This is a genomic window from Mucilaginibacter sp. (genome assembly GCF_965201005.1).
Lineage (GTDB): Bacteria > Bacteroidota > Bacteroidia > Sphingobacteriales > Sphingobacteriaceae > Mucilaginibacter_A.
The window spans coordinates 2,018,381-2,073,719 of the sequence record NZ_OZ241747.1; the positions used below are offsets into that span (position 1 = coordinate 2,018,381).

The 55,339-nt window shown below is 41.9% G+C and carries 59 protein-coding genes and 2 pseudogenes (2 of these 61 cut by a window edge); 37 read left to right on the forward strand and 24 right to left on the reverse strand.

Annotation, left to right across the window (positions count from 1 at the left end; all coding sequences use genetic code 11):
* Window positions 1-192 carry the 3' portion of an isoamylase early set domain-containing protein gene (locus tag ACOFKR_RS09315; protein WP_419800526.1) on the forward strand. 96 nt of this gene lie to the left of the window's left edge, so 192 of the gene's 288 nt are visible here — the last part of the coding sequence; the start codon falls outside the window, past its left edge; it ends in the stop codon at window positions 190-192.
* Between the two features lie 58 nt (window positions 193-250).
* On the opposite strand, the gene ACOFKR_RS09320 is transcribed toward ACOFKR_RS09315, so the two are convergent.
* Complete coding sequence (locus ACOFKR_RS09320) at window positions 251-985, reverse strand: hypothetical protein (protein ID WP_419800527.1); 735 nt, start codon at window positions 983-985, stop codon at window positions 251-253.
* Between the two features lie 234 nt (window positions 986-1,219).
* Here ACOFKR_RS09320 and ACOFKR_RS09325 point away from each other — a divergent pair, with 234 nt between their 5' ends.
* From ACOFKR_RS09325 to ACOFKR_RS09345, 5 genes are all read left to right on the forward strand, one after another.
* Window positions 1,220-1,996 (forward strand): zinc-dependent peptidase, encoded by a 777-nt coding sequence (locus tag ACOFKR_RS09325; protein WP_419800528.1) that lies wholly within the window; start codon window positions 1,220-1,222, stop codon window positions 1,994-1,996.
* Window positions 1,997-2,190: 194 nt separating this feature from the next.
* Window positions 2,191-3,018 (forward strand): MBL fold metallo-hydrolase, encoded by an 828-nt coding sequence (locus tag ACOFKR_RS09330; protein ID WP_419800529.1) that lies wholly within the window; start codon window positions 2,191-2,193, stop codon window positions 3,016-3,018.
* Between the two features lie 112 nt (window positions 3,019-3,130).
* Complete coding sequence (locus tag ACOFKR_RS09335) at window positions 3,131-4,747, forward strand: carboxylesterase/lipase family protein (RefSeq protein ID WP_419800530.1); 1,617 nt, start codon at window positions 3,131-3,133, stop codon at window positions 4,745-4,747.
* A gap of 414 nt (window positions 4,748-5,161) precedes the next feature.
* Window positions 5,162-5,974 carry an alpha/beta hydrolase fold domain-containing protein gene (locus ACOFKR_RS09340; protein WP_419800531.1) on the forward strand — a complete coding sequence of 271 codons (813 nt, stop codon included), beginning with the start codon at window positions 5,162-5,164 and terminating at the stop codon, window positions 5,972-5,974.
* A 132-nt stretch (window positions 5,975-6,106) separates the two neighbouring features.
* The gene (locus ACOFKR_RS09345; protein WP_419800532.1) at window positions 6,107-6,952 is read left to right on the forward strand and encodes a universal stress protein; all 846 of its coding nucleotides are present in this window, start codon (window positions 6,107-6,109) and stop codon (window positions 6,950-6,952) included.
* Window positions 6,953-7,194: 242 nt separating this feature from the next.
* On the opposite strand, the gene ACOFKR_RS09350 is transcribed toward ACOFKR_RS09345, so the two are convergent.
* On the reverse strand, window positions 7,195-7,383 hold the full coding sequence (locus ACOFKR_RS09350) for a hypothetical protein (protein ID WP_419800533.1): 189 nt from the start codon (window positions 7,381-7,383) through the stop codon (window positions 7,195-7,197).
* Window positions 7,384-7,862: 479 nt separating this feature from the next.
* On the opposite strand from ACOFKR_RS09350, the gene ACOFKR_RS09355 reads away from it, so the two are divergent.
* Complete coding sequence (locus ACOFKR_RS09355) at window positions 7,863-8,066, forward strand: hypothetical protein (RefSeq protein WP_419800534.1); 204 nt, start codon at window positions 7,863-7,865, stop codon at window positions 8,064-8,066.
* 78 nt (window positions 8,067-8,144) lie between these two features.
* Here ACOFKR_RS09355 and ACOFKR_RS09360 read toward each other — a convergent pair whose 3' ends face one another.
* Window positions 8,145-8,270 (reverse strand): hypothetical protein, encoded by a 126-nt coding sequence (locus ACOFKR_RS09360; protein WP_419800535.1) that lies wholly within the window; start codon window positions 8,268-8,270, stop codon window positions 8,145-8,147.
* Between the two features lie 154 nt (window positions 8,271-8,424).
* Between ACOFKR_RS09360 and ACOFKR_RS09365 the strand changes: the two genes are divergently transcribed.
* Window positions 8,425-8,931, forward strand: coding sequence for a hypothetical protein (locus ACOFKR_RS09365; RefSeq protein WP_419800536.1), 507 nt, complete (start codon window positions 8,425-8,427; stop codon window positions 8,929-8,931).
* Between the two features lies 1 nt (window position 8,932).
* Here ACOFKR_RS09365 and ACOFKR_RS09370 read toward each other — a convergent pair whose 3' ends face one another.
* The 3 genes from ACOFKR_RS09370 to modA are packed head-to-tail and all read right to left on the reverse strand — an operon-like array spanning window position 8,933 to window position 11,056.
* A complete protein-coding gene (locus tag ACOFKR_RS09370; RefSeq protein ID WP_419800537.1) occupies window positions 8,933-9,565 on the reverse strand; it encodes an ATP-binding cassette domain-containing protein in 633 nt (210 codons plus the stop codon).
* The gene (modB, locus tag ACOFKR_RS09375) at window positions 9,562-10,236 is read right to left on the reverse strand and encodes a molybdate ABC transporter permease subunit (protein WP_419800538.1); all 675 of its coding nucleotides are present in this window, start codon (window positions 10,234-10,236) and stop codon (window positions 9,562-9,564) included. Before modB ends, ACOFKR_RS09370 begins: the two co-directional genes overlap by 4 nt.
* Before the next feature lie 49 nt (window positions 10,237-10,285).
* Window positions 10,286-11,056 (reverse strand): molybdate ABC transporter substrate-binding protein, encoded by a 771-nt coding sequence (gene modA / locus ACOFKR_RS09380; RefSeq protein ID WP_419800539.1) that lies wholly within the window; start codon window positions 11,054-11,056, stop codon window positions 10,286-10,288.
* A 112-nt stretch (window positions 11,057-11,168) separates the two neighbouring features.
* Here modA and ACOFKR_RS09385 point away from each other — a divergent pair, with 112 nt between their 5' ends.
* Window positions 11,169-11,831, forward strand: a complete 663-nt coding sequence (locus ACOFKR_RS09385) for a protein-L-isoaspartate(D-aspartate) O-methyltransferase (protein ID WP_419800540.1) — start codon at window positions 11,169-11,171, stop codon at window positions 11,829-11,831.
* Window positions 11,832-11,931: 100 nt separating this feature from the next.
* Here the strand turns inward: ACOFKR_RS09385 and smpB are convergent, their stop codons facing one another.
* Window positions 11,932-12,393: an SsrA-binding protein SmpB gene (gene smpB / locus ACOFKR_RS09390; RefSeq protein WP_419800541.1), complete on the reverse strand. Its 462-nt coding sequence runs from the start codon at window positions 12,391-12,393 to the stop codon at window positions 11,932-11,934.
* 357 nt (window positions 12,394-12,750) lie between these two features.
* Between smpB and ACOFKR_RS09395 the strand changes: the two genes are divergently transcribed.
* A complete protein-coding gene (locus ACOFKR_RS09395) occupies window positions 12,751-13,221 on the forward strand; it encodes an Lrp/AsnC family transcriptional regulator (protein ID WP_419800542.1) in 471 nt (156 codons plus the stop codon).
* Window positions 13,222-13,561: 340 nt separating this feature from the next.
* On the opposite strand, the gene ACOFKR_RS09400 is transcribed toward ACOFKR_RS09395, so the two are convergent.
* On the reverse strand, window positions 13,562-14,257 hold the full coding sequence (locus ACOFKR_RS09400; protein WP_419800543.1) for a 3-keto-disaccharide hydrolase: 696 nt from the start codon (window positions 14,255-14,257) through the stop codon (window positions 13,562-13,564).
* A 458-nt stretch (window positions 14,258-14,715) separates the two neighbouring features.
* On the opposite strand from ACOFKR_RS09400, the gene ACOFKR_RS09405 reads away from it, so the two are divergent.
* Window positions 14,716-17,130, forward strand: coding sequence for a glycoside hydrolase family 3 N-terminal domain-containing protein (locus ACOFKR_RS09405; RefSeq protein WP_419800544.1), 2,415 nt, complete (start codon window positions 14,716-14,718; stop codon window positions 17,128-17,130).
* A 309-nt stretch (window positions 17,131-17,439) separates the two neighbouring features.
* Here ACOFKR_RS09405 and ACOFKR_RS09410 read toward each other — a convergent pair whose 3' ends face one another.
* The 6 genes from ACOFKR_RS09410 to ACOFKR_RS09435 form a co-directional block, all read right to left on the reverse strand.
* Window positions 17,440-18,189, reverse strand: coding sequence for a GLPGLI family protein (locus ACOFKR_RS09410; protein ID WP_419800545.1), 750 nt, complete (start codon window positions 18,187-18,189; stop codon window positions 17,440-17,442).
* 23 nt (window positions 18,190-18,212) lie between these two features.
* Window positions 18,213-21,005 (reverse strand): outer membrane beta-barrel family protein, encoded by a 2,793-nt coding sequence (locus ACOFKR_RS09415; RefSeq protein WP_419800546.1) that lies wholly within the window; start codon window positions 21,003-21,005, stop codon window positions 18,213-18,215.
* A gap of 149 nt (window positions 21,006-21,154) precedes the next feature.
* Window positions 21,155-22,105: a hypothetical protein gene (locus ACOFKR_RS09420; protein ID WP_419800547.1), complete on the reverse strand. Its 951-nt coding sequence runs from the start codon at window positions 22,103-22,105 to the stop codon at window positions 21,155-21,157.
* Window positions 22,106-22,266: 161 nt separating this feature from the next.
* Window positions 22,267-22,755: a rhodanese-like domain-containing protein gene (locus ACOFKR_RS09425; protein WP_419800548.1), complete on the reverse strand. Its 489-nt coding sequence runs from the start codon at window positions 22,753-22,755 to the stop codon at window positions 22,267-22,269.
* Window positions 22,756-22,863: 108 nt separating this feature from the next.
* Window positions 22,864-24,303: a TolC family protein gene (locus ACOFKR_RS09430; RefSeq protein ID WP_419800549.1), complete on the reverse strand. Its 1,440-nt coding sequence runs from the start codon at window positions 24,301-24,303 to the stop codon at window positions 22,864-22,866.
* Window positions 24,304-24,411: 108 nt separating this feature from the next.
* Complete coding sequence (locus ACOFKR_RS09435; RefSeq protein ID WP_419800550.1) at window positions 24,412-25,071, reverse strand: ABC transporter ATP-binding protein; 660 nt, start codon at window positions 25,069-25,071, stop codon at window positions 24,412-24,414.
* A 599-nt stretch (window positions 25,072-25,670) separates the two neighbouring features.
* On the opposite strand from ACOFKR_RS09435, the gene ACOFKR_RS09440 reads away from it, so the two are divergent.
* The 5 genes from ACOFKR_RS09440 (at window position 25,671) to ACOFKR_RS09460 (ending at window position 29,194) form a co-directional block, all read left to right on the forward strand.
* Window positions 25,671-26,117 carry a YsnF/AvaK domain-containing protein gene (locus tag ACOFKR_RS09440; protein ID WP_419800551.1) on the forward strand — a complete coding sequence of 149 codons (447 nt, stop codon included), beginning with the start codon at window positions 25,671-25,673 and terminating at the stop codon, window positions 26,115-26,117.
* 19 nt (window positions 26,118-26,136) lie between these two features.
* Complete coding sequence (locus tag ACOFKR_RS09445) at window positions 26,137-26,955, forward strand: DUF2382 domain-containing protein (protein WP_419800552.1); 819 nt, start codon at window positions 26,137-26,139, stop codon at window positions 26,953-26,955.
* A gap of 105 nt (window positions 26,956-27,060) precedes the next feature.
* Window positions 27,061-27,708 carry an OmpA family protein gene (locus ACOFKR_RS09450; RefSeq protein ID WP_419800553.1) on the forward strand — a complete coding sequence of 216 codons (648 nt, stop codon included), beginning with the start codon at window positions 27,061-27,063 and terminating at the stop codon, window positions 27,706-27,708.
* Between the two features lie 26 nt (window positions 27,709-27,734).
* Window positions 27,735-28,646, forward strand: a complete 912-nt coding sequence (locus tag ACOFKR_RS09455) for a DUF2382 domain-containing protein (protein WP_419800554.1) — start codon at window positions 27,735-27,737, stop codon at window positions 28,644-28,646.
* A gap of 113 nt (window positions 28,647-28,759) precedes the next feature.
* A complete protein-coding gene (locus tag ACOFKR_RS09460; protein ID WP_419800555.1) occupies window positions 28,760-29,194 on the forward strand; it encodes a hypothetical protein in 435 nt (144 codons plus the stop codon).
* Window positions 29,195-29,234: 40 nt separating this feature from the next.
* Here ACOFKR_RS09460 and ACOFKR_RS09465 read toward each other — a convergent pair.
* A pseudogene (locus ACOFKR_RS09465) lies at window positions 29,235-29,348 on the reverse strand (IS982 family transposase); the annotation flags it as partial.
* 374 nt (window positions 29,349-29,722) lie between these two features.
* On the opposite strand from ACOFKR_RS09465, the gene ACOFKR_RS09470 reads away from it, so the two are divergent.
* Window positions 29,723-30,691, forward strand: coding sequence for an NAD(P)H-quinone oxidoreductase (locus ACOFKR_RS09470; RefSeq protein WP_419800556.1), 969 nt, complete (start codon window positions 29,723-29,725; stop codon window positions 30,689-30,691).
* Between the two features lie 23 nt (window positions 30,692-30,714).
* Here ACOFKR_RS09470 and ACOFKR_RS09475 read toward each other — a convergent pair whose 3' ends face one another.
* Window positions 30,715-31,191 (reverse strand): hypothetical protein, encoded by a 477-nt coding sequence (locus ACOFKR_RS09475; protein ID WP_419800557.1) that lies wholly within the window; start codon window positions 31,189-31,191, stop codon window positions 30,715-30,717.
* Window positions 31,192-31,329: 138 nt separating this feature from the next.
* Between ACOFKR_RS09475 and ACOFKR_RS09480 the strand changes: the two genes are divergently transcribed.
* On the forward strand, window positions 31,330-31,737 hold the full coding sequence (locus tag ACOFKR_RS09480; protein WP_419800558.1) for an EVE domain-containing protein: 408 nt from the start codon (window positions 31,330-31,332) through the stop codon (window positions 31,735-31,737).
* Between the two features lie 286 nt (window positions 31,738-32,023).
* Complete coding sequence (gene galB, locus ACOFKR_RS09485; protein WP_419800559.1) at window positions 32,024-34,438, forward strand: beta-galactosidase GalB; 2,415 nt, start codon at window positions 32,024-32,026, stop codon at window positions 34,436-34,438.
* 32 nt (window positions 34,439-34,470) lie between these two features.
* Here the strand turns inward: galB and xerD are convergent, their stop codons facing one another.
* Window positions 34,471-35,370 (reverse strand): site-specific tyrosine recombinase XerD, encoded by a 900-nt coding sequence (xerD, locus tag ACOFKR_RS09490; protein ID WP_419800560.1) that lies wholly within the window; start codon window positions 35,368-35,370, stop codon window positions 34,471-34,473.
* A gap of 33 nt (window positions 35,371-35,403) precedes the next feature.
* Here xerD and aroQ point away from each other — a divergent pair, with 33 nt between their 5' ends.
* The 6 genes and pseudogenes from aroQ to ACOFKR_RS09520 all read left to right on the forward strand — a co-directional run bounded on the left by aroQ (window position 35,404) and on the right by ACOFKR_RS09520 (window position 37,149).
* Entirely contained in the window at window positions 35,404-35,820 is a 417-nt protein-coding gene (aroQ, locus tag ACOFKR_RS09495; RefSeq protein ID WP_419803636.1) for a type II 3-dehydroquinate dehydratase, read from the forward strand.
* A 68-nt stretch (window positions 35,821-35,888) separates the two neighbouring features.
* Window positions 35,889-36,125 carry a hypothetical protein gene (locus tag ACOFKR_RS09500; RefSeq protein WP_419800561.1) on the forward strand — a complete coding sequence of 79 codons (237 nt, stop codon included), beginning with the start codon at window positions 35,889-35,891 and terminating at the stop codon, window positions 36,123-36,125.
* Window positions 36,112-36,507: a type II toxin-antitoxin system VapC family toxin gene (locus ACOFKR_RS09505; RefSeq protein WP_419800562.1), complete on the forward strand. Its 396-nt coding sequence runs from the start codon at window positions 36,112-36,114 to the stop codon at window positions 36,505-36,507. The genes ACOFKR_RS09500 and ACOFKR_RS09505 overlap by 14 nt, the downstream gene beginning before the upstream one ends.
* A 19-nt stretch (window positions 36,508-36,526) precedes the next feature.
* Window positions 36,527-36,679: pseudogene (locus ACOFKR_RS09510) on the forward strand (type II 3-dehydroquinate dehydratase); the annotation flags it as partial.
* 76 nt (window positions 36,680-36,755) lie between these two features.
* Window positions 36,756-36,962, forward strand: a complete 207-nt coding sequence (locus ACOFKR_RS09515) for a hypothetical protein (RefSeq protein WP_419800563.1) — start codon at window positions 36,756-36,758, stop codon at window positions 36,960-36,962.
* Window positions 36,952-37,149 carry a hypothetical protein gene (locus ACOFKR_RS09520; RefSeq protein WP_419800564.1) on the forward strand — a complete coding sequence of 66 codons (198 nt, stop codon included), beginning with the start codon at window positions 36,952-36,954 and terminating at the stop codon, window positions 37,147-37,149. Before ACOFKR_RS09515 ends, ACOFKR_RS09520 begins: the two co-directional genes overlap by 11 nt.
* Before the next feature lie 225 nt (window positions 37,150-37,374).
* On the opposite strand, the gene ACOFKR_RS09525 is transcribed toward ACOFKR_RS09520, so the two are convergent.
* The 5 genes from ACOFKR_RS09525 to ACOFKR_RS09545 all read right to left on the reverse strand — a co-directional run bounded on the left by ACOFKR_RS09525 (window position 37,375) and on the right by ACOFKR_RS09545 (window position 43,313).
* Entirely contained in the window at window positions 37,375-37,857 is a 483-nt protein-coding gene (locus tag ACOFKR_RS09525) for a DUF4112 domain-containing protein (protein WP_419800565.1), read from the reverse strand.
* A gap of 378 nt (window positions 37,858-38,235) precedes the next feature.
* On the reverse strand, window positions 38,236-39,588 hold the full coding sequence (locus ACOFKR_RS09530) for a Gfo/Idh/MocA family protein (protein ID WP_419800566.1): 1,353 nt from the start codon (window positions 39,586-39,588) through the stop codon (window positions 38,236-38,238).
* Window positions 39,589-39,596: 8 nt separating this feature from the next.
* Window positions 39,597-40,298: a 3-keto-disaccharide hydrolase gene (locus ACOFKR_RS09535; RefSeq protein WP_419800567.1), complete on the reverse strand. Its 702-nt coding sequence runs from the start codon at window positions 40,296-40,298 to the stop codon at window positions 39,597-39,599.
* Window positions 40,299-40,762: 464 nt separating this feature from the next.
* The gene (locus ACOFKR_RS09540) at window positions 40,763-42,175 is read right to left on the reverse strand and encodes a voltage-gated chloride channel family protein (RefSeq protein WP_419800568.1); all 1,413 of its coding nucleotides are present in this window, start codon (window positions 42,173-42,175) and stop codon (window positions 40,763-40,765) included.
* A gap of 82 nt (window positions 42,176-42,257) precedes the next feature.
* On the reverse strand, window positions 42,258-43,313 hold the full coding sequence (locus ACOFKR_RS09545) for a sodium:calcium antiporter (RefSeq protein WP_419800569.1): 1,056 nt from the start codon (window positions 43,311-43,313) through the stop codon (window positions 42,258-42,260).
* A 169-nt stretch (window positions 43,314-43,482) separates the two neighbouring features.
* Between ACOFKR_RS09545 and ACOFKR_RS09550 the strand changes: the two genes are divergently transcribed.
* The 10 genes from ACOFKR_RS09550 (at window position 43,483) to ACOFKR_RS09595 (ending at window position 52,170) form a co-directional block, all read left to right on the forward strand.
* The gene (locus tag ACOFKR_RS09550; RefSeq protein WP_419800570.1) at window positions 43,483-43,695 is read left to right on the forward strand and encodes a heavy-metal-associated domain-containing protein; all 213 of its coding nucleotides are present in this window, start codon (window positions 43,483-43,485) and stop codon (window positions 43,693-43,695) included.
* A 52-nt stretch (window positions 43,696-43,747) separates the two neighbouring features.
* Window positions 43,748-44,878 carry a permease gene (locus ACOFKR_RS09555; protein WP_419800571.1) on the forward strand — a complete coding sequence of 377 codons (1,131 nt, stop codon included), beginning with the start codon at window positions 43,748-43,750 and terminating at the stop codon, window positions 44,876-44,878.
* A gap of 161 nt (window positions 44,879-45,039) precedes the next feature.
* Entirely contained in the window at window positions 45,040-46,134 is a 1,095-nt protein-coding gene (locus tag ACOFKR_RS09560; RefSeq protein WP_419800572.1) for a c-type cytochrome, read from the forward strand.
* Window positions 46,135-46,154: 20 nt separating this feature from the next.
* Entirely contained in the window at window positions 46,155-46,607 is a 453-nt protein-coding gene (locus tag ACOFKR_RS09565; RefSeq protein WP_419800573.1) for a DsrE family protein, read from the forward strand.
* A 207-nt stretch (window positions 46,608-46,814) separates the two neighbouring features.
* Window positions 46,815-47,735, forward strand: coding sequence for a molybdate ABC transporter substrate-binding protein (locus ACOFKR_RS09570; protein WP_419800574.1), 921 nt, complete (start codon window positions 46,815-46,817; stop codon window positions 47,733-47,735).
* Window positions 47,736-47,844: 109 nt separating this feature from the next.
* Window positions 47,845-48,348 carry a hypothetical protein gene (locus ACOFKR_RS09575; RefSeq protein ID WP_419800575.1) on the forward strand — a complete coding sequence of 168 codons (504 nt, stop codon included), beginning with the start codon at window positions 47,845-47,847 and terminating at the stop codon, window positions 48,346-48,348.
* A 137-nt stretch (window positions 48,349-48,485) separates the two neighbouring features.
* Window positions 48,486-49,046: a YeeE/YedE family protein gene (locus ACOFKR_RS09580; protein WP_419800576.1), complete on the forward strand. Its 561-nt coding sequence runs from the start codon at window positions 48,486-48,488 to the stop codon at window positions 49,044-49,046.
* A 6-nt stretch (window positions 49,047-49,052) separates the two neighbouring features.
* Window positions 49,053-49,463 carry a DUF6691 family protein gene (locus ACOFKR_RS09585; RefSeq protein WP_419800577.1) on the forward strand — a complete coding sequence of 137 codons (411 nt, stop codon included), beginning with the start codon at window positions 49,053-49,055 and terminating at the stop codon, window positions 49,461-49,463.
* Between the two features lie 57 nt (window positions 49,464-49,520).
* Complete coding sequence (locus tag ACOFKR_RS09590) at window positions 49,521-50,864, forward strand: MBL fold metallo-hydrolase (RefSeq protein WP_419800578.1); 1,344 nt, start codon at window positions 49,521-49,523, stop codon at window positions 50,862-50,864.
* Window positions 50,865-51,114: 250 nt separating this feature from the next.
* Window positions 51,115-52,170: a hypothetical protein gene (locus ACOFKR_RS09595; protein WP_419800579.1), complete on the forward strand. Its 1,056-nt coding sequence runs from the start codon at window positions 51,115-51,117 to the stop codon at window positions 52,168-52,170.
* 79 nt (window positions 52,171-52,249) lie between these two features.
* Here ACOFKR_RS09595 and ACOFKR_RS09600 read toward each other — a convergent pair whose 3' ends face one another.
* Both ACOFKR_RS09600 and ACOFKR_RS09605 read right to left on the reverse strand, forming a co-directional pair.
* Complete coding sequence (locus ACOFKR_RS09600; protein ID WP_419800580.1) at window positions 52,250-53,104, reverse strand: oxidoreductase; 855 nt, start codon at window positions 53,102-53,104, stop codon at window positions 52,250-52,252.
* 149 nt (window positions 53,105-53,253) lie between these two features.
* Window positions 53,254-53,625: a hypothetical protein gene (locus ACOFKR_RS09605; protein ID WP_419800581.1), complete on the reverse strand. Its 372-nt coding sequence runs from the start codon at window positions 53,623-53,625 to the stop codon at window positions 53,254-53,256.
* A gap of 293 nt (window positions 53,626-53,918) precedes the next feature.
* On the opposite strand from ACOFKR_RS09605, the gene ACOFKR_RS09610 reads away from it, so the two are divergent.
* Together ACOFKR_RS09610 and ACOFKR_RS09615 are read left to right on the forward strand one after the other, a co-directional pair.
* The gene (locus ACOFKR_RS09610; protein ID WP_419800582.1) at window positions 53,919-54,533 is read left to right on the forward strand and encodes a 2,3-bisphosphoglycerate-dependent phosphoglycerate mutase; all 615 of its coding nucleotides are present in this window, start codon (window positions 53,919-53,921) and stop codon (window positions 54,531-54,533) included.
* Window positions 54,534-54,613: 80 nt separating this feature from the next.
* Window positions 54,614-55,339 carry the 5' portion of a polysaccharide deacetylase family protein gene (locus tag ACOFKR_RS09615; protein WP_419800583.1) on the forward strand. It continues 165 nt past the right edge of the window, so the window shows 726 of its 891 coding nt (coding positions 1-726); the start codon lies at window positions 54,614-54,616; its stop codon lies beyond the right edge, outside the window.

Below are 55,339 nucleotides of genomic sequence, written 5' to 3' on the forward strand. Positions count from 1 at the left end.
AACAACGATTGGCAGACGCCTGTTGTAATGACCAGGAAAAAAGATGGTTCTTTTGCTGCAGAAGTTTCTTTGCCAAATAACTCAAAACAAGAGTTCAGATATTTGATAAATGGTACCGATTGGGTAAACGAGCCGGATACCGAGCAAAGCTGGAATGAATATGGCACAACCAACAGTGTGATCAATTTGTGATCAGCTGTTGGATTGGATTAAAGTTTGGCATACTGTTTTTATACCGATAAAAACAGTGTCAGTTAACCGCCTGAAAACGTTTTAATACCACAGTTTTCCAGTCGATCATTTTGTAATAATCGGCAACAGACTGATCTTTCATAAATTCTTTCATACCTTCATCTGCATCGGCCACGGTTTTCCAAAAAATCATCATCAGCCGTTGTCCGTTACTATTAGTGCCAATCCGGCGGGCAAGGTAGCCGTTTTGCCTGCTGATGTAATCCTGTTCAACCTCAAGGTCGCGTTTTTCAAAAGTATCGCGCTGCACTTGTGGTTTTTCTTTAAATGTGGCCAGCTCAATCACATAAGGTTTTTTGTCTTTTAAGGAGTTGCTGTGATCATCCTTTACAAAAAAACGTTGGCGTTCAATGGTTGCCGTATCAATAATCTGCTGAACTTTTTTCCATAAAGGGTTGGTATTAAATGTTTTCTGATCGGCATCTGCATGGGCTGTATTGTCCCAGGATAAAACCATCAGCCAGTTGCCGTGCTGGTCTGTCCCGCTTTCGTTGCTGATAAACCCCGGCTGTTTTTGTGTGTAGCGCTCTTGCACCATAGAATCCAGGCGCAGATAATCAGCCTGTTTTACACCTTTTTTTACTTTATAGGTAATTACCTCAATTACATAGTTGGCATAATTGATTGGCTGTCGTTTTGCGTTCTTTTTAGAAATCCGGTTTACCGGACTTTGGTTGCAAGCTGCGGCAAATAAAACAATGACGGGCAAAAAAAATAAGTACGCTTTTTTCATCTCAAAATGGATTGATGGTTTAAAGCTAACACTTTTATTAATCGATCGATTAATAAAACCTGTTCCGTAAGGTTAATTTAAAATGAGATGACAGTAAACCGGTTTTGCATCAACTTAAAACAACAGTTTATGTAAAATTTAAACTTATATTGATCGAACAAAACCAATTTAAAATGCCTTTAACAGTTGGCTGCATTTTAACCGTATGCTTCTTTTATCTACCAAAAAATCAATATGTTTTACCTGATTGCTGTAATACCTGTTCTGATCATCATCGGATATCTGCTGTTTTTCAAGCGAAAAAAAACTTTACCGGCAAATCCGGAACAAGAATCCGTTTACAAAAAACTGCTGACGGAACAGGTAACTTACTACCAAAACCTTGACCCGGCGCAACAGCAAAATTTTTTGTTGCGTGCCGAGGATTTTTTGCAGGAAACAAACATTGAAGGTGTTGGGCTGGAAGTGGAAGATTTAGACCGCGTATTGGTTGCCGCAAGTGCCATCATCCCGATTTTTGGTTTTAAAGATTGGCGTTATCCAAATCTTACCAGCGTGATTTTATATCCGGACACATTTAACAATGATTTTCAGTTTGAAGGCGGAAAGCGCGAAATTGCCGGTATGGTGGGCAGCGGTTTTATGAACGGACAAATGCTTTTGTCGCGGGCCGCTTTACGTGCCGGTTTTTCTGCTTCTGCAGGAGAAAATAATACGGCAATCCACGAATTTGTGCATCTGCTGGACAAAGCAGACGGCGCAACAGACGGTTTGCCGGAACAATTGATTCCACATGAATATGCCGCGCCCTGGATCAAACTGATCCATCAGGAAATTAAAAAAATTGAAACCGTGAAATCAGAAATTGATCCGTATGCAATCACCAATGAAGCCGAGTTTTTTGCCGTCGTAGCCGAATATTTTTTTGAAAAACCGGATAAGCTCCGCCAAAAACACCCGGAATTATACGAAATGCTTTGCAGGATATTTTTACAGCAGCCGGCCGGATAATAGGTTTTAAACTGAAACTACTGCATGATTAATCTGGAAAGAGACGTGCAACGGTTCTCTTCACACTTTAAAGCCGACATCGATATAACTTTCCGTGCCCAAAATTTACCCGATAAAAACAGCATGTCAGCCGCAAGTATAATCTGCTTTTTCCAAACACCTTTTGCTCAAAAAACCACTTATTTTGCAGTTCAATGTCGCTATTCATCGCCTCTTTAAATTCCGGGAGCAACGGTAATTGCTATTACGTTGGCAATGCGCAGGAAGCGGTTTTGGTCGATGCCGGGATTTCGTGCCTGGAAACCGAAAAACGGATGAAACGGCTTGGTTTGGCCTTGTCAAACGTAAAAGCCATTTTCATTTCTCACGAGCATTCTGATCATATCCGCGGCGTGGAAGTGCTTTCCCGCAAGTATCAGCTGCCGGTGTATATCAGCCCTAAAACGCATTTATACAGCAGGTTACAGTTGGAAACGCATCTGCAAAAACCTTTTCAAGGCGAAGAAACCGTGCAAATAGGCAATCTGCAGATCAAGGCATTTTTAAAACGCCACGATGCGGCCGATCCGCACAGTTTTGTGGTTTCGTGCAGCAACATCAGCGTTGGTGTTTTTACGGATATTGGTTCGGCCTGCCAAAACGTAATCCGGCATTTCAAACAATGTCATGCTGTTTTTATGGAGGCAAATTACGACGATGAAATGCTGCTGAAAGGCCGTTATCCGCATCACCTTAAAAACCGGATCCGCGGCGGCCGCGGGCATTTGTCCAACGCACAGGCTTTGCAGGTTTTTACAGATCATCGTGCTGTTTTTATGAGCCATTTGTTGTTGTCGCATCTGTCAAAAGACAATAATTGTCCGGATTTGGTGCAGCAATTGTTCAGTGCCGATGCTTGCGGAAGGGCAATTATCGTGGCCTCCCGCTATCATGAATCCCGGGTTTATCATATCGATGGTAAATTCAAGGCAACAACAACCAGTAAAAACATGGCAGAACCTGTGCAATTGTCGTTGTTCTGATGCTTCTTTTACAATACTTTTTTTGGGAAACAATCCTTTCAATTTAAGCTTTTATCAGAATAATTTGATTGATTTGTTTTATCAGTTTTAAGTTGAAAAAACCGTATTTCTTATGAAAAATATCTATATTTTGATTATGGCCGCACAGTTGCTGCCCGCTGCAATTTTCGCACAAAATAAAAACCCGCAGGTAAAAATTACAAACGGAACTTTAGAAGGCACCGAAACCGACGGCGTACGCAGTTTTAAAGGCATTCCGTTTGCCAAAGCACCGGTTGGGGATTTGCGCTGGAAAGAACCGCAGCCCGCCGAAAACTGGAGCGGTTTGCGCAAAGCCGATCATTTTGGGGCGAATGCAATGCAGAAGAAAATTTTTGGCGATATGCTTTTCCGTTCTTCCGGCATGAGCGAAGATTGCCTGTTTTTGAACGTTTGGACGCCGGCCAAATCCTCAGTAGAAAAACTGCCTGTTTTAGTTTACTTCTTTGGAGGCGGTTTTGTGGCCGGTGATGGTTCTGAAGGACGTTATGACGGAGAAAGTATGGCTAAAAAAGGCATTGTTACGTTAACGGTGAATTATCGTTTAGGCGTTTTTGGCTTTATGGCACACCCGGAACTGACTAAAGAATCTCCGCATCATGCTTCCGGGAATTATGGCTTGATGGACCAAACGGCGGCTTTAAAATGGGTGCAGCAAAATATAGAAGCTTTTGGCGGCGATCCGAAGCGGGTCACAATTGCCGGGGAATCGGCCGGTTCTATTTCTGTTTTTGCGCAGATGGCTTCTCCTTTATCCAAAAACCTGATTGCAGGTGCCATTGGCGAAAGCGGTGCAATGATCAGCCCGACTGCGGCACCAATTACGTTGGAACAGGCTGAAAACAAAGGTGTTGCTTTCGCCCAAAAAGCAAATGCAAAATCATTGGCTGATTTGCGTGCCTTGAACGCCAATGATTTGCTGGATGCCGCATCGCAACCGGGTGCATTTAGCGTGAGTGCGGTAGTGGACGGTTATTTTTTCCCGGAACTGCCGGTCAAAATTTTTGAAGCAGGCGAGCAGGCACACGTTCCGTTGCTGGCGGGCTGGAATTCTACCGAAGTATCCTATCAGGCTTTGTTGGGAAGCGATGCGCCAACGCCGGAAAATTATGCCAATAAATTAAAACAGCTTTATGGCGATAAAAGTGAGGAAGCGATGAAGTTATATCCGGGCAAAACGCAGGCGGAAGTAATCCAATCGGCAACTGCCTTGGCCAGTGCGCGTTTCATTGTTTACAGCACCTGGAAATGGCTTGACGTACATGCCAAAACCAGCGGCCAGCCCACTTACAGTTATGTTTTTTCTAAAGCGAAACCACCAATGACAGCAGATTTTGTTAATGCCACGCCAGGTTTGGCCGGCGGAATTACCAAAAATGCCGAGCCGCCACGTGTAAAACCTGCCGCAATAGCAGTTGGGGCACCGCACGCTTTTGAAATTGAATATGCAATGGGCAATTTGGACAAAAACAAGGTTTACGCCTGGACACCTGAGGACTACAAAATATCAGCTACGATGCTGCAGTATTTTGCAGATTTTGTGAAAACCGGCAGCCCTAACGGTACAAGTTTGCCGGTTTGGGGCCAGATCAGCAAAAACAATGACCAGCAGATGAACATTGGTTTGAAAACGCAGCAGCAAAAACAAAACCGGGCCCGTTATTTGTTCCTGGATCAGATTTATCAATGAAGAAATTTTTTTATAAACCATTAATGCTTCTTTTATCAGCCTAAATTTGGGTTGATAAAAGAAGCATTTTCAGTTTAAAACCAACGCTGTTTAATTTCTCAAAAAGCTGTTATTTATAAATGTGGTGCAGGTCTTTTTCAAACAACGTATAAGGATCATTATAAAACTGAATAAAATTTGGCACCGATTTTTGAGCCGGAAACTGTGCATTTTTGGCCTTGATTACGATCTTGTAAAAACAGGCGATGCTGTTTTTATCGGCACAAATTAAACCAATTACCTAATATGCTGTTCGGTTTTTTAGGTGATAAAAGAAGTATTTTTGAATGCGTTCTATGTTGAAAAACTGTCATAACTATAAACGTTTAATGCCTGTTGATAAACCAAAAATCCATTTATCAATCCAAGCAAAGTATGAAAAAACTAAAATTGATCCTTCCGTTTTTGATAGTTGGCTGGCAACTTACTTCAGCACAAACTGTTAAAAAAGATGTGGCTTACGGTGATGATGACAAGCAAAATTTTGATGTTTACCTTCCGCAGCAAACCAAAACCAAAACACCGGCCATTATTTTAATCCATGGCGGAAGCTGGACCGGCGGTGACAAAACCAACATGACGCACTGGCTGAAACCTTTGCAAACGGCTTTTCCCGGCGATGCTATTTTTACCATTAATTATCGCCTGGCCAGCCGGGAAAAAATGGCCAATGCTTGGCCAACACAAATAAATGATGTGGACGCGGCTGTAACTTTTATCAAAAACCACGCAGCGGAATACAATATCAACACAAAACAATTAATTTTACTTGGCGAAAGTGCAGGCGCACAACTGGCTTTGGTTGAGGGATTTAACCATGACCCAAACCATAATGTTAAGGTTGTGGTTGATTTATTCGGCCCAACGGATATGGCTGATTTATACAAGGCGCACCACGAACTGGCCATTTTGATGCAGGGCACACCGGAAAAAATCCCTGCTGTTTATGCGGATGCCGGCGTTTTACAACATGTAAGCAAAAATAGTCCGCCAACAATAATTTTTCATGGAACGGCAGATCCGGTTGTGCCGATCAGCGAAAGTGACAGTTTGAGCGTTAAACTAAATGAAGCAAGAGTGCCCTTCAGCTTCATCAGATACAAAGGAAAAGGACACGGCTGGCCCGAACCTGAAATGCAGGACACATACAGCAAAACCATTGCTTTTATAAAAGATTATTTAAGATAAATAAGGTTGCACCAAAAAACCAATGGTAAAAGAAGCACGAAAATTATTTTTTGCAAAACATGTTTAAACGTATCATTGTAAAATTTTAGTGCCGATAACAAACGATATTGCAGTTATATTAATGCCCACCGAATGAGAACTTACTTAATTCCTACAGATTTCTCCTCGTCATCGGTGGCGGCTGCACATTATGCCGCAAGGCTAAGCACACAAACCGGCGTTAACAAATTGATTTTGCTGCACGCTTATTATATTTCTACTTTTGAAAGCGTGCTGCCCAATACCGAGTTTGTGCAACTCTTGCCGCATGATATTGATGAGACTTTCAGGCTGAAAAGGGTTGAAATGGAAGGTATCCGTCAGGAATTGTTGCCTTTGATTGATGAAAACACAACAGTAGAAATCATGATCAGCCGCCTGCCTTTGCTGCGCGCCATTTTGGAAGTGCAGGAAAACACGCCTGTAGATTTGCTGGTTTTGTGCAGCAAGAACAACTTGAAGGAAGATACACAGGTTGGCCGAAATATTATCGAGATTTCAAAAATCAGTCCGGCACCGGTAATGGTTGTTCCGGAACGGACAACTGCACAGCCGTTGAAAAAAATTGTGCTGGCCTGCGATTTCAAAAATGTAACAGAAGCTGTTCCGCAGAAACAATTGAAAAAAATATGGGACATGCTGCAGGCCGAGTTGCTGGTGGTGCATGTGGACGCAAAAGGTTTGCATCAGCAAAAAGACCCGAAAACGCTGGCCGAAGAATCTGCACTGGCAGAAATGATGATAGATTATCGGCCGGAATATTTTTATATCAACCACCCGGACAGCATACAGGGAATTGTAGATTTTGCCACTGAAAACCAGGCGCAAATGATCATTTCACTTCCCCGGAAACACAGCTTTTTCAGATCCTTGTGGAACAACAGCTTTTCTAACGGGTTAACGATAAAATCCACATTGCCGGTATTGTTGCTAAAATAGGTTTTACTCCAATGCTTCTTTTATCAGCCTGAATTTGGGTTGATAAAAGAAGCATTGGCGCAATTCAATTTTGCGTGGCATAATCAGGGTTAAGCCAATGGCAAAGCAAATAATCCAATCTCCGGTTCGGCTTCGCAAATTGTGGTTTTTATTGAAATGCTTGGGTTTAAATCCAAGCCGAAAAAATAAGCCCGGCCAAAGTTTTGACACTTTGCAGCCGGACTTTACGTTACAATTACCGCTTATTTTTTGGGTGCTGGCGGGGTAGAGGTAATTTCGCCAAACTCGTTTACGTAAGCCATCATGCTTTCCAAATCGCCGCTGGAAGCATTTTGCTGGCGTTCTTGCTTGCGCTGTTCTTTTTCTTCCCGTTTTTTCAACCGGTTTTTTTCCAGTTGTTTTTTCATAAAGGTTGCCTGAGATTTTGCCATATTTTTGTTGTGTTAAACTAAGCGTCCGGTTTGCCTGTACAGGAAAATTAAGCAGCTGAAATGCGCTGTCCTGATACCTTTAAAATTTAATTTCCTGCGGAGAACGGTGAGCTTTTGCAGCGGAAAATTGAATCCTGACCCGGTTTGGAAGTGCAGGCCAGCAGGTGATGACCGGAGAATAGTGTTGTTTCTAATCCGTGCGCAAAAGTACAAATTTATGGCATAAAAACAGTATCACGGCTGTAGTAAAATCTGCAAAAACCGTTAGCCAATTGTCAAAATAAGCAAATAGCATCCATCCGGATATTTTTGTTTCAATACTTCTTTTATCTACCTAAATCCAAAAAAACTCAAAAACACGGCTGTTACAGTTATAATTCCAGTCAGCCCGGCCGCTTATAAATCTGTTTTGATTAAGCGGTTTGATGTTTTATCCAAACAAAACTTTTGTTCTAAACTTTATATCGGATAAAAACAATATGATGAACACACCCGACAACGAGCAGCAAACCAATAATGACGGACTGGACTTGACCACGCCAAACGATAACCAGGAACTGGATAAAATCAATGATGCCACGCAGGCAGCCGAACCTTCTTTTACGCTGAACCTGGATACAGAACGCCACATCCAGAAAGAAGCCGACGAGGATGAAAACGAAGACCGGAACATCAAACAATAATCAGTTTAAAAAATAAAAAGCCCTTTGTTATAGCAAAACGCTAAAGCAAAGGGCTTTTTTTATAAAATAAAATTTTGCTTAATGCGGCATTGAACTGTAAATAGAATACCAAACTACCGCAATAGTCAGTGCAATTAAAAAAATGATGCTCGGGATCAGGCCGATGATATGATGTTGTTCCTCGTGGTGGTGCGTCTCTTCCATAATGCAAGTTTAGGATAATTTTTTTTGTCTGGCAATTTTAATCCTCAACGCAAAATAAAAGCTTTGGTTTCTGCGGAGGCAAATATCGGTTTTTTGAACAAAGCAGCTGCCAAACTTGGTTTTGTTTTTCTGCAGAAAAAATCTTCATTTGTACATGTTTAAATTTTTACTTTTGATGTTCTTATCGGCACCTGTGTTTGCGCAGGAAGTGCTGAAACCAACCAGCAGTTTTTCCATCAGCGGAAAAGTGGACAAAGCAGTTACAATCACAATGGATTCTTTAAAACAATATCCGCTGAAAGAAATGGGCAGCTTTAAAATCACCAATCATCTGGGCGATTTTAAACATCAGGACGAACATTTAAAAGGTGTTTTGCTGAAAGATGTGTTACGTAACACCGTTTTTTCAGTCGGTTCGCCCAAATTGTTAAGTCAGTTATATTTTGTGTGTTCTGCTGCGGATGGTTACGCCGTGGTTTATTCCTGGAATGAATTGTACAATACGCCCGTTGGCGATCAGGTTTTTATTTTAATGGAAAAAAACGGTAAAACGGCGGCACAATTGCCCGAAAATATCCAGATGGCCTCGATGCTGGATTTTAAAACGGGAAGAAGATATTTGCATAATTTAAGTAAAATTACAGTTGCGCAGGCGCAATAGATCAATCAATTTCTTCCTCATCAATAAATAATTCTTGTCCGGGCAAAGCTTCCAGTTCGTGCAGATTGTGCGAAACGATAATCGTACTGATGCTGTTTTTATCGGGTAAAAATTGGAATTCGCGGATTAAGGCGATTTTAGTTTTAAGGTCTAATGCAGAAAACGGTTCGTCCATCAGCAATAATTTTGGTTTAATGGCAAGCGCACGCAAAATGGCCAGTCGTTGCTGTTGTCCGCCCGAAAGCTGCCCGGGTTTATGTTTGATAAAAGGTTCCAATCTCCCGAAAGCCAGCAAATTTTTAATCAAATCTGCGTCTTTGGTCGCATATTCCAATTGCTGCTGCACGTTCATATTCGGGAAAAGTGCGTAATCCTGAAATACAAATCCGGTTTTACGTTGCTGCGGAGAAAGATTGATTTTGGCAGAAGTATCCGTCCAAATCACATCATCAACCACAATTTTGCCCTGATCGGGCGCGATCAATCCGGCCAGGATTTTTAAAAACGTGGTTTTCCCTGCTCCGGATGGCCCGAAAATTTTAAGCAGGTTGCCGGTTTCCATCTCCGCAGAAACTTTTAAAATATGCTTTCCCCGGTAGTGCGCCAGTTTTTTTTCTATGTCGATCGAAATCATTCGGGAAGTGGTTTGGCGGCCAGTTTATTGATGATAAAAACAGCAAGCACCAGCACAAAAGTAATCGTCAGCAAAACCAGCGAATATTTATTTGCCGTGCTGTAATCCATGTTTTCTACCGAGTTGTAAATGGCGATGGAAGCCAAACGCGTAACGCCCGGAATGTTGCCGCCGATCATTAAAACAACGCCAAATTCGCCCAGCGTGTGTGCAAAAGTCATTACAGCGGCAGTTGATAAAGAAGCGCGGATATTCGGCAGCAAAATTTTAAAAAAGGTTTCTGCGGATGATTTTCCCATGGTAAAAGAAGCATGGGCGAAAGACGGCGGCAGTTGCTGCAAGGCAGATTTTACCGGACTGACCATAAACGGCAAACTGTAGATCACCGAAGCCAGCACCAATCCTTCAAAAGAGAAAACCAATTGTAAATCAAAGTGTTGCAGCAGCCATCGCCCCAAACCCTGCTGCGGACTAAAGGCCAGCAACAAATAAAAACCCAGCACAGATGGCGGCAAAACCAGCGGCATAGTAAAAATGGCTTCCAAAATCACTTTTATAAACGAATGGCCTTTGGACAACCAGTACGCCAGCGGCAAACCCAGCACCAGCAAAATTACCGTGCTGACGAAGGCGAGTTTCAGGGTGAGCAATATAGGCGACCAGTCTGTCAATTTTGGTTTTTGTTTTGATTGATGCTTCTTTTATTGGGTAAATTTTTGTTTATCGGTAACCATATTTTTTCAGGATAGATTTGGCTGGCGCACTTTGCATATATTTAAAAAATTGCGCTGCCTGAGGATTTTTTTCAGCATGTTTTAGGATAACCATTCCTTGTTTAATTGGCTGATAATCAGCAGGATTTATTCTTTCCCAGTAAAGTTTTTGTTTGCCGGAAATATCTGCAATCAAAGCTTCGGTAGTAAAACCAAACTGGGCAACGCCGGTGGTAAGGTAGATGTTTACCTGCGAAATGCTCTCGCCGTAAACCAGTTTTGGCTGCAATTTTCGGAGGAGTTTTTTTTGGCTTAACACCTCTTTGGCCGCTTTGCCATAAGGTGCGGTTTCGGGGTTGGCCAACGCAATTTTTTCAACGGAGCTGCTTTGCAAAAGTTGTCCCCAGTTTTTTAAGTCGAGGTTTTGTTTGCTGCAGATAATTAAACTTCCTAAAGCATAAACAACTGGCTTTGAGGTAGTAAAGCCGGTTTTTTCGAGTTCCTCCGGAAAAGACATGTCCGCAGAAAGAAAAATATCAAATGGCGCACCGTTTTTGATTTGGTTGGTGAGGTTACCGGACGAGCCAATAATCGGTTCGATCCTGATCCTCGTTTTTCGTTCAAAATCCTGCTGTAAAACCTTGATCACACCTTGTAAATTGGCGGCTGCGGCCACTTTTAAACTTTGGGCAAACGTAAAAACCGGCAGCAGGAGCAAGGCCAGAACGGATGCTGTTTTTGGCAGGTATTTTTCGGTGTTGATTAAATTTTTATTCATTTTTCATACAAATCAAACGACAAACGTCAATTGAGTTTCAACGCTGACCAAAGTGATTTTAAATTTCGATAAAAATCAGTATTTTCTGGCTTAAAAAATATCTTTGTGGCACATGGCGTACAAGTTTGTGGATAATTACCGGGAAAAAGGGGCGAGGAAGCAGTTGGTGCGGTTTCTGGAAGATGTGAAAAAGATTGGCGACAAACGCGTGCTGGACGCGATGGCGAAAGTGCCGCGGCATTATTTTTTCGACGAAACGTTTTGGGCGCAGGCTTACAAAGATATTGCTTTCCCGATTGGCGACGGGCAAACCATTTCGCAACCTTATACCGTAGCTTATCAAACCGAACTGCTGCACATCCGGCAGCGTGATAAAGTGCTGGAAATTGGCACTGGTTCGGGCTATCAAACCTGTATTTTGCTGGAGCTTGGCGCCGAGGTTTTTACCATCGAACGGCAGGAAAAACTGTATGAACGCACCTGCAAAGTGCTCCCGTTTTTGGGTTATCATGCCCATTTTTTCTGCGGGGATGGCTCTAATGGCATCCCTGAACATGCGCCTTACGATAAAATCCTGGTGACGGCCGGTGCTCCTTTTATCCCCGAAATTTTGTTGAAACAGCTTAAAATCGGCGGTTTGCTGGTGATCCCGGTTGGTGATGAAAAATCACAGTTGATGACAACCATCCTTCGCGTAAGCGAAAACGACTTTGAAAAAGTGAGTTTGGATACGTTCCGGTTTGTGCCGCTGGTTGGCGATCAGGCCTGGAGCTGAAACAGCTTTCGGCTGTCAGCAATCAGCTTTCAGTTTCCTTTTAAGTGTATACAAATTTGCTATTCGCTGAAAGCTGATTGTCGAAAGCTGATCGCTCAGTCTATCTCTTCATCACCCGGTCCATTTCGATTTTAGAATCACGTTCTTTCATCGTTTCGCGCTTGTCAAAAGTTTTTTTGCCTTGGGCGAGGCCGATTTCTACTTTCGCAAATCCGCGGCCGCTGATAAAAATAGTGAGCGGCACAATGGTAAATCCTTTCTCTTCCGTACGCGATTTCAGCTTTTTCAGTTCCTTTTTCTGCAACAGCAAAACCCGGTCGCGCTTGGCTTCGTGGTTGTAAAACGAGCCGTGCGTATATTCCGAAATGTGCAGGTTGCGGATGTACAGGTTGCCATCGATAAACGTGCAGAAGGAATCTGTAAGGTTGGCTTTTCCCTGCCGGATCGATTTGATTTCCGTGCCCAGCAATTTGATGCCGGCCACAAATTTATCATCGATCAAAAAATCAAAATATGCGCGTTTATTTTTGATATGTATGGGTTGTTCTTTTTCTTCTTTCATGGTTGTACCTTTTCTGTTCTGCCGATACTGTTTTTATCGCCTAAAATTTACCGCACAATCAAAACCCGGACTTTAATTTTGTACCGAACGGAACTGAGCGTGGTGCCAAAGATAATATCTTTAAAAGCTTTATAACGAAGCGCGCTGCTTACCAAAAGTCCGGGTTTTTTTGTTGGCCACAACAGCAATCGCTTTTGCTACTGATTCGAAAACCACTTTTGACTAAATTTACCCTGTAAAAAAAGCATCCGTTTTGCAAAGCCTGATTGCACGTTTGGGTTAATCCGGATTGGATAAATATGTTTTATTTTGCTTCTTTATTTTAGATATTTTTGCGACAGACCCAAACCCTTGACCATGGCCGCAGAATTAGATAAAATTGATTTGCAGATTTTAAAAACCCTGCAGCAAAACGGCCGGATCACCAATCTGCAATTGTCCAATGAGATCGGCTTATCGCCCGCCCCAACGCTGGAACGTGTGCGCAAACTGGAAAACCTGGGCTATATTTTAAGTTACCACGCTTTGGTAGATGAAGAAAAACTGGGTTTGGGCATCAAAACATTTATTCAGGTTTCGCTGGATTTTCATAAAAACAATACCATCCAAACGTTTTTGGACGAGATACAGGAAATCAAAGAGATTACGGAATGCCACCACGTAACCGGCCAATGTGATTTTTTGCTGAAGGTTTACGTAAAAGACATCAAATCGTACGAGCAGCTGATTATGCAGAAAATCAGCCGGATTTCGGTAGTAAAAACTTTCCAGACGATGATCATCATGTCCACCAATAAAAAAGAACCGACCGTGCCGCTGGAGTATTAAATGCTTGTTTTATCGGTATAAATTTGGTTTAAAAATGTCCTTCCGCTACGCTCAGGATGACAAAATATATAAGCCTCATTATTTAAAAGCCAAAACGGTAATAAACCCGGACGGTAGCCACCCAGGAGCGTGGGGCTGAATGCCGCCCGGAGGCGATCCGGCATTCTTGAATTTTGGTTCTTTTGTTCAAGCAAAAGAACGCACAAGAAAAAAATTATTTTAAAAGAAGATTTCTCCCCACGGTCGAAATGACAAGAAAATAGTTGATAAAAGAAGCATCAGCCATAGTTTAAAGAAAAGGTTTTTGCAGAAACCTGCCGATCCGAACTATTGATAAAAGCTATAACAGTTTTACCCTAATGTTTTTAAACCAAACTTTTTGCCCGTGATGCTGAAACATCAGGTGGCCGCTGGTGGCTTTGGCAAATTTCGGGTTGTCTTTGTATTTACTGTTTTGGATCAAGTCATTCAGCTTTTGCGAGCCAATTTCATATTGCACTACTTTTACGCCGTTCAGCCACTGTTCTACATGGCCGTTTTTCACCAACAGCCTTCCGGTATTATATTCGCCAACAGGCTTTAAATGTTTATTTTCAGGGGCGATCAAATCGTACAAAGAACCGGCAGACCGTTTCGGTTCCTTGTCATTAAAATCTATATCGTCCAAAAGCTGCATTTCAAAATTATCCAGCCAGTTAGGGCTGTTTCCGTTTCCTGATTGATGGCTTGCCGTTTCCTGCACGTTATAAAAAACGCCGCTATTGCCTGCTTTTGACATTTTCCAATCAAAAGTCAGATCAAAATTGGTGTAAGTTTCTTTTGTAACAAGGTCAACATTAGGCACATCTGGCTGGGCTACCAAAGCTCCGTTTTCTACTTTCCAGGCCTGAAAAGGAAAAGTGTCCATCTTATAACCCCGCAAGTTTGCCACTGATTTTCCGTTAAACAAGTATTTCCAATGTCCGGCGGTTTGGGCATCAACGATTGTGCTTAAACAAATCAGCAACGTAAAAAAGGTACAAATTACTTTTTTCATAAGTTTTAATAAAATGATGAATGCGGTGTAAAATTAAATTTTCTAAACAAAACTAAGCCTTCTTTCCACTCAGCTATAATTATTAAGCGGAAGGTTTACTTACCGCTGATAAAGGGTTTGTATAATTAAAGATCACTGGGTTTTAACTTACTGTTAGATTTACAATTGTCTTATTTTTGCGCCAATGTTCAAAAAGTAAACGGCTATATTACTGTTGCTTGCGCTGATGAATCATGCTTCTTTTATCAGCATAAAAACCGAAAAATCCGGATGCTTCTTTTATCAGCATAAAATCCGGAAACATGATTTATAGGCATAAAAGAAGCATAATGGTTTTCTCTGATAAGTTTGAACACGCTTTCTGACAAAAAGTAAATAGATTTTGTAACGGTTTGTAAAAATTACAATTAACATCCCTATTATTGATCATCAACTCAGTTTTAAAAAAGGTTCGTTCCATGATCATACAAAAAAGGATATTGCTGCTGGTTATTTTAGGTTTTTCGATCAGGTCTGCATCCGCCCAAAACAAAAATATTTATAAAAACGGCTGGATCGATTTTAACAAAAACGGTGTAAAAGATGTATTTGAAGATCCTGCGGAACCGATAGAAAAGCGGGTAGAAAACTTGCTTTCGCAGATGACATTGGACGAAAAAACCTGCCAAACGGCAACGCTTTACGGCTACGGCCGGGTTTTGAAAGATGAAATGCCGGTAGCAAACTGGAAAAACGAAGTCTGGAAAGACGGGATTGCCAATATTGATGAGGAGCTGAACAACCTAAAATCCAACACGGACAAAGCTTACACCAAATATGCTTATCCGTTTAGCCGCCATGCCGAAGCCATCAACACCATTCAAAAATGGTTTGTGGAGCAAACGCGCCTCGGCATTCCGGTGGATTTTACAAACGAAGGCATCCACGGTTTGTGCCATGAAAAAGCCACGCCGCTGCCCGCGCCGATTGGAATTGGCAGCACCTGGGACAAAAACCTGGTTTATCAGGCCGGAAAAACTGTTGGAAAAGAAGCAAAAGCGTTAGGTTATACCAACGTTTACGCGCCGATTTTAGATCCTGCGCGCGACCAGCGTTGGGGCCGTGTGGTAGAATGTTATGGCGAAGATCCGTTTTTGATCGCTGCACTGGGCGTGCAAATGGCATCGGGCATACAAGGCCAGGGCGTGGCATCGACCCTGAAACATTTTGCGGTTTATAGTGTGCCAAAGGGCGGCCGAGACGGCAACGCGCGTACCGATCCGCATGTGGCACCGCGGGAAATGTACGAGCTTTACCTTTATCCATTTAAAAAGGTGATCAAAGAAGTGCACCCGCTCGGCGTGATGAGCAGTTATAACGACTGGAACGGCGAACCGATCACCGGAAGTTACTTCTTTTTGACGGAGCTGCTCCGCCAGAAATTTGGTTTTACGGGTTATGTGGTTTCTGATAGTGAAGCAGTGGAATTTCTCTATTCCAAACATCACGTGGCGGCAACTTATCCGGACGCGGTAAAACAGGCGATTGAAGCCGGTTTAAACGTGCGCACGAATTTTACCATGCCGCAAACCTTTATTTTGCCCTTACGGGAATTGGTGAAAGAAGGAAAACTGAGTATGGAAACGCTTAATTCGCGCGTTGCGGATGTTTTAAGGGTGAAGTTTAAGCTTGGTTTGTTTGACCGGCCTTACGTAACCGACCCAAAAGCGGCCGACAAAATTGTGCACACGCCAGCTGATGAGCAAATGGCCTTACAATTGAACCGCGAATCTATGGTGCTGCTCAAAAATGAAAAAAACCTGCTGCCTTTGGACAAACATCAGCTTAAAAATATTTTGGTGACCGGCCCGCTTGCTGCCGAAAAAAGTTATGCGACCAGCCGTTACGGCCCGTCCTACAATCCGGTAACTTCTGTTTTGGAAGGGATCCGAAATTATGTTGGTAAAAACAGCATCGTTGAATACGCCAAAGGTTGCGATATAATTGATGCAACCTGGCCGGAAAGTGAGATCATTCCGACGCCACTTACCGCCGAAGAGCAGGCCGATATTGCCGATGCCGTAGCGAAAGCAAAAAACGCAGACGTGATTATTGCCGTTGTCGGTGAAGATGAGAAGCGTGTTGGCGAAAGTCTTTCAAGATCAGGATTGAACCTGCCAGGCAGGCAATTGCAATTGGTCCAGGCTTTGCAGGCAACCGGAAAACCTGTCGTGATGGTGATGATCAACGGGCAGCCGCTCACGATTAATTGGGAAAACAAATACGTTCCGGCAATTTTGGAAGCCTGGTTCCCCGGTCCGGAATCTGGTAAAGTTGTGGCAGAAACTTTGTTCGGCGACAACAATCCCGGAGGAAAACTAACCATCACGTTTCCGAAAACTACCGGGCAAATAGAGTTGAACTTCCCTTTTAAGCCAGCCTCGCAATCCGGACAACCTGGTTCCGGGCCAAACGGTTACGGCAGCACACGTGTGTTGGGCGCATTGTACCCGTTTGGTTATGGCCTCAGTTATACCACATTTGCCTACAGTAATTTAAAAATCGACCGGCCAACTATGCATACTCAAAATGATATTACCGTTAGCGTTGATGTTGCCAATACCGGCAAAATCAAAGGCGACGAAGTGGTGCAGTTGTATTTAAAAGACGAGGTAAGCAGCGTAACGACTTATGAATATGATTTAAGGGGATTTGAACGCGTGCCGCTCTTGCCGGGCGAAAAGAAAACGGTAAAATTTGTCCTTCATCCCGACGATTTGGCCTTACTGGATAAAAACATGAACTGGACCGTTGAACCGGGCAAATTTCAGGTAATGATCGGCAGTTCTTCCGAAGACATTAAATTGAAAGCGGAGTTTGAAGTAGAAAAATAAAGGACTGTTTAAATTTGATTTCAAAATTGTTTTTGGAGGATTGTCCCTTTGGCTTCAACCCAAAACCATCATACTTCTTTTATGCACATAAAATTTGTTTTCCTAATTTATGCTGATAAAAGAAGTATAGGATTTTCAATTTTTTAGGTGCTAAAAGAAGCATCAAAAATAAATTGTATCTGAAAAATCCAAATGCTTCTTTTAGCACTATAATTTTTGTATTTGAATTTTATACCGATAAAAGAAGCATTACGATTTTCATTTTTAGGGTGATAAAAAAAATATACTACTTCTTTTATCACCCTAAAATCATAACAACAAAGCTTTAAAAGATTCTTTGGCATAATCGCCCCAATCTTTTAACGCCGCCTGCAAAGTTGTACGCAACTGTTTGTTGTTCACCGGTTTGCCTTTTGTAGGAGGATTAAGGTTTTTCGGATCAATGGTTACTTCGTTCACTTTGGTGGCAAACCAGGTAATGTTTTCATGCGGCAAAGCAACGCCGAGAATCATGCCGGGCAAACCGGTAAAAGATTCCGGTCCGCCCGAAACAGCAATTTCATCCGTATAAAAAGCAACTACGTAAATAGAATCCAGCACAATGGCATTTGCGCGGCGGCAGGTATAACCGGCAATATCGCGGGTTTCGTCCGTTATTTTCCAGTTGATGTTGCGTACGCTGTCTTTTACCAGAAACGTTTCTTCAAACACTTTTTTCTGATCAACAAAAGTACCTGTCGCTAAATCGGTTAAAACAGTATTGTTTTGCGTGGTTTGTGCACTGCCGAAAAAACCATTTTGTGAATTTTCTTCTGCATCCGGCTTAAACATGGTTTTGTTTCCGGAAAAATACAGCGTGCTTTTTAGCTTTTTAAACTGCGGCTGCGTTTTTTTAAACTGATCGTAAGCCTGCTGCATGTAGCTTTCATTGTCTTTGTTGATCTGCTTTTTGATTGTTGCATACATGTTGATGGTTTTTTCAAACTCAATCGAACCAACTGTGGTAAAATGCGTGTTTTGCGCTTTGATTTCGACGTAAACCAACAGCGAAACTGCCATAAGGATAATTTTTTTCATCTTATTTATTTTTGAGCGGCACCGCCCATTTTGTTAAAATCATACACAATGGAGAACATAAAATAACGGCGGATGGTGGTGTATGTGCTTTGCGTGAGAAAGGTACTTGTTGCACTGCGGTTAAAACCAACGTTCTGGTTCAGTAAATCGTTTGCAGAAACCATCAGCTTCAAACTTTCCTCTTTAAAAAAAGCTTTGCTTACGCTGGCATTGATGATAAAACGCTGAAAATCCTGGTTAAAAGAAGCTGTTTTACCTTGATATTCATAGTTCCCATCTGTGCTGATCTGAAATTTTTTGGGCAGGTAAAAATTAAATCCTCCCCGGGAGGTAAAACCTGTTCCGTTATTATTTACTGATGTGAGTAGTGATGACTGGCTCCTGGTAAAAGTTGGGCCTCCAATTAAGTACACATCGTATTTTTTTTCTTTATATTTTGAAAGTCTTGCGCTCAAACTGTAAGTGCTGGACTGGGTTTTATTTAATACATTATTGGTAAAACTGTAATAAGTGTTTCCGTTGGCATTAACATTTAAACCGCCGTCAATATTCAGGAATTTTATTTTCTGGTTATAACCTCCGTATAAATAAAAATTAGCCGTTTGTTTTCCGCTGAGGTTGGTAGATTGATAAATACTTTTTCCCGCAGAATCTGTAAGCGTATTGCTGATAATCGGATTTGAAGTTAACGCGTAAGATCCGCCTATGTAAATGGATTGCCCGCTTAAAACCTTGTACGAATTATAATAAGCATTAAACCGATTGGTAAAAGACGGCCGTAAATCCGGGTTGCCAATTGTGATATTCAGCGGATCTGTGTTCACGCGCACCGGCTGGATCTGATCCAGATTTGGCTGTGTATTGTTGCCGTTGTAATCAACACGGACAGAACGTTGCGCGGAAAACCGATACTGGTAACTGGCCTGCGGATTGTAGTTAACAAAGCTTCTTTTAAGCACATCGCCAGTGTAAAGGTCTGTTTGATTGTAGGTTACATCTGCTATTTTCGTTCCGAAGTTAAATGTGGTTTTGTTTTTTTTGTAGTTAAAAACAGCACCGGCCTGATTGCTGTTTTGGTTTAGTTTATAATTGTTGCTGAGAGTTTGATCTACCTGGTCATATTCGCCCTGCGAAGATTGGTTAAACGATAAACGGCTGATACTGCTGTTGTTCAATACAAACCGGTAATTGCCGGTCAGCGTAATTGTTTTGGTCAACGGCTCCGAAAAAGTAAAATTAGAATTGAACACACTGCTTTCCAATTTGTAGGTTTTATATTGATCAACCCGCTGCGTACTGTCCAATCGCCCCAAATTGTTGTAATAATCAATTTCGGTGTTTAAATAACCTTTCGTACTGTTTTGATCCAGTGCTTCTGTAATATTTGCCGTAAACGTCCGGCCTTTTTTCTTAAATTTTTTGGTGTAAAAAAGGCTTGCGTTCAAAATCTGCTCATCGCCGTCATTGGTCAAAATCCGGTTGCTGCGGTTCAGCAGCGTATCATTTCCGCGCAAACTGGTTGCCAAAAAATTGTTTCGGGTTTTGCTGCTTTTGATCGTGCCGTCAATCGTTAGTTTTAAGTTTGAAGTACTGTCCAGCTTAACGGTATATGCCGCATCCAGCTTCTGCCTGAAAATTGAATTATCAAAATCCTGATTGTTGCTGCTTTTGATTAGTCCGGTTGGCAACGTATTTTGTGTCAGGGTTTCCCGGTTGCCTTTTACGTTCAAAAATCCGGTTTTATAATTTGTGTTGATGCTTTCTTTATCGCCATTAAATTTGCTGTCAAAATGCAAACCGCCGGTCCGGGCCGTTGGTATTCCCTGACCGTTGTACCTGCCATCAAAAGAATCCAGATCATCACCGCCGCTAAAATATATGCTGATGCTGCCATCATCACCAACTTCTGTATTGGCGTTAGAAGAACCGTATTTATTGCTGTCTTCCCAGCCCAAACCTGTTTTGCCTGTATTGGCCAGCGTACCGTAAGCCGAAAACTTCTTTTTGCCCCAAAATTTGTTAAACAGCAACTGTTCCTGATAATATTTGCCGGTTGCCGCACCGGCATCAATCTTACCGAAATAACCGTTCTTTTTATCCTCTTTTAGTTTGATGTTAATGGTTTTGGTTTTCTTGCCGTCATCAACGCCGGTAAATGCGGCCTGATCGCTGCTTTTATCATAAAGCTGCACTTTGTCCACCATATCACTGCGGATGTTTTTGGTCACCAGCGTTGGGTCATCGCCAAAAAACTCTTCCCCATCCACCAAAACCTTGCTAACGGTTTGGCCTTGCGCGGTTATTTTTCCGTCTTTATCTACTTGTATCCCAGGCAATTGCTTTAACAAATCTTCTACTTTGGCATTTGGCTGCACGGTAAAACTGGAAGCATTATATTCTGTTGTATCGCCTTTTATTTTGATGGCCGCCCGGCTGCCTTTAATAATCACGCCAGCCAGCAAACGCGCTTTCAGCAGCATCGAAATCCGCTTAAAATCGTGCTCTTTATGTAAAGAATCCAACGTGAAATTTTCTACATAATCCGCATAATTTGGGTAAGAGACCAGCAAAATAAACTTGCCTTTGTTCAGTCCGCCGATGCTGAAAGTACCATCATCTGCTGCACGCGTAAACTTTTTTAAGGTCGAATCTTTCGCGTTTAAAACTACAATACTGGTGTTGTGCAATTTGCTGTTGGCCACCGTATCGGCTACGCTGCCTTTAATGCGGTAAACATTTTGGGCTGTAAGCAATTGGGCTGTAAAACAAAAAATTAAAGTAGAAATGATGCCTTTCATAAGCAGTGGTTTATGGGTGTCAAGATATAACTAAAATTTTAATTCTTTTTTGTTTGGAAGAAGAAATTTTTCGTTTTAACTTTTTTTAACTTATTGCATTATTGCAATGCTGTTTTTACCATACTTTTTTTAGGCTGATAAAAACAGCATCAGTTTTTGTTGCCGCGCACCACCAGCAAAATCAGGCTGTCGTGCGGGATGCCCAGCGTTTTGCCGGGCGTAATCTGCAGATAATGGGCGAGGTAGCCGTCCATGATCCCTTTTATCACTTTGATGGTATTTTCCGGGTCGTCAACCATCGTTTCCATCGGTTCTACAAAATGCAGTCGGCCTTTGGCATCTACCCGAACGGCAAAACTGTGGTAAAAATCTGCATAAGCTTTGTTGATGGTTACGTTGTATTCGGGGTAAAAAAGTGTTTCGGGAATGTAATAGCTGTTTAAATCTTTAGCTTTCGTTTTGGCATTGGTTACCTGCACGTTGGCACTGTTGCTTTTTAGACTGACGGGCTGTTGTGCGGCAAATATTTTTGTTGAATCCAGTGCGGAGGCATCGGCCAGCTTTTGGATGTATGCCGTATCGCTTTTGGTAGTTGAACGAAGTTTTTCTACGTTAACGTGTTGTTTTTTGAGATAATCCTCCGCATAAAAAGTAACATATACGTTTGAGTTTTTCCAGTTGATGATTTTGTTCCTTACGGACAAAACCTGGAAACGCAAACTGTCTTTGCTGATTTTTCTGGCTTTAAACCAGGCTCCGGCCATGCTGAACATGGAATCATGGTCCAGCACAAGCGGCAAATTGTAGTAACGCAGTTTTATCGGACTAAAAACACTGACCGAAGTATCCGACAAAAAAGTTATTTTCCAAGAGGGTTTAAGCTGAAAACCCTGCGCGTTGAACGAAATGCCGCTGGCAAACCTGCGGTAAACTTCGGTATAGGGGATGTTAATTACGTTTTTGAAAGTTGTGCGGGTGCGCTCAATCAGTTGCTCGTTGGTTTCTGTACCGGGAACAGATTGGGTTTTCTGCGGATTTTGCCTGCAGGAAAACAAAATCAACACAAACAAAATTAACCTTGAAAAACGAAAATTCAGCATGTAAAAACAGCATGGTTTAGGGCTGTTAAGATACTTGATTTGAGCGGAAATTTCAGTTCAAAATAAACCTTATCTGGATCATCCCCTTGAAGCCCTTCAAACTGGCAAGTTGGAGACGATCTGCCCACCCAAAAATACCCGGTAAAAACAGCATGTAAAAACTACTTTTCGGCCAGCGGATAGCCTTTACTTGTCCAGTTGGTGTTTAAATTAACCGGCAGGTCAAGCAGTTTTACGTTGCTGAAACCAGCGTTTTGCAAAGCTGTAAAAGCCGGGCGGATGTTGGGGCATTTACCAAACGGACAACAGCCGCAGTAAATCACTATCGCTGTGTTTTTGGGCAAAGATTTAACGGTTTTAGTCAGTTTTTCGAGGTTTTCGGGTTTGTTGGCCGGGCCAATGTGTGTTGCACCTTTAATATCTTCCACCGCACCAATGTTCAAAACCAAAGGTTTTTTGGCCTGTGGATTTTGGATAATTGCCACAAGTTCTGCCGGTTCCATCAGTTGGTTGGCTTTCCAGGGATCGCGTAGTTCCAGCTTTGGCATTGGCGCAGGCGAAGTTTGCGCTTTGGTTTCAACATAAATAAAAGTCAAAAAAGCAATCAGCAGTAATTTTTGCATGGTAAAAGAAGCATTGGTACTTCTCAAAGTTAAAAATATTTTGGGGATGAGGTGGGAGGTTTGGGGTATGAGGTTTGTCTTTATAGGTTCTGCCTTATCCCCAAACCTCCGAACCTCTTACCTCAAACCTCATCCTCACCAAGTCAGTTTTCCCTGATAATAATCCAGGATTTTCATCCGCAGGATATAATCATAACGTGCGCTGATGAGGTTGATATTGGCCGCGTCGAGCTTATTTTTCGCCACCGTATAATCCACCGAATTGCCTACACCGGCGTTAAATTTTACTTCCGTTGCTTTAAAAGATTCGGAATAGGCAACCACCTGGTTTTGCAAAGTGCGGTAACGGCCGGAAGCAGCAGTTGTGTTGAAAAACGCTTGTTCTACCGCTTGTTTCAATTGGATGCGCGTGGTTTGCTCTATCAGTTCAGCATTTTTAAGTTCGATTTTTGCCAAAGCAATGCGGTTGCGCGAAAACCAATTGCTAAAAATCGGCACCTGCAGACCCAATGTTACAGCCGAACTGTAATTGTTTTTAAACTGATTGCCGTAACTGATTTTTTCCGACCGGTAATCACTCTGGTTCGTCATCACGTAAGATTTGCCGCCGTTTTGCAGCGTTACATAATCACCGGTGGCCACGCGGGCACTGTCCACAAAAACACTTTTGCTGGCCGCGCTGGAGTAGTTGGTGTACAAATTTGCATTCAGCGAAAGCGTTGGGTACAAATAACCGCGGGCGGAGCTTACGCCTTTTGCCGCACTTTTTGTACGATAAGCACTGGCTTTAACCAAAGAAAGTTGCTCTAAAGCAGCTTCATAAATTGCTTCGGGATTGTTGCTGAAGGAAGTAGAAAGCTGCCCGGCATTGAGCGGCGCAAAATTTTGCTGTTTTTGGTAAGGCACGTTCATCAATTGCGCAAGGGCAATTTTTGCCGCTTCGAGATTGTTCTGGTTGTTGATAATGGACAAACTGTCGTTGCTCAATTGTCCGCGTAAATCTGATAATTGGTAAGGCGCAATAGCACCATCTCTGTTTAAAATCTCCGAACGGCGGACCTGTTCCTGCGAAACTGCCGCCTGATTGCGCGATTGATTGACCAATTCCTGGTTGTTTAAAATTTGCAGGTAAGCCAAAATCACGTTCAGCGTTAAATTATCTTTTTGCTGCTGCAGCTCCAGTTTACTGGCCTGGAAAGCAAGCAGGTTTTGCCTGATCGTGTTCCACAGTGAAAAACCGTTAAAAAGTACCACGCTGCTTCCAACAGAATAATTGGTGTAATTGATTTGCTGGTTTAAATACGTGTTGGTAAACGGATCAATGCTGCGGCCCTGGTTTAAGCCCTGCGAAATATTGCCGCTTAAATTGGGCAGCAAATTCAGCTTTGCCTGGTTGTAATTGATACCTGACCGTTGTGCAGCCAGTTCGCTTTGTTTTACGCCAAGATTATTGCCAATGGCCGTTTCTACGCACTGTTGCAGCGTTAAAGCGGATTTGTTGAAAGTGCTGTCCTGCGCCCAGATTTTTGTGGCATAAAAGAAGCATAACAGGAAGCAGGAGGAAAGGGGTTTCATTTATAACGTTTGCTATCAGCCGTCAGCAATCAGCTGTCAGCAGTCAATAAAAATAAAATAGTTGGTGTAGATTACAGGCTGAAAATCAAATGCTTAAAGCTAAAAACTTCATTCAATCCTTCCATCCAATAAATTGATTATCCTGGAACCGTAAGCTGCATTTTTTTCCGAATGCGTTACCTGCACAATTGTAACGCCTTGCTCGTTCAGCGTTTTAAACAGTTCCATAATTTCTTCGGCTTGTTTCGAGTTGAGGTTGCCGGTCGGTTCATCAGCCATGATAACTTTTGGGTTGGCGGCCAGTGCGCGTGCAATACCAACCAATTGCTGCTGGCCGCCCGAAAGCTGGTTCGGGAACAAATCCTTTTTGCCCACAATTTGAAAACGGTCCAGGATATCGGCCACTACGGATTTTCGGTCCGAAGATTTCATGTCCTGGTAAATCAGCGGCGTTTCGATGTTTTCGTAAACCGTCAGTTCATCGATTAAATGATATGCCTGAAAAACGAAACCTATATTTTGCTTGTACAAAGCTGAGCGTTGTTTTTCTTTCAGCTTGAAAACCGATTGTTCGTCAAACAGATATTCGCCTTCGGATGGCTCATCAATCATGCCCAAAATGTGCAGCAAAGTAGATTTCCCGGAACCGGATGGCCCCATAATCGAAATAAATTCGCCATCGGCGATGTTCAGGCTAATGTCTTTCAGTAAAAAAGTGCGCTTGGCACCTGCAGATATCCACTTGTAAATATTTTTCAGTTCGATCATTTTTGTGTGCTGTTGATTTGTATTTCTTTTTAAGATTACTGTCAATCCTTATAAAAACTGATACCAGGATTATTACTGTCTGATTTACAATGGTTTACGAATATTGATTTTGTTGCTACTGTTCGGTATCGATACAAAGGTTGTTTCTTAATGATACAATTTTATGCCGGTAAAAGAAGCATTGCAGGCTTCAAGGCTGCTTATCGGAGAGCTTGTTTTTATTTTTTAATAAGGTAATGATGCTTCTTTTAGGCATATAAATTTTGCTTTTATGATTTTGACCAAAAGCCAGAACCAGCAAAATTCAGGTGATAAAAGAAGCATTAGATTTTTTCGGACAGGATTGAATCCGGTTTTTAAAAAATTAACATTGATTCGTTATTGTCATTATTGCAAAAATTACTTGCATTGGTATTTTACTTTAGCATTCAACTCTACATAAACTTTGAAATTGTATTGTATTTATTGATTAAAAATGAAAATTTCTTAGTTGGAAGTTGCAACGGATTTTTTATAAAAAAACAAAACTTTCAAATTTTTTCTTTACTGCTTATACATATGCAAAAATTTATTATCATTTGGTCAAAATATTGTAACTGATGAACGAATTTGAAAAACTGCCTATTGTACCGATTGCCGGGCAGGAGGAAATTTCTGCAAAAAAAATCGTTTTGATGGAAGAGCGGTTAAAAATCGACCTTAAAAAAGTTGAAACCGGCTCAGTTCAAATTCATAAAAGTGTGATTTCTGAAGAAGTAACACACCATATCCCGGTGATATCAGAGCAGGTTTTGATCGAACACAAGCCTATTAATCAATATGTAACAACTGTTCCGGAAGCACGTGTGGAAGGTGATACGACCATAATTTCGGTGGTAAAAGAAGTATTGGTAGTAGAAAAACGCCTGATGCTGGTTGAGGAAATCCATCTTACCAAAACCAAAACCGAAACAATAACGGCCATAAATGAAACCTTACGCAAGTATGAGGTGGAAATTAATCGCATCGATTCAGAACAAACACAACAATCAACAATAATTAATTAACTTTTAAAAACAAGTAATCATGTCACAAACAGTAATTGGAATTTTCGACTACACAAGTGAGGCACAAGAAGCCGTAAGCTATTTAACAAGCAACGGTTTTAGCCGCGATAACATTGACCTTTCTTCCCGCGGTGCAGAAACCGAAGGAACTACAGATTATGATAACGACAATAATGACGGTGTAAGCGGTTTTTTCAGTAATCTCTTCGGCACAAGTGATGACACTGACAAATACGCTGAAGTTGGCCGTAAAGGTTCAATCGTAACTGTCCATGCAAAATCATCAGATGAGGCAGAAAAAGCAGCCAAAATTTTAGATAATTATGGTGCGGTTGATGTTGATGAGCGTGCAGAACAATACAGAAGCGGCACTTATACCGGCAACAATCAAAACAGGACAAAAGAAGGTGATTCGATCAAGATCATTGAAGAAAAAATGGAAGTTGGCAAACGTGAAGTAGAAACAGGTGGTGTGCGTTTACGTAGCCGCATTGTTGAGCAGTCAGTGCACGAAGATGTACGTTTGCGCACAGAACGTGTTCGGGTTGACCGTACTAATGTTAGTCGTCCGGCTACAGATGCTGATTTGGCTGCTTTTAAAGATGCAACCATTGAATTGAAAGAAACCGCAGAAGTACCGGTAGTAAGCAAACAAGCTTTTGTAACCGGTGAAGTTTCTTTGGGAAAAGAAGTGGAAGAAAAAAATCAAACGGTGGAAGGAACTGTACGAAAAACAGAAGTAGATACAGAAAACTTTACGGATGAAGATACAAAATTAACTTCCGGAGACACTAAAACTACCGGAACGACCAATACAGATGGTGGTTTCTATAAATAATCGAAACTAATCAAACCACTGTTTCCTTTCAAAAAGCGTCAGTCAGTAAACCTGGCGGCGCTTTATTTTTAAAATTTTCATTCACCTTTTCTTAATAAAACAATTATGGCAGATTTAGATGTACAGCCTAAAAAAAACAACTCCTGGTGGCTTTGGATTTTGTTGTTACTGATTGCATTAGCTTTGTTATTTTTCTTTTTACGCGGATGCAATAATAAAAATGTCAATCAGGCTGCAACTGATTCTACTGCTGCCAACGTTGATACCAAAACCAAAGTTCTGGCTGCAACAACCCCGGCAGACCAGCCTGATTTTAATTCCCCAAAAGCTTCTTATGATGAAATTAAAGATACCAGCATTGATGTACGTGGCAACAACAACTACACAATCTATGGTTTAGGCGAAGATATTTTATTTGATAAAGATCAAAGTACGCTTAAAAGCAGTGCAGAAGGACGGCTGAAAATGATTGCTGCATCTTTAAACAAACGTTTTAAAGGAGCAACCCTTAGCGTTTATGGCCATACAGATTCTACGGGAACGGCTACGCATAACAAACAATTAGGTGCACAACGTGCTGAGGCTGTACGTATCTGGCTGGTTAAAAGTGAAAACCTGCCTGATCGTTCTATAGTGGTCTATTCTCTTGGTGAAATTAGTCCGGTCGCATCTAATGCAACAGAAAAAGGAAGGCAGCAAAACCGCAGTGTGTCAATTGTGGCCACGCCAGCCAAAACTTCAGGAAATCAATAATAATTTTAAAACTTTAAAACTAAAAAATGATGTCAGTAAACGATAACAATACTGCTTCCAGCTTAAAAGAATTAAGCGAAAGTGATTACGAAATTGTGGATGGTGAGCCTAACATTAAAGGCTGGGACGTAAAAGATGAGAACGGAAAACAAATTGGTGATGTGGACGACTTGATTTTCAACCCGGACACCAATAAAGTGCTATACTTAATTGTTGATTTAGATGACAATGAATTTGATTTAGATGACGATAAAAAGGTTTTAGTCCCGATCGGATTAGCAGAACTTCATGAAAATGATGATGATGTAATCCTACCGGGCATAACAGCAGCTCAATTATCAGCATTGCCCAACTACGAAAAAGGTAATATCACTTCTCAAACCGAATCTACTATACGTTCGGTGTTTGCAGGCGGTGCTGTTGCGGCCGTTGCAACAGATCAAACTGATTTTTATCAGCATGAAAATTTCAATGATCATAAATTTTATGGTAAACGCCAGCAAAATGTCAACAGCACAACTGCCATTCCGATTATTGAAGAAAAAATGGAAGTGGGCAAACGTCAAGTGGAAACTGGCGGCGTAAGGTTAAAAAGCCGCGTCGTGCAAGAGAACGTACAGGAGAACATTAACTTGCGTTCTGAGCATGTGCGAGTAGAAGAAACACCGGTTAACCGCCCGGCCACATCAGCCGATCTGGCTTCATTTAAAGAAGGGACAATTGAGATGAAGGAATATGCCGAAGTGCCTGTAGTAAGCAAAGAAGCATTTGTCACCGGTGAAGTTTCTTTGGAAAAAGAAGTAAAAGAAAACACAGAAACAGTACAAGGGACGATCCGGAAAACAGAAGTGGATACAGAAAATTTTACTGATGAAACGTCCAATTTTAGGGATGAAAAAAAACTGCCCGGTGAAGAAGGAGAAAATTTTTATAAGTAAACGACTGATTACCAATAAGCAATGCTATCTTGAGATTTGAATTTTATAGCAATAAAAGAAGTATTGGCTTTTAATAAAACCCTTTCATTAATTCACATATAAATTTTAAAACAATGTTTGATCAAATTTTGCAGATGGTTAAAGACCAGATTGGTGGAAACTCAGCTGCGTCTAACGCAATACCGGCAGGACAGGAAGATGCCGTTCATCAGGAAATTGCTACACACATTAACAATGGTTTACAAAATCAAGCTTCCGCACAAGGTGGTGTAGGCGGATTAATGTCTATGTTAACAAACAGTATGGGTTCCGGCAGCCCGATAACCAGTGCCATTGAAGGCGGACTGGCAAGCAGCTTGGGCAGTAAATTTGGCCTGCCACCAATGGCAACCGGCGCAATTGCCGCAGCTTTGCCAGGTATTTTACAAAAATTTGCACACAAAGCAAATGATCCTAATGATCAAAGCATTACTGCGGATAGTATCCAAAATTCTTTAGGTGGCGCAAGTGGCGGCCTGGGCGGAATGCTGGGTGGTATGTTTAAATAAACTTAACTGCTGTCAACTATCAGCATTTAGCCATCAGTTTTTACAGCTGATGGCTTTTTTTACGAAATTGGATAACTATAAGGGCTGTTATTTTGGACAATATCCTGGTTTTAAAATCAGTAAAGCTTTTTGCATAGTTTCTTCTGATTATAAACTAGTCACATAAATTTGAATGAAAAAAATCTCAAATTTTATATGATAAAAGAAGCATCATCTTTTTATTTTACCAACTCAAACAGTAAAATTTTAAACTTTTGATTTTGGGTTTGGGCTTGTTTAATTTCAGGTCAGAAATGTGTATAATGCTTCTTTTATCCCTGTAAATTATACCAACCGTTTTCAATACCGAAACAAAAATCCCTCAGCTTTCCTTCTTTTAACTAATAAAAAATAGTTGTGTTTTTAAAAGTATGATGAGATAAAATCATCAGCAAGTTGGCTTTTTTAAGGTAGTTGTTAGATTAACAATAGAGGTAGTTTGTCGTCGCACTAAGTTATTTTTTAAAATTAATATTTAAAAATCCATCTATGAAAGCAGTTGTGATCACACAGCCCGGAGAACCGGAAGTTTTGAAAATACAGGAACGGGAAACACCTCTGCCTAAACCAAACGAAGTTTTAATCGAAGTAAAAGCGGCAGGCATAAACCGGCCGGATATTTTTCAGCGCAAAGGAAATTATCCGCCGCCGGCCGATGCACCGCAGGATATCCCCGGATTGGAAATTGCCGGAACAATTACGGCAATAGGCAAGGAAGTGACACAATGGAAAACCGGCGATCAGGTTTGTGCTTTGCTCGGCGGCGGCGGTTATGCAGCTTTTGCAGTTGCGGATGCAGGACATTGCCTGCCGGTGCCTGCCAACTGGACATTTGTAGAAGCTGCCTCTTTGCCGGAAACAGTTTTTACAGTTTGGCAAAATGTATTCAGGCTTGGAAAGTTGAAAAACGGAGAGAACTTTCTGGTTCACGGTGGAAGCAGCGGGATCGGCATCACGGCGATCCAGTTGGCAGCAGCTTTTGGTGCAAACGTGTATACAACCGCCGGAAGCGATGAAAAATGCAAAACATGCCAAAATTTAGGTGCTAAAAGAAGCATCAATTATAAAATAGAAGATTTTGAAACTGTGTTGAAGAAGGTTGGTGCAGATGTAATTTTGGATATGATTGGTGGCGATTATATTTTAAAAAACATCCGGATTTTAAACCCGGACGGACGTTTGGTTTACATTAATGCCATGAAAGGCGGCAAAGCAGAAATTGATGTTACTGATTTGATGAAAAAACGTTTAACGCTCACAGGAAGCACTTTACGCAACCGCAATGCTGATTTTAAAACGCAGCTGGCAATAGAGATAAAAGCAAATGTTTGGCCGGTTATTGCAGCAGGAAAATTTAAGCCAATAATTTATAGAACTTTTAAGTTGGAAGATGCTGCAAAAGCCCATCAATTAATGGAAAGCAACGAACATATTGGTAAAATTGTGTTAGAAATTTAACTTCAAAGCGATTGTAAACACAATCATTTAATCAAAGTAACTTTCGTCAGCTCTTTATCTAAATAATAATATCTGCTCCTGCTTTTATCAAAACCGTTTGCTTTGATAAGCCAGCCGGTTTGTGCGGTTTTAAAACTGGTCATGAAATCTATCATCGCATCGCTGGTTGTGACCAATTGGTTGGATAAATGTTTACTGTCTTTTTTAGCCTGATTTATTTCTGCATCAGTTTTCATTTTTACAATGCGCGCATCAATTTTCCTGCCTTCCAACTTTAAACTATCTATTTTATGCTGATAATTTTTATAAGTTTTTGTATCAACATAAGAAGTCTTTAAAACCTGAGGTGCAGAAAGTTTAATGTGCGGATTGAAGCCAAACTTGGAATGATTTGCAATATAACTTTTTACAAGTAACTGTGCCTTTTGCCGGTCAGCTTGTGAAAACGACACGAAAGGAGTTACAAGGAAAATAATCAAAAACGGTACTGTTTTTATCATACAAAATTATAATCTGTAATTTACAAAAGTATTTAAAATTGTATTAATTGGTACTAATTAACGAATTTTAAATTCAGACAAATATATTGTTGTAAACTTATTTAGATTAATTTTGAAAGTTAACTATAAAAACTTATTATGAATTATTACCTGGTCAAATCCGAACCGCACAAATACAGTTGGGAAAAATTTTTAAAAGAAGGCAGAACACATTGGGACGGTGTACGCAACTATCAGGCACGCAACAATTTACGGGAGATGAAAACCGGAGATCTGGTTCTGTTTTATCACAGTAATGAAGGTAAATGTGTGGTTGGGATTGCCAAAGTTATAAAAGAGTTTTATCAGGACCCGACAACTACAGATCCAAACTGGGTTGTTGTGGATATTGAACCTGTGCAGTCTTTGGATAAAGTTGTAACGCTTGAACAAATCAAAGCAGATGAATTTTTGCAGAACATTAGTTTGGTAAAGCAGGGAAGATTATCTGTAATGCCTTTGAAAGCGGAAGAATTTGACCGGATTGTTGCCTTAGGTAACGGATAAAAGTTTTTTATCAAATTAAGTTTTATTTTTGAATGACAAATTTTAGGTGATAAAAGAAGCATTTTGTTGAACTTTTGTAAAATCAACATCAACTTGTTTTCCAGAACAAAGAAAGATTTTTCAAATAAAAAGTTCTACCTGACCGGTACAATTTATAAAGCTTACAAATGTTGGCTTAAACCCGAATCATCAACTTAAAATTTAGCCGGTAAAAGAAGCATCAGGTTTTTGGTTTAAACATTACATTTATTTTGTACACTATTGCTGAATTAACTATCTTAATTGCATGAAAAGTTTTTATATATATTTAGCTGTTGTTTTACTTGTATCTCATTTTTCTGCCGAGGCACAAAACGCAAACCGGCAGGATTTTGACCGTGGCTGGACGTTTAATCTGGGCGATGTTCCTTCAGCCAAAAATCCGGGTTTTGATGATTCGGGCTGGCGCAAACTCAACCTGCCGCATGATTGGAGCATCGAAGGAAAGTTTTCAAAAGACAACCCCGCAATGCCCGAAGGTGGCGCATTGCCCGGCGGCATTGGCTGGTATCGCAAAACTTTTTTGCTGCCGGAATCATCAAAAGGAAAAATTGTTTCGGTTGATTTTGATGGCATTTATCAAAAAAGCCAGGTTTGGGTCAACGGGCATTTGCTTGGTTTCCGCCCCAACGGTTACATTTCTTTTCGCTATAATTTAACGCCATACTTGTTTTACGGCACAAAAAAGAATGTGATAGTTGTAAAGGCCGACAATTCTATCCAACCCAATTCACGCTGGTATTCCGGTTCGGGCGTTTACCGCAATGTTTGGTTGGTAACCACCCCAAAGTTAGCAATAAACCATTGGGGAACTTTTGTAACCACGCCAAAAGTCAGCAGTCAATCGGCCAGCATCAACATCCAAACAATTATTAAAAACTACACTGGCAAATTGCAAAACGCAACATTAACTTCGGTTTTGTATAATGCGGCCGGCAAAATTGTATTGGTAAAAACCACAACCGGCATCGATGTAAAAGATTCGATAAAAGAAGTATCACAGGATTTTGTGCTGAATAATCCAAGCTTGTGGTCTGTAAAACAGCCGTACTTGTACAAGCTGGTATCCAAAGTTACCAATGATCATTCGGTTTCGGATAGTTATGAAACCCATATCGGTATCCGTTATTTCAATTTTGACGCAGATAAATGCTTCTCCCTCAACGGAAAATCAATGAAAATTTTGGGCGTTTGCGATCATCATGATCTGGGAAGTTTGGGTGCCGCGATCAATACAAGAGCTTTAGAAAGACAATTGGAAATTTTGAAAGCAATGGGCGTAAATGGCATCCGGACTTCGCACAATCCGCCTGCGCCCGAACTTTTAGACCTTTGTGATAAAATGGGTTTTTTGGTGATGGACGAAGCTTTTGACGTTTGGGAAAAGCAAAAAGTAAAGTATGATTATCATCTGTATTTTAAGGATTGGCACAAACAAGATCTGCAAGACCAGGTTTTGCGCGACCGCAACCATCCAAGTGTAATCATGTGGAGCATCGGCAATGAAATACCGGAACAAACGGACAGTAGCGCAACCGGCATTGCCCGTGACCTGGCCGCTATCATACATCAGTTGGACACCACAAGGCCGATAACCAGCGCAAATAATGATCCCGGGAAAAACAACAGGATCATCCAGTCGGGTGCGGTCGATTTGATCGGATATAATTATCACCACAATGATTTGACTAATTTCCATGATCGATATCCCGGCAAAAAATTTATCGGTACAGAAACAACCTCCGCACTGGAAACCCGTGGATTTTATGCGATGCCTTCAGACAGCATCCGCCGCTGGCCGGAATACTCCAAGAACGGAAAAGGCAAAATGGGCCCAGAATACCGGGTCTCTGCCTATGATAATGTTTCTACACCTTGGGGCTCAACCCATGAGGAAACCTGGAAAGTGATCAAGAAATATGATTTTTTGTCGGGCATGTTTATCTGGACGGGTTTTGATTATCTGGGCGAGCCAACGCCGTATTCCTGGCCTGCACGCAGTTCTTATTTTGGTATTGTAGATCTGGCCGGTTTCCCAAAAGACGTTTATTACATGTACCAAAGCGAGTGGACGGACAAAACGGTGCTGCACATTTTTCCGCACTGGACTTGGGAAGCCGGAAAAACGGTAGATGTTTGGGCGTATTATAATCATGCAGATGAAGTGGAACTATTTTTGAACGGCAAATCACTCGGTACAAAAAAGAAAAGCGGAGACGATTTGCATGTGATGTGGCGCGTAAAATATCAGCCGGGGACTTTAAAAGCAGTTTCCAGAAAAGACGGAAAAGTAGTGCTGTCCCGTGAAATTAAAACTGCCGGAAAACCTGCAAAGATCGAACTTTCTGCCGATCGTAAAACCATTAAAGCGGATGGAAAAGATTTGTCTTTTATTACTGTAAAAGTTTTGGATAAAGATGGAAACGTGGTGCCCGATGCAGAAAACTTAATCAATTTTAAAGTTGATGGCGAAGCGTTTATTGCCGGTGTTGATAATGGCGATCCGGTCAGTCATGATTCTTTCAAAGTAAATTACCGAAAAGCTTTTCATGGTTTGGCTTTGGCCATTGTACAGGCAAAAGAACATTCGGGCAAAGTTACTTTTACGGCCTCTTCGGATGGCTTGCAGAGTGCAACTATTGATTTGGACTTGGTGAAATAGCCATACTGTTTTTACACCTGTTTTTTTGGAAATCAGTTTCTGGGATGATATTGGATGATTGTTTCCCGCAAATATTCCCGGTCCAAATGCGTGTAAATTTCCGTGGTGGTAATGCTTTCGTGGCCAAGCATATCCTGTACGGCGCGCAAATCGGCACCACCTTCAATTAAATGGGTTGCAAAAGAATGACGGAAAGTATGCGGACTGATGCTCTTTTTAAGACCTGTTTTTTCGGCAAGTGCTTTGATAATCATAAAAACCATCACACGGGAAAGGGCCGAACCGCGCTTGCTCAAAAAAACAAAATCTTCCTGGCCGTTTTTAATTTTCAGGTGCACGCGGACTTCGCCCAAATAAATCCGGAGCATTTTTTTGGCCTGTTCGCCAATCGGCACCAAACGTTCTTTACTTCCTTTGCCCAAAATTTTTACAAAATCATCTTCCAGGTACAGGTTGGATATTTTTAGCGTAATCAACTCCGTAACCCGTAAACCGCAGCTATACAGCACTTCCAGCATGGTTTTGTTGCGTATGCCGTCGGGTTTTGAGAGATCGATTGCACCAATCAAAGCATCAATCTCCAAAATATTTAACGTATCAGGCAATTTCCTGGTGAGGCGGGGAGCTTCAATCAGTTCAGACGGATCTTTAGAAATCAGGTTTTCCATCAGCATAAATTTGTAAAAAGCTTTAATGCCCGATAAAATCCGTGCTTGCGAAGCCGGCGTCATGCCCAGTTCATTTACCCAGGTGATGAACGCTTTCAAATCCGGCGTGGTAATGGTTTCCGGTTTGCGAAGCGGTTGTAACGATACGGCAAACTGCTGCAACTTGTCCATATCCTGCAAATACGCATCGATGGAATTGGGCGACAAAAATTTTTCCAGCTTTAAATAAGATCGGAAACCGTTGATGGTTGATGGCCAGTCCAAAATTTTTTGAAAGTTTATTTTTATGTTTGGGTGATGAAGATACAAATTATCAACGGCCCAAATTTAAACTTATTGGGCAAGCGCGAACCATCGGTTTACGGCAATACTTCTTTTACCGACTATTTTTTGGTGTTGAAGCAGCGTTTTCCTCAAATCGAATTCAGCTACTTTCAAAGCAACAAAGAAGGCGAACTGATTGACAAAATCCAGGAAGTTGGTTTTGATTTTGACGGAATTATTTTGAACGCCGGTGCTTACACGCACACTTCCATTGCGATTGCAGATGCCATTGCCGCCGTAAAAACGCCAGTTGTGGAAGTGCATATTTCCAACGTGCACAAACGCGAAAGTTTCCGCCATCATTCTTTTTTATCTACCAATTGTAAAGGTGTGATCTTGGGTTTTGGTTTGGATAGTTACCGGCTGGCGGTGGAAAGTTTTTTGAGTTGAGGTGGATGCTGTTTTTGTTGTATATTTATTTAATAAAGTTTAAATAACCTAACTACTAATAAATTTTGATGATGATACATGCAGAGATTCGTAAATTACATTTGATTGAAGAAGTGCTCAAAATTGAGAATGAACAAATACTTTCTGCATTAGAGGTTGTTCTAAAAAAAACATTAGTACTCGAAACTGATTCTCAAAATTCGTTTGCTGCATGGTTAGGTATCTGGTCAAATGAGGAAGCGCAGGAAATAAAAACTGCTATTGTGGAAAACTGCGAACAAATTAATCAGGATGACTGGAAGTGATTTTGTATTTGATACCAGTGCTGTAATCGAATTGTTTAAAGGCAATCCAGTTGTTGCTTCCAAACTTGAAACGATAACAAATATTAAAATTCCTTCAATTGTTTTAGGTGAATTGTACTTTGGTGTTTACAGGTCTTCTAATCCTCAAAAACATATCGATCAAGTAAAACAGTTTATTGAAAATTGTGAGGTACTGCGTGTAGGTTCTGATACTGCAGAAGTATATGCAATCATAAAAACCAAATTAAAAATTAAAGGAAAACCAATCCCTGAAAATGATATTTGGATTTTAGCAATTGCAATTCAATTTGATCTTCCAATTGTTGCTTTTGATAAACATTTTTTAGAAATTGAAGGGTTAAAGTTGGAAGAATGGAAATGAGGCGATTAATAATTTTTTGGTGAAAACTCTTTTGATAGAAGTGCATATTTCCAATGTCCATCAGCGCGAAAGTTTCCGCCATCATTCGTACTTATCTGCCAATTGCAAAGGTGTGATCTTGGGTTTTGGTTTGGATAGTTACCGGCTGGCGGTGGAAAGTTTTTTGGGTTGAGTTGGATGCTGTTTTTATCGTATATTTATTTTACTAAAAGTAAAAAGCTGAATTAAAACTAAAAATTATATTAACAGTGATACGAACCACAATAATACCAGACGAAAAAACAATCTCATTCAGCATCCCTGAAACTTATATTGGAAAGCAAATAGAAATTATTGCTTTTGAAAAAGATGAAGGAATGAATGAATTACCGCAAAAGAAATCAGTTTCTTTTAAAGCTGTATCTATTGATACTAAAACTTACGTTTTTAACCGGGATGAAGCAAATGAACGATAAAATATTTTTAGATAGTAATATTATTATCTACACTTATTCGGCTACAGAACTGAACAAACAACAGATTTCCAGAGATATTATTTCCAATGCTGATTCTTTTATAAGCACGCAAGTTTTGCAAGAAGTTTGTAATATACTTATGCGCAAGCTTAAACTAAATTATTGTAGTTACAATTGCAGCAATTAAGGAATGTTGTCAGAATAATCAATTGCATATTAATACTGATGTTACAATCATACAGGCGTGTGAAATTATTAATCGTTATGGGTTTTCTTTTTATGATAGTTTAATTATTGCAGCAGCTATAGAATGCAATTGTAATTTGCTTTATTCTGAAGATTTACAAAATGGCCAACTGATACTTGGAAAACTTACTATTGTAAATCCTTTCAAATAAATCTTTTGCCTCCTTCAAACCATCCTCCAAACCCAAGCCACAACCAAATAAATCAAATATAAAAACCCCAGGAACAACAAAAAAAGTATGATAAAAACAGCAAGTAACACGCTTGTTCCGCGGCCCTGATGTTTGCCTTCTTCATAATGTTCTTTTAATAGTTTGATGTTGCGGGAATTGGATTTGTAATAGAAATCAAACACATTCCCGATTAAAGGTATGCCGCCGATCAAAGCATCGGTACAAATATTCAGCACCATCAAAATCACTACTTTGCGGCTGACACCGTTTCTGGCCATTACCATAACCAGCGCGGCACCAACCACAAAGCCGGAAATATCGCCTACAAACGGGATCAGGTTGATGATCGGATCCAAACCAAACCGGAAATTGCTGCCCGGCAGTTTAAACTGATCGTCCATCAAACCGGCAATCCGTTCTACCCATTTTAATTTGCCGGTTAAGTTTGTGTTTTGAAGTTTTGGGTTGTTCATCATACGAACCAGCTTCTGAAATATTTTTTAAATTGAGCAAAAACGGTCCGGTCAAATTTATTCCGACCCAATGCTTCTTTTATCGCCCTAAATTTAACCTGATATTTACCATTGTTAGGATTAAAATAGAGCCTGTTTAAATTTATCTCGAAAAAAATCCCGTGCTTTCATTTATGCCAATAAATCTTGTATTTGGATTTTATACCGATAAAAGAAGCATGGAATTTTTCATTTTTTTATAGGATAAAAGAAGCATTGAAAACAGATAAGATAAATTTAAACAGGTTTATCTTTTCCATAAAAAATTTTGATCCGAAGAATTTCAATCTTGCAAAACATTCGATCAGTAAAAAGAGTGATTTTTAAATGGGTGGTAATTATTTAAACTTTAGGTTCCCAGCCAGGCTCGTAGCTACGGCTCCAGAATTTTTGTGCTTGAGGGTCGTTCAGGATGTGCCCGTTTTTTGGGTCGATATGCAAATCGCGGCCAACACGCCACGAAATATTGCCTAATTGCATGGGCAATATGCTTTTGTGGCCAATTTCAACATCACAACTTGGGCGTTTATTGTTACGGATCGCATCCAAAAAGTTGGCCACATGCATGCTGTCCATCCCTAAACTTGGGCTGGCGGTATTACGGCCTTGCAGGCCTGCATCTTCTGCCTGCCCTTGTTTTTTTACCTGTTTAACCATTTTGCCGCTCAGGTCATATTGCGTATAATCTTCGCCATCGGTATCCATACTGCCATTATCGCCATAAAAAATGATGCCCCGTTCGGCACCTTCTATCTTCCGTCCGTTCGAGCTTCTGTTTTCCCACATCAGGGACACGCGGCCGGGATAATCCATTGTAACAATTTGTGTATCAGGTGTTTGCCAATCATCTTTAAACTGATATCTGCCACCAACCGAGCTTACCCTTGTCGGGAAATCCATGTTTAATCCCCAGCGTGCCATGTCCACTTCGTGCGTGCCATTATTTAGTGCTTCGCCAGTGCCATAGTCCCAAAACCAATGCCAGTTGTAGTGGATCAGTCCGTCCTGATAAGGTTTGCGCGGTGCCGGGCCTTGCCACAGGTCGTAGTTCAACCAGTCCGGAACTGTACCGGGCTTCAGGTAAGTTGCCTTACGGTTATTGGTGTACCAGGTTTTGGCCAGATAAACCCTGCCGATCACACCGTTGTGCAATTCTTCCACGCATTGTATGGCCAACGGCGAAGAGCGGCGCTGCGCCCCCATTTGTACAACCCGGTTGTACTTTCTTGCTGCCTTAATGGCCAATTCCCCTTCATGCGGGTTATGACTAAGCGGCTTTTCTACATACACGTGCTTTCCTGCCTGACAGCCCATAATGGTCATCGGTGCGTGCCAGTGATCGGGCGTGGCGATATAAATGGCATCGATGTTTTTATCCTGCATCACTTTACGGCAGTCCCCTTCGCCTTTTGGCGCATCTGTACCGGTTATGGCCGATACCGACTTTTGAACCTTGGGTATTGTTCTCGAATCCACATCGCAAACTGTATTGATCATCAGGTTAGGCTGATGTGCAAAAGTGCCCGACATGCTGCCACCACGGCCATTCAGCCCGATAATGGCCACATGGATGCGATCGTTGGCACCGATAATCCTCTTGTAACTGGATGCCGAAAAACTAAAAGCTTTGCTTCCTAATGCAAGGCCGCCGGTCGTAATGGCCACCTTTTTGATAAAATCGCGTCTCTTTTCCATATAACAATTTATTGCCTGATTTTTATATTTCTAAAATAAATTACCTCCCCATGTTCCTGTAAAAGTATGGGTGACCGGTCAGTTTCGGCAAAACCGGCAGTTGTTTTAAATTTGCTATCGGCTACCCTGTTTTTAAACTTTTCGCTGCCACGGTCATATTCCAAAATTTTCTTTCCGTTCAGCCAGTGTTCTACATGCTTTCCTTTGGAGATGATATGTATATTGTTCCATTCGCCCAAAGGATTAACTTTTTTATCAGTGGCTGGTGGCAGGATATCGTAAAGGCTTCCCAGAGAACGGTCTCCGTTTTTGCCCATTTTTGCATCCGGATGGTTTTCATCATCAATCAACTGGTACTCGCATCCCAAAGAAGTATTTTTGATCAAAAAACACTTCACGCCGCTATTTGTCCCTTTTTCCAACTTAAAATCAAGCGAAAGGTCGAAATCGGTATAAGTATTTGTGGTGATGATATCGCCGCCGCCGCCATCTTGCGGATTAACGCTGAGTACGCCATTTTCTATTTTCCAGCCTTTTCCGGTAAAAGGCGTTCCGTTGGCTTTTTGCCATCCGTTAAATGTTTTTCCGTCAAACAGCAAAACCCATCCTTGCTTCATTTCTTTTTTGCTCAGAATTGGTAATTGCGCTTTTGCCAGGTTAATACAGATAAAACCCAGAACCAATAGCAGCGTGTATTTTTTTATCTTCATCTGAAACAATAATTGATTAGGTTGTCCGGTTATCCAACCGAAAAATATTATTGCTTGTAAACTTAATAATTTTTAACACCTTGCAACGGGTTATATTATAAATCTGGTTATTTTTGATCGGGTTGTTTTTGAATGCTTCTTTTATCACCTAAAATTGGTGAAACCTGCTTTATACAAACCACCAAATTTATAGTGCCGGATTAAAGATCATATCTGCGGGTTTCAGCAGTCGAATCAATGCAGTTTGCGGACGTGAGATCACGCTGTTTTTTCTTTAGTGCCCGAGACCGGAACTTTAGTGAACGAAAATGAACGGCAAGCAAAATTTAGCCATAGCAACTAAACCGCGAAACCCAACTGTTATAAAGTTAAATTTGACAATCTGATCGTTACCGAACGGTAATAATTTGAACGCTTGTCCAATCAAAAGAAAACGACATTAGTTATGGGTCATCCTGATCGTGTCAAACATTTTTGGATTTCCACAGATATTTATTAAATTTCTGATAAAAATATCCACGCCTTTTCCCGGCATCCAACAATGATTTTTCATCGGTAAAAGAAGCATCGGTGATTTTGGGGACACTGATGCGCTGCGAACTGTAAATCCCGGTGTGCCCGCTAAAAAAATAAGCGGTAAAACAAGCTACGGCAAAAAGCAGGGCATGTTCTCCGCCAAAAAGCTCGATCCCCATAAAAGTACAAGCTAATGGTGTATTGGTTGCACCGGAAAAAACGGCGATAAAACCCAAAGCCGCAAACAAACTTACCGGTGCATGGAGCAGTTGCGACAACGTGTTGCCCAGCGTGGCACCGATGTAAAACAAAGGTGTTACTTCGCCGCCTTTAAAACCGGTCCCGAGTGTTATTGTGGTAAAAACCGTTTTCCAAAACCAGCTCCAATGATCAGAACCGCCCGAATGAAAAGCAGAAGGAATAGTGATAGCCCCGGGATATTGCGCATCAATGCCCAGGCTTAAATAATCCGGTTTGCCCAATAGGTAGGTCAGGCCGATAATCATTGTTCCGCCCAAAAACGGAATCAGCCATTTGCGCGAAATAAGGTTATTGAAAAAGGTTTTGATCTCGTGCACTAAAATTGAAAACAGGTAACTGGCCAAACCGAACAAGGCCGAAGCAAAGATGATTTTCAGCAGTAAAAGCAGATCAAAATTTAGGTAGTCAGAAAACAGGTAAGGTGCTTTAATCAGTGCATCAATATGATAAGCGGTATGATGGACATTCCAGGCCGAAACCGTTACATCTGCAATTAAACTGGCAATTAAAGCAGGCAAAAGCGCAGTGTATTTAATCTGGCCGATACTTAAAACCTCCAGTGCAAAGATGGCACCGGTAAGCGGCGTACCAAAAACGGCACCAAACCCGGAGGCAACGCCTGCTGTTAAAACCAGCTGCAGATCGGCTTTTTCCAACTTAAACAACTGCCCGAAAAAGCTAGCCATGCTTCCACCGATTTGCACCGCCGTACCTTCGCGCCCCGCAGAACCGCCAAATAAATGTGTTAGAACCGTGGTGAACAATACCAGCGGTGCCATTTGCCAGGGCACGCCGCCGCCGGGTTCGTGGATTTCGTCCATCACTAAGTTATTGCCTTTTTCGGATGATTTGCCAAATAATTGGTATAAAAAATGGATCAAAATGCCCGAAAAAGGCAATAAAAACAACAGCCAGGGATGCGCAAAACGGTAATGGACGGCCCAATTTAGAAACCACAAAAAGAAAGCGACAATGCTGCCAATTAATACGGCAACCGGGACAACCAAAACCGACCAGCGCAACAACTGCTTAAAAATGGCAAAATGTTCGGTGTAAAATCTGGGGTGGGATTTCAATGGCGATGCTGTTTTTATCGGCATAAAATTAGACAAAAAGTCGGCTTTTGTTCTGTTGGTTTTTGGCGAATAAAAACAGCATTGTCCTGGTGCATCAGTGCTTCTTTTAACTGATAAAAAACAGGCCGCCAATCCCCAAAAAGTAAATAATCAGCACTAAAAACGAATCAATGCCCATGTGTAAAATTTGTTTTCTGGGGCGAAAGATCAAACCGTAAATATAAATTGTGGTGAGCAGCATGCCCAAACCGGTAAGGTAAATATCAGATTTTTGGGCCGTTGGCAAAATGGCTTTTCCGGAAATCAGCGTTGCGATCAAAAAAAGTACGGGTAAAAAAGCATTTCCTCCAAAAATATCGCTGATGGCTAAATCATAATCCTTCAGTTTTACAGAAGCCAGACCGGTAGAAACTTCGGGCAGGGAAGTGGCCGCCGCCAAAACCGTGGCACCGAAAAGCACACCTTGCATACCAATTTGTTTGGCAATGGCATCGCTGCTGATTTCCAGAGCAACGCCCGCCACCAGCGTAATTAAAGCGGCAATCATAAAAACAATTATGGTTTTGCGGATTGGTTTTTGCTGCCGGTGATCTTGCTTATTGCTGTTTTTATCGGGTGTTTTTTGCTGCGGACCGGGGGCATCTTTGGTTACCCAGGGCAAATCTTTTTTGGCTTTGCTGATGATTTTGACACAGGCCATCCAAACTGCAAAAATTAAAAAACTACCTGGCGTTATGTGCCAGAAAATCAGTTTTGCAGGCAACTGATGGCCCATCACCACCAAAGATAAAACAGCCAAAACCAGCACGCCCTCCAGCACAAGCACCAGCGAAACGGCTTTGTAAGTCAGCGGGTCCTTCTTCCCCAAACCAAAAGTATCCAGCACCACCAGCACCACAGTTTGAAGGGCAATACCACCCAAAATATTTCCGATGGCCAGGCCCAAATCGTTTTTTAGGGCGGCCGTGATCACAATAACCATTTCGGGCAGGTTGGTTACTACCGCTAAAATAATCATTCCCCCCAATGCTTCGCCCAAACCGAAATGCTTGGAAAGTGTATCCGTTGTATCCGAAACTTTTATGCCCGCAAACCAGATGGCCACGGCAGCAGCCATAAAAATTACAGCCAAAACAGGTAAGGAGAGGGCAGAAATATCCATAATTCAAATATTGAAATTGATAATCTACAACAGCAGCAAGCAGATTTTTGCCGATAGGTTTGCTTCACAAAGCAACAAATTTTGCCAAGATTATGTAAACTATTTCGGTAATCCTGTAAAGCAAAAGCCGTTGCAAGCGGTAAATTTGTTTCAAATAAATCAATTTTATATGCAAACCCTGAAATTCAAAACCAATATCAATTGCGGCGGCTGCGTGGCCAAGGTAACGCCTGTTTTAAACGCTTTAAACGGCGTAACCAACTGGCAGGTGGACACGGCCGGAAAAGAAAAAACGCTTACCGTAAACGCCGATCCCGGCTTAACGCCGCAGCAAATTACCAATGCTTTAAAAAATATCGGTTTTCAATCCGAAAGTATTTAAGCATTTTTTCTGGCCCGGGCAACCGGGCTTTTCTGTTTTTATAACTTAATTTATGCATATTATCGCCCAAATATTTTTAAAGTTTTTGCAGATGGTCTGGGAAATTTCCTGGGGGCTGGCGTTCGGCTTTATCCTTTCCTCGCTCATCCGCGCCTTTGTTTCAACAGAAACCATTTCTTCCCGCTTAGGTAAAAACACGGCCGGTTCTATCGGACTGGCTACTTTTTTTGGTGCCATTTCTTCATCCTGCTCTTACGCGGCGGCCTCTATGGCCCGAACGCTGGTGATGAAAGGTGCCACATGGCCCAACGCGGTTGCTTTTTTGGTATCCAGCACCAACCTGGTTTTTGAAATTTTTATCATAATAGTAACCTTGCTGGGCTGGGCTTTTTTCGGTGGTGAAATTATTGGCGGCTTTATTTTCATCCTGCTTTCTGCGGCTTTGCTGGTTTGGCTTTTCCCGAAATCAATCCAAAAAGAAGCCAGAGAAAAAGCCGGGCAAAATGATACCGGTGATGGTCCTCATGCACATCATCACGGCAGCGAAATGGCGGATATGGATCACGATCAAGCCATTAAAATGCCCGAAAAAACCACTTTAAAACAAAAATTAACGCAGGCGAGCGGCCATTTTTATATGGATGTAACGATGGTTGGCAAAGATATTTTAATCGGCATCACCCTGTCGGCCATTGTGATGGTTTTGGTGCCGCAAGCATTTTGGAAAGGACTGTTTTTAAGCGGAAACAGCACTGTTCCGCATATTTTTGTTTTGGCCTGGAATGTACTCATCGGCATTTTGATTGCCATTTTTGCCTTTGTTTGTTCGGTAGGCAACATTGTGATGGCCAATGTATTATGGCAGGGCGGCATTTCTTTCGGCGGTGTTGTCGCGTTCATCCTTTCCGATTTGATCACGATACCGATGCTACTGGTTTATCGCAAGTATTTCGGACAAAAAACAATGTGGTATTTACTCGGTATTTTAGGTTTGAGCATTTTTGTTACCGCTTTGATCGTTGATGTTACTTTTGAAAGTTTACATTGGATACCAAAATCGCCAAGCCAAAACCTGCAAATGCAACATTGGAAGTTTGAGTGGAATTATGCCAGCTGGCTCAGTCTGTTCTTTATTCCGGTTTCCATTGTCTATTTTTTCATCGGTAAAAGAAGCATGAAATAATTTTTATGTTTTAAGCTGAATTACGATGCTGTTTTTACCGGTATAAATTTGCGCTGCTGTTTTGTTTTGGGCCGGGCCACAATCTTAGGTGATAGAAGATCGGCAGAATCATGGAAATCGGCCTGTTTTTCGGCTTATCTTTGCCCCGTCAAACCAACAGCATGAAACACCGGCCGGAAAAAGAAGTTGTAAAAGCCCTTGTCAAAATTACGCGTTACACCATTTTTGTATCGCTGCTGCTGGTTTTGGCCATGATGATTTTTAGCGGTTATGTTTTTTCGCTTCGCGGAGGAATGGCGGCCGGGCAAAACCTGTCGCCTGTAAACGCTACGCCGCACGCGGCATTGGCCGCTCCGGCTGATGCGACAACCGCGGGCACTGAAAAACCCCTTCCGCCGGGCGTGTGGAAAGCACCGGATGCAGCAACAATCCCCGCAGGAAAGCAAGGCGAAATGATCCGTTACGGAAAAGAACTGCTGGCACATACCGCCCAATATTTTGGCCCTAAAGGAAGCATTGCCCAAATTACAAACGGCATGAATTGCCAGAACTGCCATTTAGATGCAGGCACCAGGATTTTCGGAAACAATTACGCCGGCTTCATCGCCAGTTATCCAAAAATAAGTTCCCGAAGTGGTAAAATGTCTCCCGCTTCTGCCCGTATTGCAGAATGTTTTGAGCGGAGTTTGGCCGGGAAAGTGCCGGATACATCCTCAAAAGAAATACAATCTATCCTGGCTTACATGAAGTGGATTGGCCAGGGCGTGCCAAAAAAAGCAAAACTATTTGGCAACGCTACCGAGAAGCTGGCTTTTATGGACGTCGCTGCTGATCCGGCAAAAGGCAAAGCTGTTTTCATACAAAAATGCCAAAATTGCCACGGAAAAGAAGGCGAAGGTTTGCTGACTGCGGACAAAAAAGAATATCAATATCCGCCGCTTTGGGGCAAACACAGTTATAATGATGGCGCAGGTATGTACCGTTTGGGCAATTTTGCCGGTTTTGTGAAGAACAATATGCCTTATGGTGCCAGCTACCAAAATCCGCAGTTAACGGATGAGGAAGCATGGAATGTGGCGGCTTTCGTAAATTCGCGGCCACGGCCACACAAGGACCAGCATTTGGATTGGACGGACGCCGACAAAAAACCGATCGATTTTCCGTTCGGGCCTTATGCCGATCATTTCAGCGAAAAACAACATAAGTTCGGGCCTTTTAAGCCGATAAAAGAAGCACAGAAAAACCAATCGATATAAAAAAACCAAAACCAGAAACCATGAAAAAGTACACTTTAATTTTAGCGGCCTTTGCCCTGATGCTGCTGGCAAAACCGGCCACGGCACAAACCAATGCTGTTTTTACCGGTGCAAAACCAATGCTGAAAAGCTATAACGCGCTGTATATCCTCAACTCCAATGATGATAAAAAGATCAAAGCCACGCTGCGCAACTTGGACAATGCCCTGGAAGACCCGCGTTTAAAAGGCAAACTGCATGTAGAACTGATTGCTTTTGGCGATGGCGTTTCCGTGTTTATGAAAAGCAACCCTTATGAAGAAACGCTGAAAAAACTGCAGGACAAAGGCGTGATTTTGGCGCAGTGCAGCAACACCATCCATGAACGCAAAATCGATAAAAACGAATTGTTCGATTTTATTTCTTACGTGCCCAGCGGCAACGGCGAGATTATTTTGCGCGAATATGAAGGTTGGGCAACGGTGCACCCGTAGTTGAATGCTTCTTTTATCACCTGTTTTTTAGAAGATTGACAGAGGCGCAGGACAAATAACCACTTGTGTGCGGCTGCCCGGCAAAACTCTCGGAGACTTGATCAAACGAAAAAAAGTATGATAAAAGAAGCATTTGCCGATCAGCAAACCTGCAGTTTTTGAACGTTAAATCTATTTTGCCAAGTTTTAAAAATTCGATACAACAAAATGTCAATCCTGAGAAACAAACTTCTGACTGTTGCCACCATCATCGCCACAAATACAACTGTAAAAGCGCAGGACCACCGTTTTGATCCGCCCTGGAACAAGCCGCCTGAAAGCAAAGTGATGTTTACCGTGCCTGGTGTGGACAACGTACCGGATTTGTTTGGCGACATCAACAACCCGCAGTTGGTGGTGTTTTTTGCAGGAAACCAGTTTATGTGTATTGATGATTTGCTGGCGGCTTTCAAAAAACAACATCCGCAGTATCAGCGCATTTTTGTCGAAACGTTGCCGCCGGGGATTTTGGCCAAACAAATTGAAGGCGGCTCCATCACGATCGGCAACATGCGCATCACCCTGAAACCTGATGTTTACACGGCCGGGAAAACCCGTACCGACCAGATGCCGCAATATTTTAGCAAAACGGAAGCTTATGCGTACAACCGTTTGGCTTTGATCGTTCAAAAAGGTAACCCGAAACAGGTAAAAGCGTTGAAAGATTTGGGTCGAAAAGATGTGCGCGTAAGTATGCCCAACCCGGCCTGGGAAGGAATTGGCAAACGGATTGAAGAAGCGTACGTAAAAGCCGGTGGCGAAACGCTGCGCAAAACAATTATGGAGGACAAAGTGAAAGATTCCACAACTTTTCTAACGCAAATCCATCACCGGCAATCACCAATGCGGATACTTTATGATCAAAGTGATGCCGCACCGGTTTGGTATTCGGAAGCGTTTTATCAGCAGCTGATTGGCCATCCAACGGAACTGATCGAGATTTCGGCAAAGGAAAATATTGCAGCTACTTATGTTGCCGGACAGCTAAAAACTGCGCCGCACTTGCAGGCCGCCAAAGATTTCATGGGTTTTTTGATGAGTGATACGGCGAAATCGATTTATCGAAAATATGGGTTTACAACGAAGTAAGCGGTACATGCTTCTTTTACCACTATAAATTTCAACTCAAAATCAAATTTTACCAAATTTTAGGTGCTAAAAACAGCATCGGCCAAAGTATTTGTTTATATATGCATTGATGGAACCTGCCACCCGGTTAGCACTTCAATACAAACCCGAAACAGTGAAAATTTTGTTTATTGGCGAAGCTCCGGGCCGGGCCGATAAAAACTTTTACCTGGGCAACAATAATTTGTACCGCACTGTATTTGTGGCTTTTAAAGAACTTTATGGCGGGTTTTCCTCTCGGGAAGAATTTCTGGCTTTCTTTAAAGCTGCAGGCTGCTTTCTGGATCATTTGGGTTTGGAACATACCGAACGCCATGATATGGAAAAACGGAAATCCAACCGGCAGAACGGCATCATCAGCCTGAGTGAAAAACTAAAACGCTATCAGCCCGAAACCGTGATCATTGTAATGAAAGCGTTGGAAAAACAGTTGCAGCAGGCAATTGATTTATCCGGGATAAAAACCATCAAACAGCAAACCACGGTTTCGTACCCTGCGGGCAGCAACACCAATTATTTAGCTTGCGTTAGTGGTTTGGTCGCCATTTTGCAAACAGCGGTTGATTTGGGCTGATACTGTTTTTATGGGTATAAAATCAGCCTGTGTTTTTTAAAAATCACTAAAAAATACTTTACTCAAACCTGCATTTGGCGGATTTTTGCCTCTGATGGGTATCTTTGTTTGCACCGGCACTTTAAAAAAACATAAAAATGGATTTAATTAAACAACCCTGGTCCTGGTATGTGGCCGGCCCGCTTATCGGTCTGGTAGTGCCGGCATTGCTGCTTTTGGGCAACAAAATGTTCGGTATTTCTTCGTCGCTGCGGCATGTTTGTGCAGCGTGTTTTCCTGCAAATATTTCTTTTTTTAAGTACGATTGGAAGCAGGAAAGCTGGAATCTGTTTTTTGCCGCCGGGATTATTTTAGGTGGATTCTTGGCCACGTACCTGCTTTCTGTTCCCGGCCCGGTTCAAATCAACCCCGCTACAACAGCACTTTTGCAGCGTGAAGGTGTAAAAGATTTTACCGGATTGCTGCCACAGGATATTTTCAGCTTTCAGCAATTGTTTACGCTGAGGGGATTTATCTTTATCGTTGTCGGCGGCTTTCTGGTTGGTTTTGGCACACGTTACGCTGGCGGATGCACTTCCGGCCATGCAATAATGGGCATTTCGTCGCTGCAATGGCCTTCGCTGGTGGCAACCTGCTGTTTCATGATCGGCGGTTTCATCAGCACCTGGTTTATTTTGCCTTGCCTCATCAAACTTTAATCAGCCGTGAAAAACATAAAATATTTGTTGATCGGGGTGCTGTTTGGCATCGTGCTGGTCAAATCAGAAGTGATCTCCTGGTTCCGCATCCAGGAAATGTTCAGGCTGCAGGCTTTTCACATGTACGGCGTTATCGGCAGTGCCATTTTGGTTGGGATGATTTCGATCCAGCTCATCAAACGCCTTAACATTAAAACAATACATCAAGAAGAAGTTATCATTCCTGATAAGAAATTTAATTGGGGCAATGTTTTTGGCGGATTAATTTTCGGTCTTGGCTGGGCGATCACCGGTGCTTGTCCGGGACCGCTTTTTGCCCAGATCGGCAGTGGTTTTATAGTGGTCATCGTTACGCTTTTAAGTGCCGTCGGCGGTACTTGGTTTTACGGTTTGGTCCGTGAGAAACTACCGCATTAACAGCTTATAGGTTTTAAACAAAACACTAATTTTTACCCGATAAAAACAGCATTCCGAATGAAGATTGAACAATTTGAAGATAAAGACTTATCGCATTATTCGTATGCAATTTTAAGCGAATGTGCGGCTGAGATTGTATTGATCGACCCGTCAAGAAATATTGCGCCATACCTGCATTTTGCCCAAAAAAACGAAGCCAGGATCATCGGTGTGATCGAAACGCACCCGCACGCCGATTTTGTGAGCGGACATCTGGAACTGCATCAGGCTACCGGGGCCGCGCTGTATTGTTCTAAACTGTTGCAGGCCGCTTATCCGCATCAAACTTTTGATGATGGTGATGTAATTTCCTTCGGGAAAATCAAATTAAAAGCTTTGAACACACCGGGTCATTCGCCAGACAGTATTTGTATCGTGCTGGAACACAGCGGGAAAGATCATGCTGTTTTTACCGGCGATACTTTGTTCATCGGCGATTGCGGCCGCCCGGATTTGCGCGAAACTGCCGGTGCCTTAACGGCCGCGCGCGAAGATTTGGCCAAACAGCTATATCATTCTTTACGCAACAAACTGATGGTTTTGGCCGATGATGTTTGGGTTTATCCGGCGCATGGTGCAGGCACTTTATGCGGAAAATCATTAGGCGAGGCCAACGCCAGCAGCATCGGTGCCGAGAAAAAGGGCAACTGGAGTCTGGCCGCTCAATCCGAAGAAGCTTTTGTAAAAACTTTGCTGGAAGACCAGCCGTTTGTGCCCAAATATTTTCCGTTTGATGTGGAACTGAACAAAAAAGGTGCGCCGGTTTTGGCAGGTTCCATCCAAAAAATTGAGATAAAAACCGGTGATGATTTGTCCTTCCTCAACCCAAAAACCCTGATTGTGGACACGCGCCCTGCGGAAATGTTCAGAAACCGGCATCTGCCAAATTCGATCAACCTGCTGACCAGCGGAAAGCTGGAAACCTGGATGGGCGCAATTGTGGCTCCTGGTACGCCGTTTTATTTGGTTGCAGCAAGCGCGGACGGGCTAAAAGAGGTGCTGGACCGCGTGGCAAAAATTGGTTATGAGGTTTTTGTTGAGGCCGCATTTGTATTTAAACAAGGCAATTTAAAAGCTGATGTATTTGATCTTTCGGAGTTTGAAAAGCGGCCTGATGATTTTCAGATTGTAGATGTCCGGAACTATACAGAGCGCAAAGAGCAGCCCGGATTTGCTGGTTCGATCCATATCCCGCTGCCGGAACTGACAGAAAGAGTGAACGAAATCCCAACGGAAAAGCCGGTTGTGGTGCATTGCGCCGGTGGTTACCGCAGCGCGGCAGGTGCCAGCATAATCAAAAATTTACTGCCTAAAAACAGCATTGTTTACGATTTGAGTACGGCCGTGCTAAAATTTATATAGGTAAAAACAGCATTGGTTCCGGTTTCTGCGCATTATTTTTTGTGCCGAAAATTTCGCAGCCGTACACCGATTATAAAGCAAAAAAAACAGCTACAGTGATATTAAGCTGATTTTTGCTCTTTTTACCAATAAAAATATGTTTTGAAACATTCAATCAGTTAGCGTAAATTTTTGTTAGGTTGATAATTATTTCAATAAGAAAGTAAATTTCAATATTTGATAATCATCAATAAAAAACTATACTGATTAAATGTTAACAAACTTACAAGCGGAAAAAGAACAGGATTTTATTTTAGAGGAACAGCCGGGCCTGGTTTTAGGCATAGATATGGTCAGTTTGATTGGCAGACCGCATTTGTTTTGCAGATATTGTGATACACGTGAAGGTTTTACCGTTGTACCGCTCGGAACGATGACGATGCAGGCCGATGGTCGCGTTACCGGTTATAGTCACCCGAACGAAGGTTTTTGGCAGCCTTATGAATATGGCACGGTTGCGGCAGATGAAGGTTTTGCTTTTGTAGGGGCGGGCAATCGGTTTATCCCAAGTTCTACCTGGCAGCAAACTTTTGCCGGTATGCCCATTGGTTTTTACTGCGGAGAGCCCGAAATGCCCCAGAAATTGTGCCTGGTGCCCACTGCTCAAAAAAAGGGTGATAAAAACATTGTTTATGTAATTGCCACGTGCCTGCCTTTTTTCCGGAAAACCATCCCAAAATTATTGCAGGAATTGCTTGCTGAAGGAATATCACCTTCGCAAATAAAAGTGGTCATAAACGGTTGCAGGGAAAATGCAGATGAGGTAGTTGACGGCGTGGATTATGCTTATAGCACGCACAATGCCTGGGAGTTAACAGCTTTGTATGAAGCACCATTGCGCTGGCAGTTTGATTATGCCATGCTGATCCATGACACGAACGAAATTTACCCGGGTTTTAAGCGAAGGGTAGAAAGTTTCAACACGCATTTAAACTGGGATCATCTGCCGGCCACACCAATGGCGCGCTGCCTGCTGGGTTTGTATGCACATGATTTTTTGCTGCGGACGAACGATTGGCTAAGAAAAATTGATAACATCAGCAAAAAAGATGCAATCATTGCGGAAGTAGCGGGAGAGCTGATCCATCGGGCCAAATCTGTTTTGGTGATGGGTGACCCGGAAAATAATGGCGGCATACGCGCAACACAATGGCGCGAAACGGCCGACTTTTTTAACTCCGGAACGATGCGGGTGCGCAGGGTTTTCCCGTCCATCAACCTGCACAAATTTACGCATGTAGAATTATCGGACGCGTTAAGTTTGTGATTTTTTTAAAAAAACAGGCATAAAAGAAGCATGGACATTTTGTAAAGTCCATGCTTTTTTTATGGGGTAAATTTCAGGCTTATCTTTCTGATTCCGGGAAATCCGAACTTAAAGTAAGTGCCTTATTTGCCTCAAAATCAGTCTTTAACACCTCTAATTTTTCCAAAGCCATTTTGTATGCCGGTTCGCCCAAAAGCAAACGTAAATGATGGTCTTTTGCTTCTACGGCTTCAATAATCGCCTCGCAGCCACGTACCGGGTCGCCTTGCTGCTTCCCGCTGGCTTTCTGGCTTACTTCCATGCGTTTGCCAACCGTTTCCTGGTAATCATCAATTTTTACCGGCGTTTTGGAGGTTGACCGTCCGGCCCAATCCGTGCGGAACGGCCCCGGTTCTACCAATAATACTTTGATCCCAAGCGGTGCAACTTCTAAAGCTAAAGATTCCGACAAGCCTTCAAGCGCGAACTTGGTAGCATGATAAAAACCGGTCGAAGCGAAAGACCGCAAGCCGCCGATGGAAGAAAAATTGATAATATGCCCGGATTTTTGTTCGCGCATTATTGGCAAAACTGCCTGGATTACGTTCACTAATCCGAAGAAATTGGTTTCAAACTGCGCGCGGATTTTGTCGTCTTCCCCTTCTTCGATACTGCTGAAATAACCGTAACCGGCATTGTTTACCAGCACGTCTATTTTTCCGAAAGTATTTTGTGTTTTTTCAACAGCTTCTGCAACTTGCTTATTATCAGTTACATCCAAAGATAAAACCAATGCAGTTTCATCAAAACCTGATGCAATATCTTTTACCTGATCCGGGTTTCGGGCGGTAATTACGGCATTCCAGCCACGCTTTAAAATCAGCTTGGCCAGCTCTCTGCCAAAACCGGTAGAGCAACCGGTGATGAACCAGACCGGGTTATTGTTTTTTTCCATAATGTTTAACGTTAGTTTGCGGTTAAACAATGGTTTCAGGCAGCTTGTTTGATTATTAATCTGAAGAGAATCTGATGCTTCTTTTACCGGGTAAATTTCAGGAAAATTTTGGCTGGGTTCTGTACAATTACTTTTTCAGGGATTTAAAATTATATCTCAGTAAAAACAGTATTGGCATCAGGGGCAAATTTGTCTTTAACCCATTGATGGTCAGTCATTTCCTCCAGGCTGTATAAGTGCAGTTCGTGGCCTTTCAATATAAATTTAAGCCGATGATAGGCCGCTATTTGTTTAGAATCATCCCTTTCTTTAATAATTAGTGTATCGCCGGAAACGCTGTAACTGCCCCGGAATGTCTGGGATGTATTTTTATTGTAACGCACCGCATAATTGTTACCGCGCAGGTTGATGGAAGATACATATTTGTTAGAAACCCTGCTTACCCAATTGGTGTTTTCAAAGCGTTTGTTCACATGGTGTATTGTAGCAAATGTAAAAGTATAAAACAGTAAATATTTCATTATAAATTAGTTAAAAAAATAAATAAATCAGGATAATATTTTATACGAAGCAATTTTTGCAGGGTTACAATCAGCCTGGCAGGTTTTTATTTATATAAATTATTTTTGATTTGGGTTGATTATACTATTGCCGATGCTGTTTTTATCTGCTAAAAAACAGGCTTCTTGTTCAAAAATGAATTTGGATTTTTACCTGATAAAAGAAGCATCTTTATTTTCTCCGCAGAAAAATTTAAAAAAAAGAAATGCGCTAAAAACCGCTTTTTAAATTAAACTTGCAGCAAATTAAAAGAATGAAAAGTCAGTTAACAATTGTGCGCCACGGTCAATCCGAATACAACCTTCAAAACCGTTTTACAGGTTTTGCAGATGTGGATTTGACCAACCAGGGCAGGGAAGAAGCAGCAATGTGCGGCCGAAAATTGATCGGGATGCACTTTGACGATTGTTTTACTTCGGTTTTAAAACGAGCCATTGAAACGCTGGACATTATTTTGGATATTATCAACCAGAAACAGTTGCCCGTTTTTAAAGATGCCGCTTTGAACGAACGCAATTACGGTGATCTGCAAGGTTTAAACAAAGCCGAAACTTCCGAAAAATATGGTGCCGAAAAAGTACATTTATGGCGCAGGAGTTTTGATGTGGCGCCGCCCGGGGGCGAAAGTTTGAAACAAACCCAGGAACGGGTTTTGCCTTATTATTATGCACACATTGAGCCTTTGCTGCAACAAGGCAAAAACGTGCTGATTGTGGCACACGGAAACAGTTTACGCGCGCTGATGATGCACCTGGAAAACATCGGTACAGAGGCGATTTCGCATGTTGAACTGCTGACAGGTGTACCGCGTGTTTATGATTTTGACGAATCCGGAAAGATTGCTACGGTTGGGCATATCAGTGATTAAAAAATAGTATTAGTTAATTTTTTGTTGATTTAAAGCCGAGCAGCTGATCTTTTTGAAGGAGAACAGCGTATGAACGTAATATGGACAATTTCTATTCTTTCCGCCAAACCTCAAAAACATTTTTGCTTGTTTCATCGGCACTGGCAATGAGTTTTTTGCTGAATGCCTGTCAGTTTCAATCCGGGACAACGGCCATGACAACCGGCGCAAAACCTGATTCCGCAAAAAAAACCGTTGTAAAAGAAGCATTGCCAAAAGCCATAAAACCGGCTTCAGCAGCCGTGGTTTTAAGCAGAAAACAAATCCCGGTTTTGTGTTATCACCAAATCCGGAACTGGAAACCCACCGATTCTAAAGCTGCCAAAGATTATATTGTGCAGGAAAACGATTTTAAAGATCAGATGAAAATGCTGGCCGACAGCGGTTATCATACCATTTTGCCAGACGAATTGTATTCTTATTTAAACGAGAACACCGCACTGCCGACAAAACCGATCATGCTTACTTTTGATGACACAGATTTGGACCAATATACGCTTGCCGCCCCGCAGATGAAGAAATATGGCTTTAAAGGTGTGTTTTTTATCATGACAGTTTCTTTGGGCAGGCCGCATTACATGACTAAAGATGAGGTAAAAGAACTGTCTGACAATGGAAACGTGATTGCCAGCCACACCTGGGACCATCACAATGTGAAGAAATACCAGGGCCAGGATTGGGTAACGCAAATTGACAAGCCAACCAAAAAGCTGGAAGAAATCACTGGAAAACCGATTAAGTATTTTGCCTATCCTTTTGGTTTGTGG

What these genes read in the sequence shown, in the direction of transcription:
- ACOFKR_RS09590 (WP_419800578.1), top strand. Translation starts at nt 49,521, where the DNA reads ATGAAGATTGAACAATTTGAAGATAAAGACTTATCGCATTATTCGTAT.
- ACOFKR_RS09365 (WP_419800536.1), top strand. Translation starts at nt 8,425, where the DNA reads ATGTTTAAATTTTTACTTTTGATGTTCTTATCGGCACCTGTGTTTGCG.
- ACOFKR_RS09530 (WP_419800566.1), bottom strand. Translation starts at nt 39,588, where the DNA reads ATGGAAAAGAGACGCGATTTTATCAAAAAGGTGGCCATTACGACCGGC.
- ACOFKR_RS09565 (WP_419800573.1), top strand. Translation starts at nt 46,155, where the DNA reads ATGAAAAAGTACACTTTAATTTTAGCGGCCTTTGCCCTGATGCTGCTG.
- ACOFKR_RS09545 (WP_419800569.1), bottom strand. Translation starts at nt 43,313, where the DNA reads ATGGATATTTCTGCCCTCTCCTTACCTGTTTTGGCTGTAATTTTTATG.
- ACOFKR_RS09520 (WP_419800564.1), top strand. Translation starts at nt 36,952, where the DNA reads ATGAACGATAAAATATTTTTAGATAGTAATATTATTATCTACACTTAT.
- ACOFKR_RS09550 (WP_419800570.1), top strand. Translation starts at nt 43,483, where the DNA reads ATGCAAACCCTGAAATTCAAAACCAATATCAATTGCGGCGGCTGCGTG.
- ACOFKR_RS09355 (WP_419800534.1), top strand. Translation starts at nt 7,863, where the DNA reads ATGATGAACACACCCGACAACGAGCAGCAAACCAATAATGACGGACTG.
- ACOFKR_RS09605 (WP_419800581.1), bottom strand. Translation starts at nt 53,625, where the DNA reads ATGAAATATTTACTGTTTTATACTTTTACATTTGCTACAATACACCAT.
- ACOFKR_RS09600 (WP_419800580.1), bottom strand. Translation starts at nt 53,104, where the DNA reads ATGGAAAAAAACAATAACCCGGTCTGGTTCATCACCGGTTGCTCTACC.
- ACOFKR_RS09450 (WP_419800553.1), top strand. Translation starts at nt 27,061, where the DNA reads ATGGCAGATTTAGATGTACAGCCTAAAAAAAACAACTCCTGGTGGCTT.
- ACOFKR_RS09440 (WP_419800551.1), top strand. Translation starts at nt 25,671, where the DNA reads ATGAACGAATTTGAAAAACTGCCTATTGTACCGATTGCCGGGCAGGAG.
- ACOFKR_RS09410 (WP_419800545.1), bottom strand. Translation starts at nt 18,189, where the DNA reads ATGGCAGTTTCGCTGTTGGTTTACGTCGAAATCAAAGCGCAAAACACG.
- ACOFKR_RS09580 (WP_419800576.1), top strand. Translation starts at nt 48,486, where the DNA reads ATGGATTTAATTAAACAACCCTGGTCCTGGTATGTGGCCGGCCCGCTT.
- ACOFKR_RS09500 (WP_419800561.1), top strand. Translation starts at nt 35,889, where the DNA reads ATGATGATACATGCAGAGATTCGTAAATTACATTTGATTGAAGAAGTG.
- ACOFKR_RS09385 (WP_419800540.1), top strand. Translation starts at nt 11,169, where the DNA reads ATGGCGTACAAGTTTGTGGATAATTACCGGGAAAAAGGGGCGAGGAAG.
- ACOFKR_RS09445 (WP_419800552.1), top strand. Translation starts at nt 26,137, where the DNA reads ATGTCACAAACAGTAATTGGAATTTTCGACTACACAAGTGAGGCACAA.
- ACOFKR_RS09400 (WP_419800543.1), bottom strand. Translation starts at nt 14,257, where the DNA reads ATGAAAAAAGTAATTTGTACCTTTTTTACGTTGCTGATTTGTTTAAGC.
- ACOFKR_RS09360 (WP_419800535.1), bottom strand. Translation starts at nt 8,270, where the DNA reads ATGGAAGAGACGCACCACCACGAGGAACAACATCATATCATCGGCCTG.
- ACOFKR_RS09470 (WP_419800556.1), top strand. Translation starts at nt 29,723, where the DNA reads ATGAAAGCAGTTGTGATCACACAGCCCGGAGAACCGGAAGTTTTGAAA.
- ACOFKR_RS09395 (WP_419800542.1), top strand. Translation starts at nt 12,751, where the DNA reads ATGGCCGCAGAATTAGATAAAATTGATTTGCAGATTTTAAAAACCCTG.
- ACOFKR_RS09335 (WP_419800530.1), top strand. Translation starts at nt 3,131, where the DNA reads ATGAAAAATATCTATATTTTGATTATGGCCGCACAGTTGCTGCCCGCT.
- ACOFKR_RS09340 (WP_419800531.1), top strand. Translation starts at nt 5,162, where the DNA reads ATGAAAAAACTAAAATTGATCCTTCCGTTTTTGATAGTTGGCTGGCAA.
- ACOFKR_RS09570 (WP_419800574.1), top strand. Translation starts at nt 46,815, where the DNA reads ATGTCAATCCTGAGAAACAAACTTCTGACTGTTGCCACCATCATCGCC.
- ACOFKR_RS09560 (WP_419800572.1), top strand. Translation starts at nt 45,040, where the DNA reads ATGAAACACCGGCCGGAAAAAGAAGTTGTAAAAGCCCTTGTCAAAATT.
- ACOFKR_RS09540 (WP_419800568.1), bottom strand. Translation starts at nt 42,175, where the DNA reads ATGCCGATAAAAACAGCATCGCCATTGAAATCCCACCCCAGATTTTAC.
- ACOFKR_RS09435 (WP_419800550.1), bottom strand. Translation starts at nt 25,071, where the DNA reads ATGATCGAACTGAAAAATATTTACAAGTGGATATCTGCAGGTGCCAAG.
- ACOFKR_RS09480 (WP_419800558.1), top strand. Translation starts at nt 31,330, where the DNA reads ATGAATTATTACCTGGTCAAATCCGAACCGCACAAATACAGTTGGGAA.
- ACOFKR_RS09330 (WP_419800529.1), top strand. Translation starts at nt 2,191, where the DNA reads ATGTCGCTATTCATCGCCTCTTTAAATTCCGGGAGCAACGGTAATTGC.
- ACOFKR_RS09345 (WP_419800532.1), top strand. Translation starts at nt 6,107, where the DNA reads ATGAGAACTTACTTAATTCCTACAGATTTCTCCTCGTCATCGGTGGCG.
- ACOFKR_RS09535 (WP_419800567.1), bottom strand. Translation starts at nt 40,298, where the DNA reads ATGAAGATAAAAAAATACACGCTGCTATTGGTTCTGGGTTTTATCTGT.
- ACOFKR_RS09420 (WP_419800547.1), bottom strand. Translation starts at nt 22,105, where the DNA reads ATGCTGAATTTTCGTTTTTCAAGGTTAATTTTGTTTGTGTTGATTTTG.
- modA (WP_419800539.1), bottom strand. Translation starts at nt 11,056, where the DNA reads ATGAATAAAAATTTAATCAACACCGAAAAATACCTGCCAAAAACAGCA.
- ACOFKR_RS09430 (WP_419800549.1), bottom strand. Translation starts at nt 24,303, where the DNA reads ATGAAACCCCTTTCCTCCTGCTTCCTGTTATGCTTCTTTTATGCCACA.
- ACOFKR_RS09575 (WP_419800575.1), top strand. Translation starts at nt 47,845, where the DNA reads ATGGAACCTGCCACCCGGTTAGCACTTCAATACAAACCCGAAACAGTG.
- ACOFKR_RS09325 (WP_419800528.1), top strand. Translation starts at nt 1,220, where the DNA reads ATGTTTTACCTGATTGCTGTAATACCTGTTCTGATCATCATCGGATAT.
- ACOFKR_RS09505 (WP_419800562.1), top strand. Translation starts at nt 36,112, where the DNA reads ATGACTGGAAGTGATTTTGTATTTGATACCAGTGCTGTAATCGAATTG.
- ACOFKR_RS09610 (WP_419800582.1), top strand. Translation starts at nt 53,919, where the DNA reads ATGAAAAGTCAGTTAACAATTGTGCGCCACGGTCAATCCGAATACAAC.
- aroQ (WP_419803636.1), top strand. Translation starts at nt 35,404, where the DNA reads ATGAAGATACAAATTATCAACGGCCCAAATTTAAACTTATTGGGCAAG.
- ACOFKR_RS09595 (WP_419800579.1), top strand. Translation starts at nt 51,115, where the DNA reads ATGTTAACAAACTTACAAGCGGAAAAAGAACAGGATTTTATTTTAGAG.
- ACOFKR_RS09415 (WP_419800546.1), bottom strand. Translation starts at nt 21,005, where the DNA reads ATGAAAGGCATCATTTCTACTTTAATTTTTTGTTTTACAGCCCAATTG.
- ACOFKR_RS09405 (WP_419800544.1), top strand. Translation starts at nt 14,716, where the DNA reads ATGATCATACAAAAAAGGATATTGCTGCTGGTTATTTTAGGTTTTTCG.
- ACOFKR_RS09475 (WP_419800557.1), bottom strand. Translation starts at nt 31,191, where the DNA reads ATGATAAAAACAGTACCGTTTTTGATTATTTTCCTTGTAACTCCTTTC.
- smpB (WP_419800541.1), bottom strand. Translation starts at nt 12,393, where the DNA reads ATGAAAGAAGAAAAAGAACAACCCATACATATCAAAAATAAACGCGCA.
- ACOFKR_RS09555 (WP_419800571.1), top strand. Translation starts at nt 43,748, where the DNA reads ATGCATATTATCGCCCAAATATTTTTAAAGTTTTTGCAGATGGTCTGG.
- galB (WP_419800559.1), top strand. Translation starts at nt 32,024, where the DNA reads ATGAAAAGTTTTTATATATATTTAGCTGTTGTTTTACTTGTATCTCAT.
- ACOFKR_RS09525 (WP_419800565.1), bottom strand. Translation starts at nt 37,857, where the DNA reads ATGATGAACAACCCAAAACTTCAAAACACAAACTTAACCGGCAAATTA.
- ACOFKR_RS09350 (WP_419800533.1), bottom strand. Translation starts at nt 7,383, where the DNA reads ATGGCAAAATCTCAGGCAACCTTTATGAAAAAACAACTGGAAAAAAAC.
- ACOFKR_RS09370 (WP_419800537.1), bottom strand. Translation starts at nt 9,565, where the DNA reads ATGATTTCGATCGACATAGAAAAAAAACTGGCGCACTACCGGGGAAAG.
- ACOFKR_RS09455 (WP_419800554.1), top strand. Translation starts at nt 27,735, where the DNA reads ATGATGTCAGTAAACGATAACAATACTGCTTCCAGCTTAAAAGAATTA.
- ACOFKR_RS09320 (WP_419800527.1), bottom strand. Translation starts at nt 985, where the DNA reads ATGAAAAAAGCGTACTTATTTTTTTTGCCCGTCATTGTTTTATTTGCC.
- ACOFKR_RS09460 (WP_419800555.1), top strand. Translation starts at nt 28,760, where the DNA reads ATGTTTGATCAAATTTTGCAGATGGTTAAAGACCAGATTGGTGGAAAC.